Annotated in this window: 53 protein-coding genes and 1 tRNA gene (2 of these 54 only partly in view); 31 read left to right on the top strand and 23 right to left on the bottom strand. The window is 70.9% G+C overall.

Annotated elements, in window-relative coordinates; translation table 11 throughout:
* Positions 1-717 carry the 5' portion of an Rv3717 family N-acetylmuramoyl-L-alanine amidase gene (locus SKC42_RS12010; RefSeq protein ID WP_330964512.1) on the bottom strand. Its footprint begins 45 nt before the window's first position, so the window shows 717 of its 762 coding nt (coding positions 1-717); the start codon lies at positions 715-717; its stop codon lies beyond the left edge, outside the window.
* 98 nt (positions 718-815) lie between these two features.
* Here SKC42_RS12010 and SKC42_RS12005 point away from each other — a divergent pair, with 98 nt between their 5' ends.
* The gene (locus SKC42_RS12005; protein WP_330964511.1) at positions 816-1,172 is read left to right on the top strand and encodes a YbaB/EbfC family nucleoid-associated protein; all 357 of its coding nucleotides are present in this window, start codon (positions 816-818) and stop codon (positions 1,170-1,172) included.
* Between the two features lie 13 nt (positions 1,173-1,185).
* The gene (gene recR, locus SKC42_RS12000; protein ID WP_330964510.1) at positions 1,186-1,797 is read left to right on the top strand and encodes a recombination mediator RecR; all 612 of its coding nucleotides are present in this window, start codon (positions 1,186-1,188) and stop codon (positions 1,795-1,797) included.
* A gap of 5 nt (positions 1,798-1,802) precedes the next feature.
* On the opposite strand, the gene SKC42_RS11995 is transcribed toward recR, so the two are convergent.
* The 3 genes from SKC42_RS11995 to SKC42_RS11985 all read right to left on the bottom strand — a co-directional run bounded on the left by SKC42_RS11995 (position 1,803) and on the right by SKC42_RS11985 (position 4,511).
* Positions 1,803-2,411: a C39 family peptidase gene (locus SKC42_RS11995; protein ID WP_330964509.1), complete on the bottom strand. Its 609-nt coding sequence runs from the start codon at positions 2,409-2,411 to the stop codon at positions 1,803-1,805.
* 119 nt (positions 2,412-2,530) lie between these two features.
* Positions 2,531-3,226, bottom strand: coding sequence for a type 1 glutamine amidotransferase (locus tag SKC42_RS11990; RefSeq protein WP_330964560.1), 696 nt, complete (start codon positions 3,224-3,226; stop codon positions 2,531-2,533).
* A gap of 4 nt (positions 3,227-3,230) precedes the next feature.
* On the bottom strand, positions 3,231-4,511 hold the full coding sequence (locus SKC42_RS11985; protein ID WP_330964508.1) for a Mur ligase family protein: 1,281 nt from the start codon (positions 4,509-4,511) through the stop codon (positions 3,231-3,233).
* A 72-nt stretch (positions 4,512-4,583) separates the two neighbouring features.
* On the opposite strand from SKC42_RS11985, the gene SKC42_RS11980 reads away from it, so the two are divergent.
* Both SKC42_RS11980 and SKC42_RS11975 read left to right on the top strand, forming a co-directional pair.
* Entirely contained in the window at positions 4,584-5,576 is a 993-nt protein-coding gene (locus SKC42_RS11980) for a DEDDh family exonuclease (RefSeq protein WP_330964507.1), read from the top strand.
* 219 nt (positions 5,577-5,795) lie between these two features.
* Positions 5,796-7,451 (top strand): chloride channel protein, encoded by a 1,656-nt coding sequence (locus SKC42_RS11975; RefSeq protein ID WP_330964506.1) that lies wholly within the window; start codon positions 5,796-5,798, stop codon positions 7,449-7,451.
* Between the two features lie 70 nt (positions 7,452-7,521).
* Here SKC42_RS11975 and leuA read toward each other — a convergent pair whose 3' ends face one another.
* Entirely contained in the window at positions 7,522-9,495 is a 1,974-nt protein-coding gene (gene leuA, locus SKC42_RS11970) for a 2-isopropylmalate synthase (RefSeq protein WP_330964505.1), read from the bottom strand.
* A 306-nt stretch (positions 9,496-9,801) separates the two neighbouring features.
* Between leuA and SKC42_RS11965 the strand changes: the two genes are divergently transcribed.
* The 12 genes from SKC42_RS11965 to egtE all read left to right on the top strand — a co-directional run bounded on the left by SKC42_RS11965 (position 9,802) and on the right by egtE (position 22,337).
* Positions 9,802-11,067, top strand: coding sequence for an aspartate kinase (locus tag SKC42_RS11965; protein WP_330964504.1), 1,266 nt, complete (start codon positions 9,802-9,804; stop codon positions 11,065-11,067).
* A complete protein-coding gene (locus tag SKC42_RS11960; RefSeq protein WP_330964503.1) occupies positions 11,068-12,114 on the top strand; it encodes an aspartate-semialdehyde dehydrogenase in 1,047 nt (348 codons plus the stop codon).
* Between the two features lie 25 nt (positions 12,115-12,139).
* A complete protein-coding gene (locus SKC42_RS11955; RefSeq protein ID WP_442932105.1) occupies positions 12,140-13,255 on the top strand; it encodes a DUF4185 domain-containing protein in 1,116 nt (371 codons plus the stop codon).
* A 235-nt stretch (positions 13,256-13,490) separates the two neighbouring features.
* Positions 13,491-13,880 (top strand): hypothetical protein, encoded by a 390-nt coding sequence (locus tag SKC42_RS11950; protein ID WP_330964501.1) that lies wholly within the window; start codon positions 13,491-13,493, stop codon positions 13,878-13,880.
* A 159-nt stretch (positions 13,881-14,039) separates the two neighbouring features.
* Positions 14,040-14,456, top strand: a complete 417-nt coding sequence (locus SKC42_RS11945; protein WP_330964500.1) for a hypothetical protein — start codon at positions 14,040-14,042, stop codon at positions 14,454-14,456.
* Between the two features lie 149 nt (positions 14,457-14,605).
* Positions 14,606-16,048, top strand: coding sequence for a catalase (locus tag SKC42_RS11940; RefSeq protein ID WP_330964499.1), 1,443 nt, complete (start codon positions 14,606-14,608; stop codon positions 16,046-16,048).
* Positions 16,049-16,141: 93 nt separating this feature from the next.
* Positions 16,142-16,789, top strand: a complete 648-nt coding sequence (locus SKC42_RS11935) for a sensor domain-containing protein (protein WP_330964559.1) — start codon at positions 16,142-16,144, stop codon at positions 16,787-16,789.
* 151 nt (positions 16,790-16,940) lie between these two features.
* Positions 16,941-18,236: an ergothioneine biosynthesis glutamate--cysteine ligase EgtA gene (gene egtA, locus SKC42_RS11930; protein ID WP_330964498.1), complete on the top strand. Its 1,296-nt coding sequence runs from the start codon at positions 16,941-16,943 to the stop codon at positions 18,234-18,236.
* Positions 18,215-19,528 (top strand): ergothioneine biosynthesis protein EgtB, encoded by a 1,314-nt coding sequence (gene egtB / locus SKC42_RS11925; RefSeq protein ID WP_330964497.1) that lies wholly within the window; start codon positions 18,215-18,217, stop codon positions 19,526-19,528. Before egtA ends, egtB begins: the two co-directional genes overlap by 22 nt.
* Positions 19,528-20,211, top strand: coding sequence for an ergothioneine biosynthesis protein EgtC (egtC, locus tag SKC42_RS11920; protein ID WP_330964496.1), 684 nt, complete (start codon positions 19,528-19,530; stop codon positions 20,209-20,211). Before egtB ends, egtC begins: the two co-directional genes overlap by 1 nt.
* Before the next feature lie 15 nt (positions 20,212-20,226).
* Complete coding sequence (gene egtD, locus SKC42_RS11915; protein WP_330964495.1) at positions 20,227-21,192, top strand: L-histidine N(alpha)-methyltransferase; 966 nt, start codon at positions 20,227-20,229, stop codon at positions 21,190-21,192.
* Positions 21,189-22,337 (top strand): ergothioneine biosynthesis PLP-dependent enzyme EgtE, encoded by a 1,149-nt coding sequence (gene egtE, locus SKC42_RS11910; protein WP_330964494.1) that lies wholly within the window; start codon positions 21,189-21,191, stop codon positions 22,335-22,337. Before egtD ends, egtE begins: the two co-directional genes overlap by 4 nt.
* A 7-nt stretch (positions 22,338-22,344) precedes the next feature.
* On the opposite strand, the gene SKC42_RS11905 is transcribed toward egtE, so the two are convergent.
* Entirely contained in the window at positions 22,345-23,031 is a 687-nt protein-coding gene (locus SKC42_RS11905) for a class I SAM-dependent methyltransferase (protein ID WP_330964493.1), read from the bottom strand.
* 30 nt (positions 23,032-23,061) lie between these two features.
* Positions 23,062-24,546: a glutamate--cysteine ligase gene (locus SKC42_RS11900; RefSeq protein ID WP_330964492.1), complete on the bottom strand. Its 1,485-nt coding sequence runs from the start codon at positions 24,544-24,546 to the stop codon at positions 23,062-23,064.
* Positions 24,547-24,608: 62 nt separating this feature from the next.
* On the opposite strand from SKC42_RS11900, the gene glpK reads away from it, so the two are divergent.
* The gene (gene glpK / locus SKC42_RS11895) at positions 24,609-26,156 is read left to right on the top strand and encodes a glycerol kinase GlpK (RefSeq protein WP_330964491.1); all 1,548 of its coding nucleotides are present in this window, start codon (positions 24,609-24,611) and stop codon (positions 26,154-26,156) included.
* A 78-nt stretch (positions 26,157-26,234) separates the two neighbouring features.
* Here glpK and SKC42_RS11890 read toward each other — a convergent pair whose 3' ends face one another.
* Positions 26,235-26,972: a PadR family transcriptional regulator gene (locus SKC42_RS11890; RefSeq protein ID WP_330964490.1), complete on the bottom strand. Its 738-nt coding sequence runs from the start codon at positions 26,970-26,972 to the stop codon at positions 26,235-26,237.
* Positions 26,973-27,173: 201 nt separating this feature from the next.
* On the opposite strand from SKC42_RS11890, the gene SKC42_RS11885 reads away from it, so the two are divergent.
* Positions 27,174-27,566: a hypothetical protein gene (locus tag SKC42_RS11885; protein ID WP_442932101.1), complete on the top strand. Its 393-nt coding sequence runs from the start codon at positions 27,174-27,176 to the stop codon at positions 27,564-27,566.
* A 6-nt stretch (positions 27,567-27,572) separates the two neighbouring features.
* Here the strand turns inward: SKC42_RS11885 and SKC42_RS11880 are convergent, their stop codons facing one another.
* A complete protein-coding gene (locus SKC42_RS11880) occupies positions 27,573-28,406 on the bottom strand; it encodes an RDD family protein (protein WP_330964489.1) in 834 nt (277 codons plus the stop codon).
* A gap of 25 nt (positions 28,407-28,431) precedes the next feature.
* Between SKC42_RS11880 and SKC42_RS11875 the strand changes: the two genes are divergently transcribed.
* A complete protein-coding gene (locus SKC42_RS11875) occupies positions 28,432-29,433 on the top strand; it encodes a stage II sporulation protein M (RefSeq protein WP_330964488.1) in 1,002 nt (333 codons plus the stop codon).
* A 4-nt stretch (positions 29,434-29,437) separates the two neighbouring features.
* Here SKC42_RS11875 and SKC42_RS11870 read toward each other — a convergent pair whose 3' ends face one another.
* From SKC42_RS11870 to SKC42_RS11850, 5 genes are read right to left on the bottom strand one after another with little or no spacing between them, the layout of a single operon-like run.
* Complete coding sequence (locus tag SKC42_RS11870; protein WP_330964487.1) at positions 29,438-30,760, bottom strand: DUF58 domain-containing protein; 1,323 nt, start codon at positions 30,758-30,760, stop codon at positions 29,438-29,440.
* On the bottom strand, positions 30,760-31,746 hold the full coding sequence (locus SKC42_RS11865; RefSeq protein WP_330964486.1) for an AAA family ATPase: 987 nt from the start codon (positions 31,744-31,746) through the stop codon (positions 30,760-30,762). The genes SKC42_RS11870 and SKC42_RS11865 overlap by 1 nt, the downstream gene beginning before the upstream one ends.
* Positions 31,743-32,903, bottom strand: a complete 1,161-nt coding sequence (locus SKC42_RS11860; protein WP_442932104.1) for a DUF4350 domain-containing protein — start codon at positions 32,901-32,903, stop codon at positions 31,743-31,745. The genes SKC42_RS11865 and SKC42_RS11860 overlap by 4 nt, the downstream gene beginning before the upstream one ends.
* Positions 32,885-33,538, bottom strand: coding sequence for a DUF4129 domain-containing protein (locus tag SKC42_RS11855; RefSeq protein ID WP_330964484.1), 654 nt, complete (start codon positions 33,536-33,538; stop codon positions 32,885-32,887). Before SKC42_RS11855 ends, SKC42_RS11860 begins: the two co-directional genes overlap by 19 nt.
* A gap of 13 nt (positions 33,539-33,551) precedes the next feature.
* Positions 33,552-34,697 carry a hypothetical protein gene (locus tag SKC42_RS11850; RefSeq protein WP_330964483.1) on the bottom strand — a complete coding sequence of 382 codons (1,146 nt, stop codon included), beginning with the start codon at positions 34,695-34,697 and terminating at the stop codon, positions 33,552-33,554.
* Positions 34,698-34,768: 71 nt separating this feature from the next.
* Here SKC42_RS11850 and SKC42_RS11845 point away from each other — a divergent pair, with 71 nt between their 5' ends.
* Both SKC42_RS11845 and SKC42_RS11840 read left to right on the top strand, forming a co-directional pair.
* Positions 34,769-35,233 carry a GatB/YqeY domain-containing protein gene (locus SKC42_RS11845; protein ID WP_330964482.1) on the top strand — a complete coding sequence of 155 codons (465 nt, stop codon included), beginning with the start codon at positions 34,769-34,771 and terminating at the stop codon, positions 35,231-35,233.
* A 60-nt stretch (positions 35,234-35,293) separates the two neighbouring features.
* On the top strand, positions 35,294-37,453 hold the full coding sequence (locus SKC42_RS11840) for an FUSC family protein (RefSeq protein ID WP_330964481.1): 2,160 nt from the start codon (positions 35,294-35,296) through the stop codon (positions 37,451-37,453).
* A gap of 4 nt (positions 37,454-37,457) precedes the next feature.
* On the opposite strand, the gene SKC42_RS11835 is transcribed toward SKC42_RS11840, so the two are convergent.
* The 3 genes from SKC42_RS11835 to SKC42_RS11825 all read right to left on the bottom strand — a co-directional run bounded on the left by SKC42_RS11835 (position 37,458) and on the right by SKC42_RS11825 (position 40,566).
* Complete coding sequence (locus SKC42_RS11835; protein ID WP_330964480.1) at positions 37,458-39,164, bottom strand: SelB domain-containing protein; 1,707 nt, start codon at positions 39,162-39,164, stop codon at positions 37,458-37,460.
* Complete coding sequence (gene selA / locus SKC42_RS11830; protein ID WP_330964479.1) at positions 39,152-40,453, bottom strand: L-seryl-tRNA(Sec) selenium transferase; 1,302 nt, start codon at positions 40,451-40,453, stop codon at positions 39,152-39,154. Before selA ends, SKC42_RS11835 begins: the two co-directional genes overlap by 13 nt.
* An 18-nt stretch (positions 40,454-40,471) precedes the next feature.
* A tRNA-Sec gene (locus SKC42_RS11825) sits at positions 40,472-40,566 on the bottom strand.
* A 27-nt stretch (positions 40,567-40,593) separates the two neighbouring features.
* Between SKC42_RS11825 and selD the strand changes: the two genes are divergently transcribed.
* From selD to SKC42_RS11775, 10 genes are all read left to right on the top strand, one after another.
* The gene (gene selD, locus SKC42_RS11820) at positions 40,594-41,586 is read left to right on the top strand and encodes a selenide, water dikinase SelD (protein ID WP_330964478.1); all 993 of its coding nucleotides are present in this window, start codon (positions 40,594-40,596) and stop codon (positions 41,584-41,586) included.
* Between the two features lie 37 nt (positions 41,587-41,623).
* Positions 41,624-44,944 (top strand): formate dehydrogenase, encoded by a 3,321-nt coding sequence (gene fdh, locus SKC42_RS11815; protein WP_330964477.1) that lies wholly within the window; start codon positions 41,624-41,626, stop codon positions 44,942-44,944.
* A complete protein-coding gene (locus tag SKC42_RS11810; protein ID WP_330964476.1) occupies positions 44,919-45,890 on the top strand; it encodes a 4Fe-4S dicluster domain-containing protein in 972 nt (323 codons plus the stop codon). The genes fdh and SKC42_RS11810 overlap by 26 nt, the downstream gene beginning before the upstream one ends.
* Before the next feature lie 7 nt (positions 45,891-45,897).
* Complete coding sequence (gene nrfD, locus SKC42_RS11805; protein WP_330964475.1) at positions 45,898-46,983, top strand: NrfD/PsrC family molybdoenzyme membrane anchor subunit; 1,086 nt, start codon at positions 45,898-45,900, stop codon at positions 46,981-46,983.
* A 61-nt stretch (positions 46,984-47,044) separates the two neighbouring features.
* A complete protein-coding gene (locus SKC42_RS11800; RefSeq protein ID WP_330964474.1) occupies positions 47,045-48,031 on the top strand; it encodes an LLM class F420-dependent oxidoreductase in 987 nt (328 codons plus the stop codon).
* Between the two features lie 94 nt (positions 48,032-48,125).
* Complete coding sequence (locus tag SKC42_RS11795; RefSeq protein ID WP_330964473.1) at positions 48,126-49,055, top strand: SRPBCC family protein; 930 nt, start codon at positions 48,126-48,128, stop codon at positions 49,053-49,055.
* The gene (locus SKC42_RS11790) at positions 49,052-50,221 is read left to right on the top strand and encodes a zinc-dependent alcohol dehydrogenase (protein WP_330964472.1); all 1,170 of its coding nucleotides are present in this window, start codon (positions 49,052-49,054) and stop codon (positions 50,219-50,221) included. Before SKC42_RS11795 ends, SKC42_RS11790 begins: the two co-directional genes overlap by 4 nt.
* A gap of 15 nt (positions 50,222-50,236) precedes the next feature.
* Positions 50,237-50,791, top strand: coding sequence for a type 1 glutamine amidotransferase domain-containing protein (locus SKC42_RS11785; protein WP_330964471.1), 555 nt, complete (start codon positions 50,237-50,239; stop codon positions 50,789-50,791).
* A gap of 100 nt (positions 50,792-50,891) precedes the next feature.
* The gene (locus tag SKC42_RS11780) at positions 50,892-51,581 is read left to right on the top strand and encodes a HemK2/MTQ2 family protein methyltransferase (protein WP_330964470.1); all 690 of its coding nucleotides are present in this window, start codon (positions 50,892-50,894) and stop codon (positions 51,579-51,581) included.
* 62 nt (positions 51,582-51,643) lie between these two features.
* Positions 51,644-51,829 carry a CDGSH iron-sulfur domain-containing protein gene (locus tag SKC42_RS11775; RefSeq protein ID WP_330964557.1) on the top strand — a complete coding sequence of 62 codons (186 nt, stop codon included), beginning with the start codon at positions 51,644-51,646 and terminating at the stop codon, positions 51,827-51,829.
* Here the strand turns inward: SKC42_RS11775 and SKC42_RS11770 are convergent.
* The 6 genes in view from SKC42_RS11770 to SKC42_RS11745 are tightly spaced (at most 60 nt apart) and all read right to left on the bottom strand, a layout consistent with a single transcriptional unit that may run on beyond the window.
* The gene (locus tag SKC42_RS11770) at positions 51,777-52,775 is read right to left on the bottom strand and encodes an iron-containing redox enzyme family protein (protein ID WP_330964556.1); all 999 of its coding nucleotides are present in this window, start codon (positions 52,773-52,775) and stop codon (positions 51,777-51,779) included. The genes SKC42_RS11775 and SKC42_RS11770 overlap by 53 nt on opposite strands.
* Positions 52,776-52,835: 60 nt before the next feature.
* Positions 52,836-55,055, bottom strand: coding sequence for a SpoIIE family protein phosphatase (locus SKC42_RS11765; protein WP_330964469.1), 2,220 nt, complete (start codon positions 55,053-55,055; stop codon positions 52,836-52,838).
* Complete coding sequence (locus tag SKC42_RS11760) at positions 55,052-55,624, bottom strand: SpoIIE family protein phosphatase (RefSeq protein ID WP_330964555.1); 573 nt, start codon at positions 55,622-55,624, stop codon at positions 55,052-55,054. Before SKC42_RS11760 ends, SKC42_RS11765 begins: the two co-directional genes overlap by 4 nt.
* Positions 55,625-55,682: 58 nt before the next feature.
* Complete coding sequence (locus tag SKC42_RS11755; protein ID WP_330964468.1) at positions 55,683-56,111, bottom strand: ATP-binding protein; 429 nt, start codon at positions 56,109-56,111, stop codon at positions 55,683-55,685.
* Positions 56,101-56,490, bottom strand: coding sequence for an STAS domain-containing protein (locus SKC42_RS11750; RefSeq protein ID WP_085255216.1), 390 nt, complete (start codon positions 56,488-56,490; stop codon positions 56,101-56,103). Before SKC42_RS11750 ends, SKC42_RS11755 begins: the two co-directional genes overlap by 11 nt.
* A gap of 34 nt (positions 56,491-56,524) precedes the next feature.
* Positions 56,525-56,956, bottom strand: the final stretch of a protein-coding gene (locus SKC42_RS11745; protein WP_085255217.1) for an STAS domain-containing protein. The gene runs 468 nt beyond the window's last position; 432 of the gene's 900 nt are visible here — the last part of the coding sequence; its start codon lies beyond the right edge, outside the window; it ends in the stop codon at positions 56,525-56,527.

Here is a 56,956-nt window from a genome sequence, read left to right as displayed (position 1 = left end):
AACCATGGCGTCGGCGTACTTCTGCCGGCCCTCGGCGGACTCCATCAACGCCGAATCCGCCGGGTTCTTCATGTTGCCGCACTCGACCAGGATCGACGGATATTGCGCGAGGTTCAGGCCGGTCAGATCGGAACGCCCGTACAGACCGTCCTGGCCGATGTAATTGGCGGGCGGGATGCCGGAGGCCTGCAGCTGGTCGCGCATGATTCGGGCGTACTGGACCGACGGCCCGGCCTGTGCCTGGTTGAGCGGCGGCGCCGAGTAGTTGACGTGGAATCCCCGGCCGGAGGCGGGGCCGCCGTCGCCATGGATGCTCAGCACCGCGTTCGGGTGCAGGGCGTTGGCCATGTTGGCGCGCGCGTCCACGCACGGGCCCAGCCCGGTGTCGTTGCCGCGCGACAACGCGGTCCGCACGCCCAGCGCGTTCAGCGCGGCGCGCACGCGCAGCGCGGTGTCCCAGGTGAAGGTGTGCTCCTGGTAGCCGCTGTTGGTCGACGTTCCACTCGCCTGGCAGTCCTTGGTGCCGCCGCGGCCGGTGGGCACCTGACGCGAGATGGACGCGTCGTTCGAGCCGTTGTGGCCCGGATCGATGAAGACGACCATGCCGGCCACGTTGGAGGGGACGGCGCTCGCCGTCGGGGTGATGGCCGTCGACGCCGCAATCAGCACACCGACCACGAGTTTGATTCCGACACGCTTGCTCAGTCGTAGGTCCACGGCGCCAAGGTAGCGGCGGGCGGTCTACGCTGGGGGTTTCGAATCGCCCAATACGCACAGGCGAAACCAAGTCGAGACCAAGATGCGAGGGGATTGTCATGCAACCCGGAGGCGACATGTCGGCGCTGCTCGCTCAGGCGCAGCAGATGCAGCAAAAGCTCATGGAAGCTCAGCACCAACTCGCGACCGCCGAGGTGCACGGCCAGGCCGGCGGGGGATTGGTCAAGGTCGTCGTCAAGGGCAGCGGCGAGGTGGTCGCGGTCCAGATCGACCCCAAGGTCGTCGACCCCGAGGACATCGAGACCCTGCAGGACCTGGTCGTCGGCGCCATGTCCGACGCCTCGCAGCAGGTCACCCGGATGGCGCAGGAGCGGCTGGGCGCGCTGGCCGGGGGTATGGGCGCGCCGCCCGCGGCCCCGCCACCCACGCCGCCGACCCAGGTGCCGGGGCTGTAACCGTAGTTCCAATATGTTCGAGGGACCCGTCCAGGATCTGATCGACGAGCTTGGGAAGCTGCCGGGAATCGGACCCAAGAGCGCGCAGCGCATCGCGTTCCACCTGTTGTCGGTCGAGCCGCCGGACATCGACCGGCTGACGGCGGTGCTGTCCCGGGTCCGCGACGGCGTGCGGTTCTGCGCGGTCTGCGGCAACGTCTCCGACAACGAGCGGTGCCGCATCTGCGCGGATCCGCGCCGCGACGGCTCGCTGGTGTGCGTCGTCGAGGAGCCCAAAGACGTCCAGGCCGTCGAGCGCACCCGCGAATTCCGGGGCCGCTATCACGTGCTCGGTGGGGCGTTGGATCCGCTGTCCGGCGTGGGGCCCGAGCAACTGCGGATCCGGGAGCTGTTGAGCCGCATCGGCCAGCGCGTCGACGACGTCGACATCACCGAGGTGATCATCGCGACCGACCCCAACACCGAGGGCGAGGCGACGGCCACCTACCTGGTGCGAATGCTGCGCGACATCCCCGGCCTGACCGTCACCAGGATTGCCTCCGGGCTGCCGATGGGCGGCGACCTGGAATTCGCCGACGAGCTGACCCTGGGCCGCGCGCTCACGGGCCGGCGCGCGATGGTCTGAGCGGTTCAGTCGGTCACGACGGCGAAGTTGTTGCTGGTCGCCCACGCCTGCTCGAAGGCAGGGAGGGCCACCTGCTCGTCACGGCCGGCCTCGACGCCGCTGTCGTTGAGGTGCACCACCCGGGCATCGGTGTCGATGCCGGTGACGACGACGAAGTGGTTCTCCTTCGTGCGGTTGCCGGGTTGGCCCCAAATGATCTTGTCGTTGAGTCCGACGATCACCTTGCGGCCGCGGTCCAGGTCTTGCGCGAGCGCAGCGATGTCGGTGTGCACCCCGGTTGCGTGCACCCCGTAGTGCGCCAACAGCACCGCCAGGTCGCCGTTGCTGGTCCTGCCCTCGGGCCGATAGATCGGGCCCGGGTGGCTGACGCTGGGGACCCTGCCGGCCGCGGCGGTGACCTCGTCCTCGTTGGGCAGGTGGCCGCTGATTTGGCCGACGACGTCGGCCACGGCCATCTCCCCGCAGTCCAGGTCTTGTTGCTGGTAGCGCCAGTAGGGTGCCGCGGCGGCCGGGTCGCCGTGCATCCCGTCGCTGTTGGCGTTGGCCGTGCCGGCGAAGACGACCGCCGCAACGCCGGTAACGCCCACGATCGTGGCGAGCTTGCGGTTTGCCATGGACCTAAGGCTGAGCGATGGCCCTCAAAGGATCCTTGGATTGCACGAGACGTAAACCTTGGCGACGCCGCGCGGCGTGTCGTCGCCAAGGTTTACGTGTCGTGAAAACAGCAGCCGGCTCAGCGCGCGGCCAGCCGCTCCCGGCGCAGCAGGTCCACCTCGGGCATCTCCAGCGGCGCCAGCTCGCCCACCACCTTGCCCAGCAGCAGGTCGGCCAGCTCCGGGTTGCGGGCCAGACACGGCCCGTGCATGTAGGTCGCCACGACGCTGCCCTGGACCGCGCCGTCGAAGCCGTCGCCCGCCCTGTTGCCGGCGCCCTTGACCACCGCGCCCAGCGGGGACGCCGCCGGGCCCAGGACCGTGCCACCCCGGTGGTTCTCGAAGCCGGTGAGCCGTTGGGCCAGCCCGGTGAGCAGCGGCTTGCTGACCAGCTCGCCGATGGTGCGCTTTTCCTGCGGCGACGTCGTCGCGTCCAGCATGCCCACGCCGTCGACGCGTTCGCCGGCGGACGTCTCGTACCACTGCCCGAGCACCTGCACGGCCGCGCAGATCGCCAGCACGGGCGCGCCGCGTTCGGCGGCGCGCTGCAGCCCCGGATGCCGGATGAGGTGCCGGGTCGCCAGCCGCTGCGCGTAGTCCTCCGCCCCGCCCAGCGTGTAGAGGTCAAGCGAGTCGGGCACCGGCTCGGCCAGCGTGATCTCGACGATCTCGGCGGGGATGCCGCGTAGCCGCAGCCGCTGGCGCAGCACCAGGGCGTTGCCGCCGTCGCCGTAGGTCCCCATCACGTCGGGCAGCACCAGCCCGATCCGCACGATCGAGTCAGCCATGGCGCGCCAACGCCCGTTGCAGCTGCAGGAACGCGGTGTAGTTGGCGACGACCTCGACCCGTCCGGGCGGGCACGACGCGATGGCGGCGACGGTGTCGTGAACGAGGGTGTGCTCGACGCCCGCGTATCCGAGCCGCACCGCGAGGTCGGTGCCGCGTTCCCCGGCGGCGACCACGGACGTGCGCTCGCGCTGTCGTTCCTCGCAGGATTCGCCTCGTAACCCACGAGGCTCACCAGCGAGATGTTCGAAGCGCACGTCCCACAGCCAGGACAGGTCCTCGCCGTCGGGCACCTGACCGTTGACCGAGATGACCACCCCGGCGGCGTGCTTGTCGACCATCGAAAGCGCCTCCTGCCAGCCGGCGGGGTTCTTGGCCAGCAGGAGCCGCGCGTCATGCCGGCCGATGCGCACACTTCGGTAGCGGCCCGCGACCTCGTCGACGCCCGAGACGGCCGCGACGGCCTTGACCGGATCGGCCCCCAGCGCGACGGCCGCCGCGACGGCCTGGGCGGCGTTGCCCCGGTTGACCGCTCCCGGCAGCGCGAGCCGCATCGGCAGGGCCAGCCCGTCGGGCCCGTACAGCGCCTCGTCGTCGAACCACCACTGGGGGCTGGGCCGCTTGAAGTCGGCGCCGGTGGAATACCAGTGGTGTTCGTCGCGGACGATGACCTCGCCCGAGCGTGGGCAGCTGACCGAGTCATTCGCCCACGAGCCGCCCGCGGCCACCCACACCACCTGCGGGCTGTCGTAGGCCGCCGAGGTCATCAGCACGTCGTCGCAGTTGGCGACGACGACAGCCTTCGGGTGCCGCGCCAGGCCGGCCCGCAGCGTGCGCTCGATGACGTTGATCTCGCCGACGCGGTCCAGCTGGTCGCGCGACAGGTTCAGCAGCACGACGACGGCGGGGTCCACGGCGTCGGATACGTGCGGCACGTGCATTTCGTCGACTTCCAGTGCAGCCAGGGGGGCCCGGCGGTCGGCGGCCAGCGCGGCGATCAGCCCGGCGTCCATGTTGGCGCCCTCGGCGTTGGTGGCGACCGACCCCAGCGTGCCGAGGGCGGCCGCCGTCATCCTCGTCGTGGTCGACTTGCCGTTGGTGCCGGTGACGATGACGGTGTGTCGGCCCACCCCGAGCTGGCGCAGGACCGAGCGGTCCAGCGTCATCGCGACGAGGCCACCGATCATCGCGCCCGCCCCGCGACCGGTGACGCGCGACGCCCACCGTGCGCTCGCTCCTGCGGCGAGCGCCAGACGTGCGCGGGTGGTGACCACCCGCGCAGATTACCCACCGACACGACAGCGCAGCGACCCGGCGATGTCGGTCGGACGTGCCATCCTCAAGTCATGAGTGCGGTGCCCTGGGGCCGGCCGGCCCGCGAGCCCGATGGGGGCTGGGCTGTCATCGACGTCGAGACATCGGGCTTCCGGCCGGGACAGGCCCGCGTCATCAGCCTGGCGGTGCTCGGCCTCGACGCCGACGGCCGTGTTGAGCAGTCCGTCGTGAGCCTGCTCAACCCCGGCGTGGATCCGGGCCCCACCCATGTGCACGGCCTCACCGCCGCCATGCTCGAAGATCAGCCGCACTTCGCCGACGTCGTCGACGACGTGGTCAAGGTGCTCGACGGGCGCACGCTAGTGGCCCACAACGTCGCGTTCGACTACGCGTTCCTGGCCGCCGAAGCCGAGCTCGTCGAGGCCGAACTGCCCATCGACTCAGTCATGTGCACGGTCGAGCTCGCCCGGCGGCTGGACCTGCGCATCGACAACCTGCGGCTGGAGACCCTCGCCGCGCACTGGGGCGTGACCCAGGAGCGGCCGCACGACGCCTTCGACGACGCGCGGGTGCTGACGGGCGTGCTGGCGCCCGCGCTCGAGCGGGCGCGCGAGCTCGACGTCTGGCTGCCGGTGCGTCCGGTGGGCCGCCGCCGCTGGCCGAACGGCCGGGTGACCCACGACGAGCTGCGCCCGTTGAAGGTGCTCGCCTCGCGAATGCCGTGCCCGTATCTGAATCCCGGGCTCTACGTGTCCGGCCGGCCGCTGGTGCAGGGCATGCGGGTGGCCCTGGCGGCCGAGGTCGGCCGCACGCACGAGGAACTGGTCGAACGCATCCTGCACGCCGGGCTGGCCTACAGCGACGCCGTCGACGGGGAGACCTCGCTGGTGGTCTGCAACCACCCCGCGCCGGATCAGGGCAAGGGCTATCTGGCCAAGCAACTCGGCGTGCCGGTGGTTTCGGACGCACAGTTCATGGACTCCGTCCGCGCGGTCGTCGGCGGCACTAGCATGGAGGAGTTCACCGACACCGCCGCGGCCGACCAACAGCTCGCGTTGTTCTGACGCCCGTCTGACCCTGCGGGCTGAACACCGACCAAGGTCGCCAGCTGATTCATCCGTAACTCCCAGCAATACCCCAGCCGTTGAGCGCGCCAACCGCGTACGAGGTTGTTACTATTGCGCAAATCACCGCGGGACGCGAAATGCGTCCTGCGAGTTGCGCTCTGGGGGGGGAGCCGATCGTAAGTTGCCGCATCGATCGGGTCGGTGAGGATTCGTGTAATGAGTGGACGCTTGGCGGATTTCAACGTCGATCGGCGGGTATTGCCGATCACGGGAATCGCGATCTTCATCGGCGCCCTGTCGGCGGGGGTGGCGTGGTGTCTGCTGAAGTTGATCGGGCTGGTCACCAATCTGGTTTTTTACCAACGAATTTCGGATGAACTGGTCGCACCCGCGGCGAATCACCATCCCTGGTGGCTCATCCTGGGCGCGCCGGTGGCCGGCGGTCTGGTCATCGGTCTGATGGCTCGGTACGGGTCGGATCAGGTACGCGGCCACGGCATGCCGGAGACGATCGAGGTGATCCTCACCGGTAGTAGCCGCGTCGAGCCCAGAGTTGCTGTCCTGAAGCCAATTTCGGCGGCGATCAGCATTGGCACCGGCGGTCCCTTCGGCGCGGAGGGGCCGATCGTCATGACCGGCGGCGCGATGGGTTCCGTCGTCGCCCAATTCCTGCACTTGACCGCGGATGAGCGAAAAATACTGCTCGCCTCCGGCGCCGCCGGAGGCATCGCGGCCACCTTCAACGCGCCGCTGGCCTCCATCCTGCTGGCCGTCGAATTGCTGCTCTTCGAATGGCGGCCGCGAAGCATGGTCCCGGTCGCCAGCGCGGTCGCGATGGCGACCGTGGTACGGCTGTTTATTCTCGGTTCCGCGCCGGTGTTTCCGGTCGAGGCGCCGTCGGTTGAGATCCATTGGTCGACAAATGCATTAGCGATAGCCGTCGGAATAGCGGGAGCCGCGCTGGCCATCGCGGCCACTCACTTGGTCTATTGGGCCGAGAGGGCGTTCCCTCGTCTGCCGATCCATTGGATGTGGTGGCCGGCCATAGGCGGTCTGATAATCGGCGCGGGCGGCCTCATCGAACCGCGGGCCCTCGGCGTCGGCTACAACGTGATCGGCGCGCTTCTCGCCGGACATGCCGGCATGTCGCTGATCGTCGGCATTCTCGTGGTGAAAACCGCGATCTGGGCGCTTGCGCTCGGTTCGGGAACTTCAGGCGGTGTGTTCGCTCCGGTGTTCATGATCGGCAGCGCGCTGGGAGCCTTTGTCGGGCAGTGGTTTCCGCACGTGTATCCAGGGTTCTGGGCGATGTTGGGCCTGGCGGCCGTGGTTTCCGGCATCATGCGGGCGCCCCTCGCCGCAATCATGTTCACCCTCGAACTGACCCGCGCCTGGCCCGCGATGCTTCCGGTGATCATCGCCACGATCACCGCCTACGTCATATCCGCCTTGTTGCTTGACCGCTCGGTGCTCACCGAGAAGATCGCACGGAGCGGAATGCACCTGACCCGTGATTACACAACCGACCCGTTGGAGGCGTTTCTGGTCGCCGAAGTGATGCGGTCCGGGGTGTCGCCCACGCCGGTGGGCGGCACGATAAGCGCCCAGGCCACGCTGCGGCACGCTGCGAATGTTTTCGCAGAGTCAGACGGCCGGCCGCTGCGCGTGGTGTCGGGGAACGGCTCCGACGAAGGCCATCTGTTGATGAAGGACTTGCTCACCGCCCGGCTGCACGACCTCAACGAGGACACCGAACGGACCAGGCACCTCATTCCCTATTTCCCCAAGCCGCCGCAGAGTATCGTCCGGCGCTGGGCGTCGGCGTCGATGCGGGACCGCGATCGGGATAGCCGCAGCGACCGTGCGAGTTGAAATCCGCTGACGCCCAGGCTCAATGGTGCCGACCCGCCGCGCCCGGCGCTGGCGCCGCGCTTGCGATCGGCTAGCGCAACGCGCGGTTGACCGCCGACACCACGGCGCGCAATGAGGCGGTGGTGATCGACGGCGCGATGCCCACGCCCCACACGGTGCGGCCATCAACCCGGTCCGACGGGCGCCGACCCGCTTCGCCCGGCTTGGCCGGGCTTGCGATCGACACCGAGCCCGATTGGTGCCGACCCGCTTCGCCCGGCTTCGCCGCGCTCGCGATCGACACCGAGCCCGATTGGTGCCGACCCGCTTCGCCCGGCTTCGCCGCGCTCGCGATCGACACCGAAGCCTCCACGTACGCCGCCGCCTGCGCGTCGTCGCCGGCGCTCATCGCGTGCTCGGAGTAGTCCAGGACCGCGACGTCGAACCCGACGGTTCCCAGCGCGTGCACGAACGCAGCGAGCGGGCCGTTGCCGGTGCCGGTGATCTCGGTCTCCACGCCGTCGATCTTGACGGTGGCCTCGATCGTCGTCGCGCCGCCGTCTTCGTCGGAGGCGTCGACCCGTTGCTTGATGCGCTCCAGCGGCCGCACCGGGGCCAGGTACTCCTCCGAGAAGGCGTCCCACATCTCCTTCGGCGACACCTCACCGCCCTCGCCGTCGGCGATCTTCTGGATCACCTGGGAGAACTCGATCTGTAGCCGGCGCGGCAGAGCCAGGCCGTGGTCGGCCTTCATGATGTAGGCCACCCCGCCCTTGCCGGACTGCGAGTTGACCCGGATCACCGCCTCGTAGGTGCGTCCGACGTCCTTGGGGTCGACCGGCAGGTAGGGCACCTGCCACAGCAGGTCGTCGACGTCGGCCGAGGCCTCGTCGGCGGCCACCTTCATCGCGTCCAGGCCCTTGTTGATGGCGTCCTGGTGGCTGCCGGAGAACGCGGTGTAGACCAGGTCCCCGCCGTAGGGGTGGCGTTCGTGCACCGGCAGCTGGTTGCAGTACTCGACCGTGCGGCGGACCTCGTCGATGTTGGAAAAGTCGATCTGCGGGTCGACGCCGCGGGAGAACAGGTTCAGCCCGAGCGTCACCAGGCACACGTTGCCGGTGCGCTCACCGTTGCCGAACAGGCAGCCCTCGATTCGGTCCGCCCCGGCCTGATAGCCCAATTCGGCTGCGGCGACGGCGGTCCCGCGGTCGTTGTGCGGATGCAGGCTCAGGATGACGGAGTCGCGGTTGGCCAGGTTGCGGCTCATCCACTCGATCGAGTCGGCGTAGACGTTCGGTGTCGCCATCTCCACGGTGGCCGGCAGGTTGAAGATGATCGGGTTATCGGGCGTCGGCCGGATGATTTCGCCGACGGCGTCGCACACTTGCTTGGCGTACTCCAGCTCGGTCCCGGTGTAGGACTCGGGCGAGTACTCGAACCGCCAGCGGGTGCCGGGGTGCTTTGCCGCCTCCTCGATGCACTTGCGCGCGCCGGCGGTGGCGATGTCCTGGACGGCGGCGCGGTCGGCACGGAAGACGACGCGGCGCTGCAGGATCGAGGTGGAGTTGTAGAAGTGCACGATGACGTTGGCGGCGCCCTCGCAGGCCAGGAAGGTGCGCTCGATCAATTCGTCGCGGCACTGGGTCAGCACCTGGATGGTGACGTCGTCGGGGATGGCGCCGTCGCTGATGATCTCGCGGACGAAGTCGAAGTCGGTCTGGCTGGCCGAGGGGAACCCGACCTCGATCTCCTTGTAGCCCATCCGCACGAGCAGCTCGAACATGCGGCGCTTGCGGGCGGGGCTCATCGGGTCGATGAGCGCCTGATTGCCGTCACGCAGGTCGACCGCGCACCACAGGGGCGCACGGGTGACGACGCGGTCGGGCCAGGTGCGGTCGGGCACGCGGATGGGCTCGACCTCGTCGGCGAACGGCCGGTACCGGTTGACGGGCATCGACGAGCCGCGCTGGGGATTCCATGCGGGCTGGTCCGGGCCGGGCGGGCCGGCCGGGGTGACGATGGTGCGTGCCGACTTGTAGGCGTCGGCTGAATCGGAAATGGTCACGGTAGTTGCTCCGGGGTGTCAGAAGGGACCTCAGACCGGCGCATCGCGAACACCCGCGACGGGAGGCCGGTCTGGATCAGACCCCGTCGCGGCGTCCGAGGAGGAGCACCCGCTGCACGGTTGGCACTCTACCGCGATCCGTCCCGGGACCAAAACGGTGCGAGCGTCCGCCGGGCGCGGGGGTCCTGGGCGCCGCCGGGCGCGAACCCGTACGCAAGCGCCACGCTCTGCGCCGGTGGCCAGGAAATCATGCCGCGCCCCCACGTATTCTGTTGTGGACTTAAGGACCCGCGGGGAAGGGAAACAGTGGCGCTCGTCGTGCAGAAGTACGGCGGATCTTCGGTGGCCGACGCCGACCGGATCCGCCGCGTCGCCGAGCGCATCGTCGCGACGAAGAAGCAGGGCAACGACGTCGTCGTGGTGGTCTCGGCGATGGGCGACACCACCGACGATCTGATGGACCTGGCCCAGCAGGTCTGCCCGGCCCCGCCGCCCCGCGAACTCGACATGCTGCTTACGGCGGGCGAGCGCATCTCCAACGCGTTGGTGGCCATGGCGATCGAGTCGCTCGGCGCGCAGGCGCGGTCGTTCACCGGGTCCCAAGCCGGCGTGATCACCACCGGAACGCACGGCAACGCGAAGATTATTGACGTCACTCCCGGGCGGCTGCAGGCCGCCCTCGACGAGGGCCGCATCGTGCTGGTCGCCGGCTTTCAGGGCGTCAGCCAGAACACCCGCGACGTCACCACGCTCGGCCGCGGCGGCTCGGACACCACCGCGGTGGCCCTGGCCGCGGCGCTGCACGCCGACGTCTGCGAGATCTACACCGACGTCGACGGCATTTTCAGCGCGGACCCCAGGATCGTCCACAACGCCCGCAAGCTCGACACGGTGACGTTCGAGGAAATGCTCGAGATGGCCGCCTGCGGCGCCAAGGTCCTCATGCTGCGCTGCGTGGAATACGCCCGCCGCTACAACATTCCGGTGCACGTGCGCTCGTCATACTCGGAACTGCCGGGCACCGTCGTCGTCGGATCGATCAAGGACAAGCCAATGGAAGACCCCATCCTGACCGGAGTCGCGCACGATCGCAGCGAGGCCAAGGTGACCATCGTCGGGATCCCCGACATCCCCGGCTATGCGGCCCGGGTGTTCCGCGCGGTAGCCGACGCGGACGTGAACATCGACATGGTGCTGCAGAACGTCTCGAAGGTCGAGGACGGCAAGACCGACATCACCTTCACCTGCTCACGGGACAGCGGGCCCACCGCGGTGGCCAAGCTGGACGCGCTCAAGGACGAGATCGGGTTCATGCAGCTGCTCTACGACGACCACATCGGCAAGGTGTCGCTGATCGGCGCCGGCATGCGAAGCCATCCCGGCGTGACCGCCACCTTCTGCGAGGCGCTCGCGAAGGTCGGCGTGAACATCGAGCTGATCTCCACCTCGGAGATCCGGATCTCCGTGCTGTGCCGCGACACGGAATTGGACAAGGCCGTCGTCGCGTTGCACGAGGCATTCGCCCTCGGCGGCGAGGAAACGGCGACCGTGTACGCGGGGACGGGCAGGTAGATGGTTTCGATAGGCGTCGTGGGCGCCACCGGTCAGGTGGGCCAGGTGATGCGCACCCTGCTCGACGAGCGCGACTTCCCGGCGAGCACCGTACGGTTCTTCGCGTCGGCGCGCTCGCAGGGCCGCAAGCTCGAGTACCGCGGCCAGGAGATCGAGGTCGAGGACGCCGGCACGGCGGACCCCAGCGGCCTGGACATCGCGCTGTTTTCCGCCGGCTCGAAGATGTCGCGGGTGCAGGCGCCGCGGTTCGCCGCGGCCGGGGTGACGGTCATCGACAACTCGTCGGCCTGGCGCAAGGACCCGGACGTGCCGCTGGTGGTGTCCGAGGTGAACTTCGAGAGGGATGTCGCCGGCGCCGCCCGGTCCCTCAAGAAAGGCATCATCGCCAACCCGAACTGCACCACCATGGCGGCGATGCCGGTGCTCAAGGTGCTGCACGACGAGGCGGAGCTGGTGCGCCTGGTGGTTTCGAGCTACCAGGCGGTGTCCGGCAGCGGCCTGGCCGGCGTCGAGGAGCTGGCCACCCAGGCCCGCGCCGTCGTCGGCGACGCCGAGCAGTTGGTGTATGACGGGTCCGCTCTGCAGTTCCCGCCGCCGAAGACCTACGTCGCGCCGATCGCGTTCAACGTGGTGCCGCTGGCCGGATCGCTGGTCGACGACGGCTCGGGCGAGACCGACGAGGACCAGAAACTGCGCTTCGAGAGCCGCAAGATCCTGGGCATCCCCGAGCTGCTGGTCAGCGGGACGTGTGTGCGCGTTCCGGTGTTCACCGGCCACTCGCTGTCGATCAACGCCGAGTTCGCCCGGCCGCTGTCGCCGGAGCGCGCCCGCCAACTGCTCGACGGAGCACCGGGTGTCCGGGTCGTCGATGTGCCGACGCCGCTGGCCGCCGCCGGCGTCGACGAGTCGTTGGTGGGCCGCATCCGGCACGACCCGGGGGTGGCCGACGGACGCGGCCTTGCGCTGTTCGTCTCGGGCGACAACCTGCGCAAAGGCGCGGCGCTGAACACCATCCAGATCGCCGAACTGCTGGCCGCCGAGTTGTGACCGGCGGGTGAGATCCGCCCCCCGCATCCTGATCGTCCTCGTAACTGTGCTCGTGCCGCAATCCTCGATTGCGGTCGCGCGCGCCGATCCGCCGGCTCCGTCGCCGGAGCCCGTGCTGCAGCCCCTGGCGCCGGGCGAGGTGATTCGCCTCGGCCCGACGGCCGGAACGGGCACGCCGACAAAGGATTTCAACGTCGGCGCCACGGATCTTTGTGAATTCATGGAGTTCCCCAGCGAAGTGCTGCAGGTGTGTGGTGACAGCTTTCCCGGGCAGGGGGTCGGCTTCGGCCGCGACTTCGCGCCGATCGCGCTGCGCGTCGACACGTCCTCCGTCGACGACCCGGCCGGGGTGCGCTACTCCGGAGTCCTCGGCGTGCGCGACCCACTGCTGGCCGACTCCGCGCCGCCGGGGGACTCCCAGCTGCCGGCCGGCGTCGTGCAGATCAACCGGCGCAACTACCTGATGGTGACGACGACCAGCGACCTGCAGCCGCAGTATTCGCGGCTCGTGATGGCCGAACCGGCCCGCGCAGGGTGGCGAACCGTGCCCGGTTCGCGGCGCGACAAGTCGTTCCAGGGCGGCTCGCAGACCCAGATCAGCGGGTACTACGACCCCGTTCCCACCCCGGATTCGCCCAGCGGGTGGGTCTACATCGTGGCCAACAGCTTCACCCGCAGCCATCCCGTGCTGCTCTACCGCGTCACACCGCAGAACTTCACCGACCGGTCGCGGTGGCAGGGTTGGGCGCCCGGACCCGACGGCGGGTGGAATAGGCCACCCGCCCCGCTGTGGCCGGACATGGTCGGTGAGATGTGTTTCCGGGAGATCGACGGCAAGGCCGTGCTGTCGTACTTCAACGCCAGCACTGGCAACATGGAGGTGCGGGTGGCCAACGATCCCACGGCGCTGGGCGACGCGCCGGTGACCACGGTGGTGCAGCACGACGAATGGCCGGACCCCGCGGAGAGCCTCCCGCCACCGGACGACAATCGGCTCGCGCAGCCGTACGGCGGCTACATCTCGCCCGGGTCGACACTCGACGAGCTGCGGATCTTCGTCAGCCAATGGGACACTCGCGCCCGCGTGGCGGCGCCGTATCGGGTCATCCAGTTCGCGGTCCGCCCGTTCGAACCGGACTAGCGTCCACACTGGTGCATGGAATTCGTCAGCGCCGACCCGGTCCTGGCCGTCCACGATCTGGCCGCGGCCGCCGAAGGTTTCGCGCCGTGCTCGGCTGCACCGTCACCCGAAGGGCACCGCTTCATGGTGTCCGAACCGACCTCTTCGCAGAGCATCGCACCAGGTAGGCGGGGTCTTCAGCTCACAGCTGCTACATAAGTGGCGCATAGCCGCCACTGTAGGTATCAGCTTCATCATGAGTCTCATGAGTGAAACATCCGAAACCCCCACCGTGCGGTCTTCCACCGCAACTGCGCCGGCGCCCGCGCCAGCGGAGATAGCGCCTTACCGGACCCCTCGCGTCTTCCTCGCCGCGGCGTGGGTCGCCATCGTCGCCGGAATCGTGTTCATCGTCTCGGTCATCTTCTTCACCGGGATGGCGCTCGGGCACCAAGGTCACGGCTACCACGGCCACAAGCACCACGCGATGATGATGCACCCGCACCGCTTCGGGCCGGGTCCGGGCGGTCCGGGTGGCCCCGGCGGCCCGGCGTTCGCTCCGGGCAACGGACCGGGCCCGGCATCGGTGACACCCGGCGCGCCCGGGCCCGGCCAGGTCCCCTCGTCGGTCGCCCCGCCCCGGTAACCGCGGCGCCCCGGCGCCCACCAACTCAACAAGTCGTAGCCCGGCGCTCACGCGAGCGCCGGGCTACCCGGCGTTCTGCCGCACCTTCAGGGGCAATTCACAGCAAGTTGTCCCGCCAACCTGTTTAATGCCATCGCCGCGAGGGGCAGTATTCAGGACATGACCGAAACACCCGAACCCACGACGCGACCGGCCTCCGTCGCCGCGGCCCCGCCCCCGCCACCAGAGCGGCTGAAGCCGCCGAGGCTGTTCGCGGCCGCCGCGTGGGTGGTGATCGTCGCCGGCATCGTGTTCATCGTGTCGACCGTCTTCTTCGCCGGTGCGATCATCCTCGGCCACAATCACCACTGCCACTCGTGGCATCACCACGGCATGATGTTCAAACCCGAGGGCCCCGGACCGGGGAACGGCCCGTACGGCTGGCCGGGCGGGCCCGGCATGTACCCGCCGCCCCCGTACCCCGGCGGGCCGCCGCCGGCGTTCGGTCCGGGCGGGCCGGCCGGTCCGGGCGGGCCGAGCCAGACGCCGACCGCACCGTCGCCCAGCGCGCCGGGGCCACGCCCGCAGACACCCTAGGTTGGCTACGTTTTCTTGAAACGTTCCAGAGCGGGGGCATAGGGTGGAACGTGGCCGGTGAGCGGCGAACCCCGCGGCCTTGTGCCGAATGTTGTTGACGCCGTTAAGGATTCAATCGCCGTCCAATCGGCCAGTGAGGAGATAGCGAAATGACGGAGCGGTTCACCACCAATGACGCCGGCATCGCTGCGCCCAGCGACGACCAGTCGCTGACGGTCGGCCCCGACGGCCCCATCCTGCTGCAGGATCACTATTTGATCGAGCAGATGGCGCAATTCAACCGGGAGCGCATCCCGGAGCGCCAGCCGCACGCCAAGGGCGGCGGCGCCTTCGGCGAGTTCGAGGTCACCAACGACGTCAGCCGGTACACCCGCGCCGCGGTGTTCCAGCCCGGCATCAAGACGCAGATGCTGGCCCGGTTCTCCACCGTCGCCGGCGAGCGGGGCAGCCCAGACACGTGGCGGGACCCGCGCGGCTTCGCGCTGAAGTTCTACACGACCGAGGGCAACTTCGACCTGGTCGGCAACAACACCCCAATCTTCTTCATGCGCGACCCGCTGAAGTTCCAACACTTCATCAGGTCCCAAAAGCGCACGCAGGCAAGGAATCTGCGCGACCACAACATGCAGTGGGACTTCTGGACCCTGTCGCCGGAGTCGGCACACCAGGTGACCTGGCTGATGGGGGACCGCGGCATCCCGAAGAACTGGCGCCACATGAACGGCTACAGCAGCCACACCTACAGCTGGATCAACGCCGCCGGCGAGATCTTCTGGGTGAAGTACCACTTCATCAGCGACCAGGGCGTCGATTTCCTCACCCAGGAGGACGCCGACCGGCTGGCCGGTGAGGACGGCGACTACCACCAGCGCGACCTGTACGAGGCGATCGAGCGCGGCGACCACCCGAGCTGGACGCTCAAGATGCAGATCATGCCGTACGAGGAGGCCCGGACCTACCGGTTCAACCCGTTCGACCTGACGAAAGTGTGGCCGCACGGCGACTACCCCCTGATCGATGTGGGCCGGATGACGCTGAACCGCAACGTCACCGACTACCACACCGAGATGGAACAGGCCGCTTTCGAGCCGAACAACACCGTGCCCGGCACCGGGCTGAGCCCGGACAAGATGCTGCAGGCCCGCGGCTTCTCGTACTCGGACGCGCATCGCGCCCGGCTGGGCACCAACTACCGCCAGATCCCGGTCAACGAACCGAAGGTCGAGGTGAACAGCTACTCCAAGGATGGCGCGATGCGGGTGCGCAACGTCTCCGATCCCGTCTACGCGCCCAACTCCTACGGGGGCCCGCATGCCGACCCGGCGCGCGCCGCCGAGATCCGGTGGCACGCCGACGGCGACATGGTGCGCGCCGCCTATACGCTGCACGCCGAGGATGACGACCGGGGCCAGGCCGGCACCATGGTGCGCGACGTCCTCGATGACGCGGCGCGGGATCGGTTGGCGCACAACATCATCGGCCACGTCTCCAAGGGTGTCAAGGAGCCGGTGCTGTCGCGGGTGTTCGAGTACTGGCGCAACGTCGATCCCGATCTGGGCAAGAAGGTCGAAGAGGGCGTGCGGGGTCAATAACGGGCCTCCGACGTCGAGTTGTCGCTCGTCTCGGGCGGTGTGCGGCCCCACAACTCGACGTTCGGCGCGCCTGGCATGATCGGCCCCATGTCCATGCGGATCTCTGCCGCGGTGGTAGGCGTCGGTCTGGCGATGGGAGGCGCGGTCGCCGTTCCCGAGGCGGCCGCACACCCGTCGGAGCCAGGGGTGGTCAATTACGCGGTCCTCGGCAAGGGATCGATCGGCAACATTGTCGGTGGCCCGATGGGATGGGAGTCGGTGTTCACGCAGCCCGTGCAGGGCGACTGGGTCGACCTCCCCGCGTGCAACAACTGGTCCGACATCGGTTTGCCGGAGGTTTTCGCGGACCCCGACCTGGCGTCGTTCAACGGCGCCGTCACGCAGACGTCGGCAAGCGACCAGACCCATTTCGTCAAGCAGGCCGTGGGGGTGTTCGCCGGCAACGACGCCGCCGGGCGGGCGTTCCATCGGGTCACCGACCGGACCGCGGGCTGTGCTGGGCAAACGACGGCGCTGCACTTGGACAACGGCACGACGCAGGTGTGGTCTTTCGACGGCGGCCCGCCGGGCGCCGCGGACGAGAGCTGGACCAAACAGGAAGCCGGCACCGACCGGCGGTGCTTCAATCAAACCAGGCTGCGCGAAAACGTTTTGCTGCAGGCGAAAGTTTGCCAGGCTGGCAACGGCGGGCCCGCGGTCAACGTGTTGGCGGGGGCCATGCAGAACGCGCTGGGTCAGTAGGCGATCGGGGTGGTGCTTGGGAAGACGCGGGAACGGGAATATGTCGGTGCCGTCTGCTAGATGAAGTAGGGGTCGATGACCATCCGCCCGCCGCGCAACAAACGGTCCGAACGGCATGCTCGCGCAAGCCGGGGCCCGAAGGGATCGTGATATGACGTTCGCCGCTATGACCAGCGCGGACTCAGAGCTGCACGCCCGCGCGCGGGGCGCCGAGCTGGTCGACTCCGCGGCCGCGGCCGCATACATCGCCGACGGCTGCCTGGCCGACGGCCCGCTCGAGAGCGTCGGCCTAGAGGTGGAGGCGCACTGCCACGACCCGGCCGATCCGCTGCGCCGCCCGAGCTGGAACGAGATCACCGGCGTCATCGGTTCGCTGCCCGCCCTCCCGGGCGGCAGCCGGGTCACCTTGGAGCCCGGCGGCGCCGTCGAACTGTCCGGCCCGCCCGTCGGTGGGGTCCTGCCCGCCATCCACGGCATGGCCCGCGACCAGGCCGTGCTGCGCTCGGCGTTCGCCGACGCCGGCCTCGGCCTGGTGTACCTCGGCGCGGATCCGCTGCGGCCCCCCCAACGCGTCAACCCGGGCGCGCGGTACGCCGCGATGGAGGAGTTCTTCCGCACCAGCCGGTCGGGGGAGGCGGGTGCCTCGATGATGACGTCCACCGCGTCCGTCCAGGTCAATGTCGATGCCGGACCGCGGGAGGGGTGGGCAGCGCGGGTGCGGTTGGCGCACGCCCTCGGGCCCACGATGATCGCGATGACGGCGAACTCGCCGATGCTGGGCGGCGAATTCACCGGCTGGGTGTCCACCCGGCAGCGGGTGTGGGGCCGGATGGACTCGGCGCGCTGCGGGCCGATCCTGGGCGCCAGCGGCGACGATCCGGGCACCGACTGGGCGCGCTACGCCCTCAAGGCCCCGGTGATGATGGTGAACAATCCGGAACCGGCGGCGGTCACCCACTGGGTGCCGTTCGCGGACTGGGCTGACGGGCGCGTGCCGCTCGGCGGCCGCCGCCCGACCGTCGCCGACCTGGAATATCACCTGACTACCCTGTTCCCGCCGGTGCGCCCGCGGCGTTGGCTGGAGATCCGGTACCTCGACAGCGCCCCGGACGCGTTCTGGCCGGCGATGGTGTTCACGCTGGTCACCCTCCTCGACGACCCGGTCGCCGCCGACATCGCGGCCGAGGCTGTCGCGCCGGTGGCCACCGCCTGGGACGTCGCGGCGCGGGCCGGCCTGCGGGACCGGCGGTTGCACGCGGCGGCCGCCCGCTGTGTGGCCGTCGCGGCCGAGAGAGCGCCCGCCGAGCTCGCCGACGCCATGCAGCGCCTGGCCCGCAACGTCGACCAGGGCCGATGCCCGGGCGATGACTTCTCCGACGAGGTGATCGAACACGGCATCGCGGCCACGGTCTCGGCGGCCGCGCGATGCCCGCAAGGCGGGCCGTGAACCGGGAGATACTCGCCGACGATCTCGCGCGGGCGCGCACGCGCACACTGCGCCTGGTCGACTTCGAGGACGCCGAGCTGTACCGGCAGTACGACCCGCTGATGAGCCCGCTGGTGTGGGACCTCGCCCACATCGGCCAGCAGGAAGAGCTGTGGTTGCTACGCGGCGGTGATCCGGCGCGGCCCGGCCTGCTCCCGGCATCGGTCGAAGGGCTCTATGACGCCTTCGTGCACTCGCGGGCGAGCCGGGTCGACCTGCCGCTGCTGTCCCCGAAGCAGGCGCGGTCGTATTGCGGGACGGTGCGTTCCGCCGTACTGGACGCCCTCGATGCGCTGCCGGACGACGCCGACGGCGCCGCGGACTTCCCCTTCGGCATGGTGGTGAGCCACGAGAACCAGCACGGCGAGACCATGCTGCAGGCGCTGAACCTACGCAGCGGCGCGCCGCTGCTATGCGACACGTCCGCCCTGCCGCCCGGCAGGCCTGGCCTGGCCGGCGCCTCGGTGCTGGTGCCCGCCGGGCCGTTCGTCCTCGGGGTGGACGCCTCGACCGAGCCGTACTCGCTGGACAACGAGCGACCCGCCCACGTGGTTGACCTGCCGGCGTTCCGGATCGGCCGGGTGCCGGTCACCAACGGCGAATGGCGGCACTTCATCGACGACGGCGGCTACCGCGACCCGCGCTGGTGGTCGGAACGGGGTTGGCAGCACCGGCAGCGGGCGGGCCTGACGGCCCCCCAGTTCTGGACTGCCGACGGTGCGACGCGCGTCCGGTTCGGCCACGTCGAGCGGGTTCCGGCCGACGAGCCGGTGCAGCACGTCACCTACTTCGAGGCCGAGGCGTACGCCGCGTGGGCCGGCGCCCGGCTGCCCACCGAGATGGAATGGGAGAAGGCCTGCGCGTGGGACCCGGCGACCAACGCGCGGCGCCGCTTCCCGTGGGGATCGGAGCCGCCCTCGGAAGCCGTCGTCAACCTGGGCGGTGCGGCGCTGCGCCCGGCGCCCGTCGGCGCTTACCCGGGCGGCGCCTCGGCGTACGGGGTGGAGCAGATGCTGGGCGACGTCTGGGAGTGGACCTCCTCGCCGCTGCGGCCGTGGCCGGGCTTCGTCCCGATGATCTACGAGCGGTACTCGCGGCCGTTCTTCGACGGGGACTACAAGATCCTGCGGGGCGGGTCGTGGGCGGTGGAGCCGGGGATCGTGCGGCCCAGCTTCCGCAATTGGGACCACCCCTACCGGCGCCAGATCTTCTCCGGTGTCCGCCTGGCCTGGGACGCCGGGGACGATGCCTGATGTGCCGACACCTCGGCTGGCTCGGGACCGACGTGGCGGTGTCCTCACTGGTGCTGGACCCGCCGTACGCGCTGCGGGTGCAGTCGTACGCCCCGCGCCGGCAGAAGCACGGCCTGCTGAACGCCGACGGTTGGGGCGTCGGCTTTTTCGACGGCCCGGTGCCCCGTCGGTGGCGCAGCCCGGCGCCGCTGTGGGGCGACGTGTCGTTCGGCTCCGTCGCGCCCGCGTTGCGCAGCCACTGCGTGGTGGCCGCGGTGCGCTCGGCCACCGTCGGCATGCCGATCGAGGCCAGCGCGACGGCGCCGTTCACCGACGGCGAATGGCTCCTGTCGCACAACGGGGTCGTGGACCGCGCCGTGCTGCCCACCACGTCGGATGCCGAATCCTCGTGCGACAGCGCGGTGCTCGCCGCGACCGTCTTCGCGCGTGGGCTGGGCGCGCTGGGGGACACCGTCGTCGAGATCGCCGCTGCCGACCCCAATGCCCGGTTGAACGTATTGGCCGCCAACGGCTCTCGCTTGCTGGCGACGGCCTGGGGTGACACCCTGTCCATCCTGCGCCGCGACGACGGCACGGTGCTGGCCAGCGAGCCGTATGACGACGACGCCGGCTGGGAGGACGTGCCGGACCGCCATCTCGTGGAAGTGACCGCCGACGGCGTCACGATGACCCGACTGCACTGACCCGAAAGGATTGTGATGACGCTGTCGTTGTCCAACCACCTGGAAGCCGACTCGGCGTACCGCGCGCTGCGCCGCGACGTTTCGGACGGCCTGCTTCGGTCGCCGAAGTCGTTGCCGCCCAAGTGGTTCTACGATTCCGTGGGCAGCGACCTGTTCGACCAGATCACCCGGCTGCCCGAGTACTACCCCACCCGCGCGGAGGCGGAGATCCTGCGCGCCCGCGCTGCCGAGGTCGCGGCGGCCAGCGACGCCGACACCCTGGTGGAACTGGGCAGCGGGACATCGGAGAAGACGCGGATGTTGCTCGACGCCTTGCGCGACCGCGGGCGCCTGCGCAGGTTCGTCCCGTTCGACGTGGATGCCACCGTCCTGTCGACCGCGGCGGCGGCGATCCAGCGCGAGTACGCGGGGGTCGAAATCGACGCCGTGTGCGGCGACTTCGAGGAGCACCTGGCCGAGATTCCCCGCGGCGGGCGGCGGCTGTTCGTGTTCCTGGGCTCGACCATCGGCAACCTCACACCCGGCCCCCGCGCGGGATTCCTGTCGGCGCTGGCCGCGCAGATGCGGCCCGGCGACAGCCTGCTGCTGGGCACCGACCTGGTCAAGGACGTCGATCGGCTGGTGCGCGCCTACGACGACGCCGCCGGGGTGACGGCGGCCTTCAACCGCAACGTGCTCGCGGTGATCAACCGGGAACTCGACGCCGACTTCGACGTCGACGCCTACCGGCATGTCGCGCGCTGGAACGCGCCGGAGGAACGTATCGAGATGTGGCTGCGCACCGACCGTCCGCAGCGCGTGCGCGTCGGCGCCGTGGGCCTCACCGTCGACTTCGCGGCGGGAGAGGAAATGCTGACGGAGGTGTCGTGCAAGTTCCGACCGGACGGGGTGAGCGCGGAACTGGCGGGAGCGGGATTGCGCCGCACGCGGTGGTGGACCGACGCCGCCGGTGACTTCGGGCTGTCGCTGGCCGTGAAGTGACCCCGACCGACGCGCTGGCCGACCGGTGGCGGGCGGCCCGGCCGCCCGCGGCGGGGCTGCACCTGGACAGCGCCGCCTGTTCGCGGCAGAGCCTGGCGGTGATCGAGGCGGCCGCCCGGCACGCCCGGCACGAATCCGAGGTCGGCGGGTATGTCGCCGCCGAGGCGGCCGTCCCGGTGCTGAACGCCGGTCGGCTCGCGTTCGCGGCGCTGAGCGGCATGCCCGACGCCGAGGTGGTGTTCACCACCGGCTCCCTGAACGCGCTCGATCTGCTGCTGGGCGCCTGGCCGGCGGATCGCCGCACGGTGGCGTGCCTGCCCGGCGAGTACGGCCCCAACCTGGCGATGTTGGCGGCCCACGGCTTCTCCCGGCAGCTGCTGCCGACCCTCGAGGACGGCCGCCTCGCGCTCGACGACGCGGCGCTGGCACTCGACCAGGAGCCGCCGGACCTCGTCCACCTGACCGCGGTGGCCAGCCACAGCGGTGTGGTGCAGCCGCTCCCGATGATCGCGGAATTGTGCCGCGACCTGGGCCTGCCGCTGATCGTGGACGCCGCCCAGGCACTGGGGCAGGCCGACTGCGAGGTCGGCGCGGACGTCACCTATGCGTCATCGCGGAAGTGGATCGCCGGGCCGCGCGGCGTCGGGGCCCTTGCGGCCCGCCCGGGACTCCTCGAGCGCCTGCGGCCGAGGCTTGCGGCCCCGCAGTGGGCGCCCCAGGTGAGCGTCGCCGAGCAACTGGAATTCGGCGAGGCCAACGTCGCGGCGCGCGTCGGTTTTTCGCTGGCGCTCGGCGAGCATCTCGCATGCGGGCCGCAGGCGGTGCGCGCGCGGCTGGCCGAACTGGGCAGCCGCAGCCGGACGACGCTGGCCGACGTGGCCGGGTGGGCCGTGGTCGAGGAGGTCGACGAGCCCAGCGCGATCACCACCCTTGCGCCCGTCGACGGCGCCGATCCGCGGGCCGTCCGGGACTGGCTGCTCGCCGACCGGGGGATCCTGACCACGTTCGTCGCGGTCCAGCGGGCTCCCCTGCGGCTCACCGGGCCGCTCCTGCGGATCTCGCCGCACGTCGACACCACCGCCGACGACCTGGAGGCCTTCGCCGAGGCGCTGATCGCGGCGACCGCCGCGACCGGTCGATGTTGACGGGCGGTCAGTCTGCCTTGTGCGCCGTCAGCAGGTAGGCGGGCAGCTTCATCCGGCCCTTCTCGTCGCGGTCATGCGGCGGCATCTCCCAGGGCGCCTCGGGGCCCGCGGGGATGTTCGCGTGGATGTAGGCCGGCCGGATCTCGTCGATCTCCCAGTATCTGCTCACCGCGTCGCGCAGCTCGGCCTCGTCGACCTCGTTGGGCTTCGTCTCGATCTCCGGGAAGGCTCCTTTGGCGAACACCAGCACGATGTAGCTCGCGCCCGGCGCCGCCGCGCGGTGCACGGCGCGGAGGTAGCTGTCGCGGGCCTCGACGGGCAGCGAATGGAAGAGCGTGGAGTCGACGACCGTGTTGAACCGGCCGGCCGACCCCTCCGGATAGGCGGAGAAGTCGGTGATGTCGGCCTGCACGAAGCCGGCCGTGGCCAGGCCGCGGTCGGCGGCCGCCTTGCTGGCCGCCGCGACGGCGGTCGGCGTGACGTCGATGCCCACCACGGTGTAGCCCTCGGCCGCGAGGGCGAGGGAGAGTTCGGCGAAGCCGCAGCCCGCGTCGAGCACGTCGCTGCGGAACGCGCCGGCCGAGATCAGCTCCGCCAACTCCGGTTGTGGCTCGCCGATGTTCCACGGCGGCAGGCCCTGAAATTCGCCCTCGCCGCTGTACGCGCTGTCCCAATCCATTACTTCGGATGACATGGTGTCGCCGTCCCCTCACGTCGCGGTGCTTTAGTGATCCCAGGTGTGCACGGGCTCGTTGGCGTGCATGTGCTCGCAATAGCGCCGAAGCATCTCGGCCAACGCGGCGGGCCGAGTCATCCCGCCGTCTTCCAGCGTACGCACGGTCGCGACCTGCCAGCCCGCTCCGTTGCGGCCCGTTTCGGCGCGGCCCTCGATCACGCCGAGGAACCGGTCACGCACCTCGGCGTCGACACCCCAGCGGCGTAGACCCTCGTGGGCGATCGGCAGCAACGTGTCGAGCACCAGTTGCCGCGCAGGCACTTCACCCCGGCCCGGCCAGCGCAGCCTCGCGGACATGCCGTGCCGGGCGGTCTCGAAGAAATTCGCCCGAGCCGTGGCGAAATCCGTTGTTTCCCAGAGGGGCTGGTCCGACTCCGACAGGCTGCGCAACAGGCCGTAGTAGAACGCCGAATTCGCGAGCATGTCGACGACGGTCGGTCCGGCGGGGAGCACCCGGTTCTCCAGCCGAAGATGCGGGCGGCCCACCCCGTCGACGTCGACCACGTCGTAGACCGGCCGGTTCCACCGGTACACCGTGCCGTTGTGCAGGCGCAGTTCGGACAGGTGCGGGGTGCGCCCGGCAGCCAGCTCGGCGCTCGGGTCCTCATCGGACACCTCGGGCAGCAGCGACGGGAAGTAGCGGATGTTCTCCTTGTACAGGTCGAGCACGGAGTCGATCCATCGTTCGCCGAACCATACGCGCGGCCGTACGCCCTGCGTCTTGAGCTCCTCGGGCCGGGTGTCGGTGGACTGGGCGAACAGCTCGATGCGGGTTTCCGACCACAGCTGGTGGCCGAAGAAGTACGGCGAATTCGCGCCGAGCGCCAGCTGGGCGCCCGCCACCATCTGGGCCGCGTTCCAGTTGGCGGCAAAGTCCTCCGGCGCCAGCTGCAGGTGCAATTGCATGCTGGTGCAAGCGGATTCGGGCGCGATAGACACCGCCTGCCAGCTCAGCGGCTCGGGGCCGGAGATGTTGATCGGAATGTCCTCGCCGCGGGCGTTGAAGATCGAGTCGTTGAGGGCCGCGTAGCGCCTGGATTCGCTCATCCAGCCCGTGTCCAGGTGCTCGGGCATCAGCGTGGGCAGGATGCCGATCATCACGATGTGGGCGCCGCGCGCGCCCGCCTTGTTCTCGGCGTCGTTGAGGCTGGCCCGCACGTCGGACTCCAGGTCCAGCCCGGTGTGTCCGGGCAGCTGCCGCGGCGGCACATTGAATTCGATGTTGTAGGCGCCCAATTCGGACTGGTAGGCAGGATTGTCGATGGCCTCCAGCACGTACCGGTTCGACATGGCCGGCTGATAGTCGGCGTCTACCAGGTTGCACTCGATCTCCATGCCGGTGAGCGGCCGGTCGGAATCGAAGCGTGACTGCGCCAGCATCGTCTCGAAGACGTCCAGGCACTGCTGCACCTTGCGCCGATATTCCCGCCGATGTGAGCGGTTGTAGGTGGTGCGCTTGACCTCTTCGCCCACACCGCCGATGCAACAGGTTTACCGGCTGTAACGCAAGCGGGCGGCGTAGACCATCATGGACGGTGACGTGCACCGCTCGGGGAGGACAGCAGTTGGCTGAATTCGTAGCCGCCATCGACCAGGGCACCACCAGCACCCGCTGCATGATCTTCGATCACAGCGGTTCCGAAGTGGCCCGCCACCAGCTGGAGCACGAACAGATCCTGCCCCGCGCCGGCTGGGTCGAGCACGACCCGGTGGAGATCTGGGAGCGCACCTCCTCGGTGCTCATGTCGGTGCTGAACCGGTCCGGACTGTCCGCCAAAGACCTTGCCGCCCTGGGGATCACGAATCAGCGGGAAACGACCCTGGTGTGGAATCGGCACACCGGGCGGCCCTATTACAACGCGATCGTCTGGCAGGACACCCGCACCGACCGGATCGCGTCGGCGTTACAGCGCGACGGCCGCGGCGACGTGATTCGCCGCAAGGCGGGCCTGCCGCCGGCGACGTACTTCTCCGGTGGGAAGCTGCAGTGGATCCTGGAGAACGTCGACGGGGTGCGGGCGGCTGCCGAGAACGGCGACGCCCTATTCGGCACCGCCGACACGTGGGTGCTGTGGAACCTGACCGGGGGCCCGCGCGGCGGTGTGCATGTCACCGATGTCACCAACGCCGGCCGGACCATGTTGATGAACCTCGAGACCCTGGACTGGGACGACGAGCTGCTGTCGTTCTTCGGGGTCCCGCGTGCGATGCTCCCGGCGATCGCGCCGTCGGCGCCGCTCGAACCGTACGGCGCCACCCGGGAGACCGGTCCGGTCGGCGGGGAGGTGCCGATCGCCGGGATGCTCGGTGATCAGCACGCGGCCATGGTGGGTCAGGTGTGCCTGTCCGAGGGCGAGGCGAAGAACACCTACGGCACGGGCAATTTCCTGCTGCTCAACACCGGCGAGAAGATCGTGCGGTCAGGCAACGGCCTGCTGACCACGGTCTGCTATCAGTTCGGGGACGCCAAACCGGTGTACGCGCTCGAGGGTTCGATCGCCGTGACCGGCGCGGCGGTGCAGTGGCTGCGCGACCAGCTGGGCGTCATCAGCGGCGCCGCCCAGAGCGAGGCGCTCGCGCGCCAGGTCCCCGACAACGGCGGCGTCTATTTCGTCCCGGCATTCTCCGGGTTGTTCGCCCCGTATTGGCGGTCCGACGCCCGCGGCGCGATCGTGGGGCTGTCCCGCTTCAACACCAACGCGCACCTGGCCCGCGCCACGCTGGAGGCGATCTGCTACCAGAGCCGCGACGTGGTGGACGCGATGGCGGCAGACTCGGGCGTCCGCCTCGAGGAACTCAGGGTCGACGGCGGGGTCACCGGCAACGACCTGTGCATGCAGATCCAGGCCGACGTGCTGGGCGTGGACGTGGTGCGCCCGGTCGTGGCCGAAACCACCGCGCTGGGCGCCGCCTACGCCGCCGGCCTGGCCGTCGGGTTCTGGGCCGATCCGTCCGAGCTGCGGGCCAACTGGCAGGAGGACAAGCGGTGGACGCCGGCGTGGACCGACGACCAGCGGGCTGAGGGCTATGCGGGGTGGCGCAAGGCCGTGGACCGCACCCTGGACTGGGTGGACACGTCCTAGTTCCGCCGCGAGCGTGCGTGTTAGTCCGGCGACACGCCGGTGCGGCCGTACATCGGCGCACGCTCGCGGTGGTGAAACTCAGTCCTCGCCGAGGATGCCGTAGACCTCGCGGCGCGCGTTGTTGAGGATCTCGACGATGCGCTGCTGCTGGTCGGCGGTCGCGGTGTGCGCGGACTGCGCTACCGCCCCGAACAGCTGACCGATGGCCGCCCGCAGGTTCACCTGGCCCGGGTCGGCGCCTTCGGCGATCTCGTCCCACGGCGGGGTCTCGATCTTCTCGGCCTCCGCGCGGCCGTTGTCGGTCAGTTCGAAGAGCTTCTTGCTGCCGGCGCTTTCGCTCGCGGTGATCAGGCCCTCGTCGTCCAGCAGTTGAAGAGTGGGGTAGACCGAGCCGGGGCTGGGCCGCCAGATGCCGTTGCTGCGCTCGGCGATCTGCTGGATCATCTCGTAGCCGTGCATCGGCCGCTCGGCCAGCAGCGCCAGGATCGCGGCGCGCACGTCACCGCGGCGCCCGCGGCCGGGGCCACCGCGGCGGCCCCCACCGCGCCGGCCGCCCGGGCCGAAACCGAAGCCGGGCCCGAATCCCGGGCCAAAGCCCGGCCCGAAACCCGGGCCGAAACCCGGGCCGAACCCGCCGTCGTGACCGGCGTGGTCGCGAAGGTGCTCGAAGAATTCCTGGCGGGCGTGCCGCCTGGCGCCGTGCAGGGCGCGGCGTGCGGCGCGACCGGATGGAAGGCCCGCCGCGGGTCCGAAGCCGAAACCGACGCCTGGCCCAGCGCCGAATGTGCCGCCGGAAGGTGTGAATGGGTGGTTCATGTCGTGTCCTTACGTTCTTGGTGGCGCCGTGTCGGCGCCTTCGGAATATCACGATATATCGCTAAGTATCGCGATGCAACGTTGTGTGGCGGGCCGCCACCGGGAAGTCGCCTGAGCTGCGGCGATACGGATCCGAGATTCGCCGAAGGTCCCAGCCGCGGACCGGTTTGCGCTCGCCGGACGCCGGGTAGGAACTGTGGGGTGAACGCAAACGACTCCCACCTCGCCGTCGGTAGCGGAACCCCCGATGCGGCGGAACCGGTTCCGGGCGCCGCGAACCGGGGCCGCAACGTGTGGCCGTGGGTCAACTGGGGGCTGGCGCTGACGACGGTGCCCGCCGCCGCCATCGTGATGCTGTTCGCGCTCGGCGCCGTGATGAGCACCGACGGGTGCAGCGCCCGCAACTGCCCCAACCTCGGTCGCGGGGGGATCGATTTCGGCGTCGCGTTCTACGGTGCGCCCGTGGTGGCGTTCGTCGTCCTGCTCGTCTCGTTCCTCACCGCGAAGCGCCGCGGCGGCATCGTCGTGCCGCTGTGTGGGTGGGCGCTGTTGATCGCCGACGTCGTCTGGATGGCGGCGACCGTGTCCGGCTGAAGCGCTCTAGCCGGGCGGCGAGAATCCGCCGGCCTGCTCCGGCGGCCGGGCCACCGGCGGCGCGGCCGGCCACGGGACCATCGGCGGGGGCGGTGGTGCCGCGGGCCGCAGCCGCGCGAGCTCGCGGCGGTGGCGCTCGGCGAGGATGGCGGCGAGCACGAGTTCGGGCGGCGCGCCCGGCGGCGGCGGTGGCGCGATCCGCGACACGACGTCGCCGGCGATGCGATACCCCATCTGTTGTCGCAGCTGGGGGTCGAGTTGCGATGCGCGGGAAAGGAATTGACGCGCGACCTCCGCCCTCTCCGGGTCAAGACCGGAGAGTTGCAGCGACGACGCCCACCACGCCAGCGACGGCGGCATCATCGGTGGCGGCGCCAACCGTGGCCCGCGTTCGCTGATCACCACGGTGCCGGCGAAGATGTCGCCGATGCGTTTGGCCTTGGGCGACAACAGGCTGCAGACGACGGCCGGGCTCCCGAACAGCATCCAGATCTCGACGACGGCCGCCAACGCGCGAAAGAGCGCCTGCCGGAAGCGTTCCGGGCCGCCGTCGTCGGAAACCACCCGCAGGCCCATCGCCATCTTGCCCACGGAACGGCCGCGCGTGGCGGTTTCCAGCACCAACGGATATCCGAGGATCACCAGGACCGTGAAGATCAGCAGGACGGCGGTGCTCAGCGCGGTGTCGAACTGGGTCAGCGTGGCCGCCCACAGCATCAGCCCGAGCAGGTAGCAGACCAGGACGACCGTGATGTCGATCAGCGCGCTGACGGCCCGCACCGGCAACTGTGCGATCTGCACATCGAGCACCACGGCATCGCCGGTGACCACCTCGGACATAACCCCGAACGGTACCCTGCGCAGGGTGGACGTCGACGCATTCGTGCTGACCCATCGCGGCACCTGGGACCGGCTCAACGAGCTGGTCGGCAGGCGCCGGTCGCTGACCGGGGCGGAGGTCGACGAACTGGTCGAGCTCTACCAGCGGGTGTCCACCCACCTGTCGATCCTGCGCTCGGCGAGCACGAACATGCCGGACTCTTTGCTCATCGGCCGGCTGTCCAGCCTGGTGGCGCGCGCCCGCTCGGTGGTGACCGGGGCCCACGCGCCGCTGAGCGGCACGTTCACCCGGTTCTGGACGGTGTCGTTCCCGGTGGTGGCGTATCGGACGTGGCGGTGGTGGGCGGGCACGGCGGCCGCGTTCTTCGCCGTCGTGGTGATCATCGCGTTCTGGGTGGCCAACAACCCCGAGGTGCAGTCGGCGGTCGGGACCCCAAGCGACATCGAACAATTGGTGAATCACGACGTCGCGTCGTACTACAGCGAACACCCGGCGGCGGCGTTCGCGCTCCAGGTCTGGGTGAACAACTCGTGGGTGTCCGCGCAGTGCATCGCGCTGGCGGTGGTGCTGGGGCTGCCGATTCCGGTCGTCCTCTTCCAGAACGCCGCCAACCTGGGGCTCATCGCCGGGTTGATGTTCCAGGCCGGCAAGGGCGGCCTGCTGCTGGGCCTGCTGGCGCCCCACGGCCTGCTGGAGCTGACGGCCGTATTCCTCGCCGGCGCAACCGGAATGCGGCTGGGCTGGTCGGTGATAGCGCCGGGCGACCGGCCGCGCGGTCAGGTGCTCGCCGAACAGGGCCGGGCGGTCGTGTCGGTTGCCGTCGGCCTGGTCGGCGTGCTGTTGGTTTCCGGCCTGATCGAGGCGCTGGTGACGCCGTCGCCCATGCCGACGTTCCTGCGCGTCGGCATCGGGATCGTCGCGGAGGCGGCGTTCCTGTCCTACATCGGGTATTTCGGCCGGCGCGCGCTGAAGGCGGGCGAGACGGGCGACATCGAGGACGCGCCCGACGTGGTGCCCACGGGCTGAGCCCTCAGAGCCGCCCGGTCGCTTTCATCGCCAGGTAGCGGTCGGCGAGGGCGGGCGCCAGTTCGGTGGGCGCGGCGTCGACGACCTCCACGCCGCCGCGGCGCAGTCGTGTCGCGATCGCGCCCCGGTCGTTGCGAGACTTCTCGGCGGCCGCGGCGTCGTAGACCGCGGCCGCGTCGGATCGGCCCGCCGCCATCTGGTCGACCCGGGGGTCGGCGACCGCGGCGACGAGCAGGTGGTGTTTGGCCGACAGCTGCGCCAGCACCGGCAGCAGGCCCTCGTCGAGCGCCGTCGCGTTGAGGTCGGTCAGCAGCACCACCAGCGACCGGCGCCGGGTGCGCCGCAGGATGGTGGCAACGGTTGCGCGCCAATCGGATTCGATGAGGGCGGGCTGCAGCGGGGCCATCGCGTCCACCAGCTGGGCGAGCAGTTCGGTGCGCGATGCGCCGAACACGGCGGCCCGGCTCACCCGGTCATGGGCGAGGAAGTCGACGTGGTCACCGGCCCGCGACGCGAGCGCGGCCAGCAGCAGGGCCGCGTCCATCGCCCAGTCCAGCCGGGGCCACCCGGAGGGGTCGGCCGCGATGGGGTCGACCCCGACGCGGCCCGCCGCGGTGCGGCCGGTGTCGAGGACGATCACCACGCGCCGGTCGCGTTCCGGTCGCCAGGTGCGGACAACCACGTCGGCGCGCCGCGCGGTGGCGCGCCAGTCGATGGAGCGCACGTCGTCACCCACGACATATTCGCGCAGTGAGTCGAATTCCGTTCCCTGCCCGCGGATCAGCGTCGGAAGCAGGCCGTCGATCTCCCGCAGCTTAGCCAGCCTCGACGGCAGGTGCTTGCGCGACAGGAACGGCGGCAGCACCCGCACCTGGCCGGGAACCGGCCGCGAAACCTGCCGCCCGGCAAGCCCGAGCGGGCCGATCGAGCGGGCGGTCACCGCGGCGGCGCGCTGGTCGCCGCGGCGGACGGGCCGCAACCGGGTCTGGACGCGCTGGCCCTGCCCCGCGGACAGCGTCACTGGATGGCTCCGCGGCTCGGCGCGCGCGCTCGGCGACCACGCGTCGCGGACCAACCCGCGGAACCGGCGGCGGCCGTCGTTGTGGACCTGCAGCGCGACGTCCACCGGCTGGGCGAGCCGGGCGGAGCGGTCCGGCGAGCGGACGTAGCGCAGGTCGCGGGGGCTGGCCGCCAGCGCCGCGTCGACGGCGACGACGGCCACCAGCGCGACGAGCAGCGCTGCGAACGTGCTCGCCGGCGACGGCGACAGCGCGACGGGCAGGACGCAGACCAGCGCCACGAGGCCGGTTCGTCCCGTGAGGATCACTAGCGGGGGACCGGAACCGACGCCAGGATCCCGTCGAGCACGCCGTCGGGCGTCGCGCCCTCGAGCTCGGCCTCGGGGCGCAGCATGATCCGGTGCCGCAGCGTGGGGCGGGCCATCGCCTTCACGTCGTCGGGCGTGACGTAGTTCCGGCCGGACAGCCACGACCACGAGCGGGCCGTGGCCAGCAACGCGGTCGCCCCGCGCGGCGAGACGCCCAGCTGCAGGGCGGGGGAGCTGCGGGTGGCGCCCACGATGTCGACGATGTAGCCGAGCACCTCGTCGGCGACCAGCACGCGCTGCACGGCCTCCCGGCCGGCCGCCAGCTCCGCCGGCCCGGCGACCGGCTGGATGGCGGATAGGTCGCGGGGGTCGAAGCCGTGCGCGTGCCGCCCGAGGATGGCGATCTCGGCGTCCCGCGGCGGCAGCGTGACGTTCAGCTTGAGCAGGAAACGGTCGAGCTGCGCCTCGGGCAGCTGGTAGGTGCCCTCGTACTCGATCGGGTTCTGGGTCGCGGCGACGATGAAGGGATCGGGCAGCGGGCGGGGTTCGCCGTCGACGCTGACCTGACGCTCCTCCATCGCCTCCAGCAGCGCGGCCTGCGTCTTCGGCGGGGTGCGGTTGATCTCGTCGGCGAGCAGCAGGTTGGTGAACACCGGACCCGGCCGGAACACGAACGCGGCGGTGCGGGCGTCGTACACGAGCGAACCCGTGACGTCGCCGGGCATCAGGTCGGGCGTGAACTGCACCCGCTTGAACTCCAGGCTCAGCGCGGCGGCCAGGGCGCGGACCAGCAGCGTCTTGGCCACGCCCGGAACACCTTCGAGCAGGACGTGGCCGCGACACAGCAGGGCGATCACCAGGCCGCTGACGACGCCCTCCTGCCCGACCACGGCCTTGGCGAGTTCGGTGCGCAGCGCCAGCAGCGCGTCGCGCGCCGAGTCAGCGGCGGGCGCCTGGGTGGCGGAAGGGGGGGCGGGTTGTGTCACGTCTGGGTGACCTGCCTTTCGATGTCGTCGAGCGCACGGGCAAGTTGTAGCAGGTCGTGGTCGGTGCCCGGGGGCGGCCCGAAGAGGTGATACGAGACGAACCCGGCGTCGGCGCCGGTGCGCCGGGCCACGGTCGCCACGACGGCCGGCGGGGGAGCGTCCGGGCCCAACCCGAGCCGGGGGAGCAGTCGCTGCAGCGTTGCGGTGCGCAAGGCCGCCGCCGCCCGATCGCGCGCCCGGCGGGACCGGTACAGGCGGCCGCGGCCCTCGACGGTCTCCGAGGCGCGCACCACGACCGGCAGTTCCTCGGCCACCAGCGGGCCCAGCCGGCGGCCCTTCCACAGCGCCGCCAGCAGGACGACCAGCCAGAGCTGAACGACGACCCACGCCACGTTCGGCGGGACCAGGTCGAGCACCGACGCCGACGGCGACGATTCGCCCTCGACGCGGTGGGGCGCGTACCAGATCAGGCGGGGCCGGTCACCGGACAGGTTCATCGCGAGCGCGGCGTTGCCCGCCTGGAGGAGGTTCCCATTGGTCATGAAGTCGCTGTTGCCGACCGCGGTGACGGTGTGGCCGTGGTCGCGGAAGCGGATCAACACCCCGTCGTAGCAACTGGTCAGGGGCTGGGAATCCTTCGCCCGGTAGGCCTCGCTTGGGCCGAACCGGACCGGGCCGGCCCGAGTCGCTTCACGCAGCGCGCAATCGGGCTTGCTGTCGAAGCCGGTGGCGGCGCCCGACATTCGGAAACCGGGCAGCAGGGCCTCGCGGGCGCGGGTGGTCGGTTCCACCAAGAAAAGGTCACCGGGGACCTTCGCCAGGCGGTCGAGGGTGGCGTCGGCCAGGTACTGGCTCTGCGCCACCAGGATCAGCGTGTCGGGTCGCGCCTCGCGCTCCACGTCGGCGATCCCGTCGGCGACGACAACGTCCACGCCGCCGTCGCGCAGCAACGTGACCAGGGCGTGGGCGCCGCCGGGGCCGGTCGAGGCCGGGTCCATCCGCGCGCCGGGGCGTGGGGCGGTCAGGTAGGCGTCGACGCCGGCGATCACGGCGAGCACCAGCACCGCGAGGATCGCCCAGCGCCAGGACCGCCAGCGCCGCGCGCGCCCAGTCTCCGCGGGCGCCCCGGTGGCCGTCGTCACCGGACCTGCGCCCAGGATTCGGGGGACGCGGGCGACCCGGGCGCCGGTGGTGCGCCCTGCGGTCTGGACCGCAGGTGGTCGTCGAGTTCGGCGATCATCCGGTACGCGTCCGCGGTGCCGGGCTGTTCGCCATAGGTGACGTCGTTGAATGCCGTTGCCGCGCGGGATAACTCGTCGTTCAGGTGCGGCAGCGCGGCGCCGGCGTCGCGGGCCAGCTCGTTGGCGGTGCGGCCGGGGGCCGGCTCCAGTACGCCGGTCTCCTCCAGCTGTCGGGCGACCGCGCGCAACCGGTGACGGATCGCGGCGGCCCAATTGCCTTCCGCGGCATAGCTTTCGGCGGTCACGCGGTGTTGCGCGGCGGTGAGCTGGGCCGCTCCGAACAACTGGTAGTCACCGCCGCGGTCGGTGCGCATGGTGCGCCGCGCGATATGGACGGCGGCCACCGCGGCGATCGCCAGCAGGACGAACAGCACCGTGGTGGTGATCCAGCCGCCCGGCACCGATGCGACCTTCTGCAGGAGCCGGTAGATCATTTCGTTGAGCCACTCGGTGAACTGCTGGCCGACGGATTCCTTGCCGTAGATCGGCTTGCCGAGTTCGATCTGAGCGGCGTGGTGCGCGGCGTCTCGATCGATGTCGATGGAAGGCACGTTGTGTCGGTCCTCAGCGGGGGCGGGTCAGCCAGAGGTTGTCGGTGGACGCGACCGCGTAGGGCCCGCCGGCCGCGCCGGTCTGCAGCACCAGGTCGAACGCCTCGGCGCGCATCCGGCGATCGGTGTAGAGCAGCACGATCACCCCGGCGCTGAACGGCGCGGTGATGATCTGGCCGATCGCCGACCCGAACGACGCCATGGCGGTGCTCGCCAGGAAGGCCACGCCGGACGAGGAGACGAGGAAGAACTGGCTGGCGATGCTGAACGGCGCCCCGACGGCGCCGGCGACGACGGTGACGACCAGGAAGGTCAGGGCGCGGATCCCCAGCACTCGCCAGAAGCCGTTGCGCACCAGCGCGAAGGATCGGGTGATCGCCTCGAGGACCGGCAGGCGCTCCAGCACGATCAGCACGGGCGCGAACAGCACCACCGTGTAGAGGTATGTCATCAGGGCGAGCACGGCCAGCGCCACCGGGAAGCCCAACAAGACGGCGGCGGTCGCGCTGCCGAAGGCGACCAGCGCCGCCACCAGCACGACGACGAACCCGATCAGGGCGGCCGCCACCACGCCCTCCAGCAGCGCCAGCCCCAGCAACGGCCAGAGCCGGCCGCGGATCTTCGCCCACGTCTCGCGCATGGTGATCGGTGACCCGAACACCGCCCGTCCGACGATGACCGTGAGCATGCCGGACAGCAGCATTCCGCCCAGCCAGCTGACGAGGACGCCGCCGCCCATGGAGGCCAGCCCGGCGCCGACGACGCCGGCCGGAACCTCGTCGGTGTGTTGGGTGCCGATCCGGCCGTAGGCGGCCAGCGGCGTCATCGTGGCGATCAGCGTGACCGCGTGGATGATCACCACCACGATCGCGGTCAGCCCCAGCGTCGCCTTCGGGTTGCTCCGGACGTATCCGACTGCGCCGTTGAAGATTTCGCTCAGGGTCAGCGGCCGCAGCGGAATGATGCCGGGCTTGGCCAGCTGGGCGTACGGCGGGGGCCCGTATCCCGGCGGGGGGCCGTATCCGGGCGGAGGCCCGTATCCGGGCGGGGGGCCGTATCCGGGCGGCGGGCCGTATCCGGGTGGCGGGCCGTATCCGGGCGGGGGGCCGTACGCCGGTGGCGGGCCGACCGGGTAACCAGGCGGCCCGTCGATCGTCATGGCGTCCATCCTGTCGGCGGTCCGGGCATTTCTCAATCCTGACCGACGCCGTGGCGCGTAGCGTCTCGGGCATGGCGGAACTCAAATCCCGGCTGCGGGCCGACCTCACCCAGGCGATGAAGAACCAGGACAAGCTGCGGACGGCGACCCTGCGCATGGTGCTGGCCGCGATCCAGACCGAGGAAGTCTCCGGCAAGCAGGCCAGGGAACTCACCGACGACGACGTGATCAAGGTGCTGGCCCGCGAATCCCGCAAACGCGGCGAGTCCGCCGAGATCTACACCCAGAACGGCCGCGGCGATCTGGCCGCCAACGAGCACGCCGAGGCGCGGATCATCGACGAGTACCTGCCCACCCCGCTCACCGAGGCCGAACTGGCCGACGTCGCCGACACCGCCATCGCCCAGGTGGCCGAGGAGATCGGCCAGCGCCCCGGCATGAAGCAGATGGGCATGGTGATGAAAGCGGCGACGGCGATCGCGGCCGGCAAGGCCGACGGCTCCCGCCTGTCCGCGGCCGTCAAAGAGCGGCTGTAGCGGGCCGGCGCCGACCCGCTAAGGCGGGACCGGCGCCGGCGGGGGATTTATCATCCACTCATGCTGATCCGGGTCCCCTCGATCCGGCAGACGTGGCAGCAGTGGCGGACCAAGGACCCGGAGGGTGACGCGCTGCGCCGCGCGATCCGCGCGGCCGTCGTTGTGCCGCTCACGGCCGGGTTCGCCTTCGTGGTCGTGGGCAGCCGGGCGGTGCCGCTCTACGCTCTGCTCGGCGCGTTCTGGCTCCTGGTGGTCACCGACTTCCCGGGGAACCGGCAACAGCGGGCGCTGGCCTACCTGGGCCTGGCCGCGAACGGGTTCGCGCTGGTCAGCCTGGGCACCCTGGTTGCCCCCCACGCCTGGCTGGCGGTGACGTTGACGTTCGTCCTCGGCGTGGCCGTGACCTTCGCGGGCATGCTGAGCTCGACGATGTCCGCCGGCCAGCGCGCGACGCTGTTGTTCTACGTCTGGCCGGTCTGCACACCGATGGGCCCGCTCGGCGAGCGGCTGCTGGGCTGGGCGATCGCGCTGGTGATCTGCGTGCCCGCCGCGCTGTTCTTCCTCCCGCCGCGGCACCATGACGAGCTGCGCCGCCGTGCCGGGCGCGTCTGCTCGGCGCTGGCCGACCGGATCGAGGGCGCCGGCTCGGCCGACGACGTGACCGAGGCGATGAACGCGTTGCGGGCCAATTTCATGGCGGCCAGCTCCCGGCCGGTCGGCCTCGGCGCGGGCAGCCGCGCCCTGGTCCGCCTCGTCGACTTCCTGGAACTGGTTGCCGACGTGGTCGACGACCGGACGGGTGCGGTCCTGGGGCCGGTCAAACCGCCGGCCGTCGACGTCCTGCGCTGCTGCGCCCGCATGCTGGACGCGTCGATGGCGGCTCAGCTCCCGGCCAACCGCGCGGCCCTCGACGAGGCGCTGCCGCGGTTGCGCGCGCTGGCGCGCCACGCGTACCGCGACAACGTCGCGCTGGTGCTCGCCGCCCCGGACGACGAGGCGGCGATCGCGGTCGGCCGGCGGCTGCTGGAGTGCCGCGTCATCGCGACGACGGTCGCCCTGGCGGGCCGGGTGATCGCCGCGGCCGCGGCGGCCGACGCCCGGCCGGTGTGGGCACGGGCCCTCGGTCTGCGGCTGCCGCCCACCAGTTTCGCCGACCGGCTGGCCCCGGAGACCGCCGCCGGCAGCATGACGGCCAGCGCGTTCCTGGCCGGTCGGTCCGTGGCGGCGCACAACGGCCTGCGCATGGGCATCGGGCTGGCGCTGGCGGTGCTCGTCGTGCAACTGCATCTGGTCGACCGCGGCTTCTGGGTCGTGGTCGGAACCATGCTCGTGCTCAGCAGCAGCGCGCTGGCCACCCGAACCAAGGTCGTGCAGGCGGTGACCGGCACCGCGATCGGCATCGTGTTCGGCGGGTTGCTGGTCGCCGCCGTCGGCGTCACACCCGTGGTGCAGTGGCTGCTGGTGCCGCTCACCGTGTTCGCCTCCACCTACCTGCCGCGCTTCGTCTCCTTCGCCGCCGCCCAGGCCGTGGGCACACTGAACCTGTTGACCATCCTGAGCCTCACGCTCCCCACCGACTGGCGGGTCGGGCTGCTGCGCGTCGAGGACATCGCCGTGGGGGCGGCGGTCGGGATGGGCGTATCGCTCCTGTTGTGGCCGCGGGGCGCCACGGCCGCGGTGTCCGCCCTCATCGACGCCGCCCGCGACGTCAACGTGCGCTACCTGCGGGCGGCGGTGCTGCGGGTCACCCGGCCCCGGCCGGGCGACGACGCCGACGTCGCTGCGCTGAGCCACGACGCCGTGGTGGGTAGCCGGCGCGTCGACGACGGTGTGCGGCAATATCTTTCGGAGACCGGCGGCGGCGCCGACCTGCGCACCCCGGTCGTGCGGGCGGCCAACCGCGCCACCTGGGTCCGCCTGACGGCGGACATGATCGCCGACATCAGGACGCTGCCGCCGGCCGGGGCGTGCCCGGCCACCCGGCCGCTGTTGGAAGCCCACCTCGAGTTCGCCGTCGAACAGATCGCCGGGCGGCGCGACGGGGCCGACACCGCGGCGCGCCCGATCGCGGGCGAATTCGTCCGCGCCCTGCGCGCCGAGTCGCCCAGCGGTCCCGAGACAGTGGAGGCCGCGCAGCCGCTCGTCACCGTGGCGGCCAACCTCGCGCAACTCGAGTTGATCGCGGCCATGTCGCCCGAAACCGTCGCCCAGCCGCTCTGACGGGTCAGGCGATCGTCCGGGTGCCGTCGGCGGCGCGCCGCGTCACGCGACGCGCGTCCAGCTGCTCGAGCAGGGGCACGGCGACCCGGCGGGTGGTGCCGAGCGCCCGGCGGGCCTCGCTGACGGTGAACGGCTGGCGCAGCGTCGTGAGAATCCTCGCCGCCCGATCGAACGCGTCCGGCCCCAGCACGACGCCGTCGGCGATCCGGCTCAGCCGCCCGGTGCGGACCGCCGCGGCCAGCTCCCGGGGACCGAGCTTCAGCTCGGCCAGCTCGTCGGCCTCCGGCGCCCGGAACGGTTCGTCGGCCAGCCATTCCTCGATCGTGCGCACCGCCTTGTCGACCCGGGCCGGCAGTCCGGCCCCGGGCGCGCGGACCACGCCGTCCACGATCTCCAGGCCCGTCCCCTCCAGCAGCCCGGACACCAGTTCCGTCGCCGGCAGCCCGGCGCGCTGCCGCACCACCTCGAGCGGCATCCCGGCCGCGACGTCGTGCTCGTCCGCCCAGCGCCGCACCGCGGCGGTCGCATCGTCGCGCCGGGCGGCCCACCACTGCGGGTCGACCACCCAGTCGCCGATCCGCTGCCCGCGCGGCGGCAGGCCCATGGCGCGCAGCTCGGTCAGCCGGGCGCAGTCGGGCGGGCGGACGTGGCCGGTCGCCAACGCGGCCGCCAGCTCCGCCGCCCGCTCCTTGGCCGCGCCGCGTCGGCGCAACGTGGGCGGCCGGACGTCGAGCACCTCGACGCCCGCCGCGATCCGATGCTCCCCGGGATCGCGCAGCAACCCGACGTCACCGACCCGCAGCGGCAGCGGGCCGGCCAGCCGCAACCGCACGGCCGCCGGCCCGAGTTCGCGCACCTGCACCGGCACGGCCGCGGATCCGACGTGCAGCACCAGCTCGCGGTGCAGGGCCCCCGCCGAACGCAGCGCGACGTCGATCTCCGCGGTGTCCAACCATGCGCCGGGCGTCCGGAGGGTGTCCCCGCGGCCGATGTCGTGACGGTCCACGCCCCGCAGGTTGAGCGCGACACGCGCCACCGGGCCGACCGCCGGGTGACCACGGCCCAGCGACTGCAGGCCGCGGACGACGACGCGCCGCCCGGCGTGTTCGAGCTCGTCACCGACCCGGACGGTGCCGGCGGTCAGCGTGCCGGTCACGACGGTGCCCGCACCCCGGACCGAGAAACTGCGGTCCACCCACAGCCGCACGTCGGCGTCCGGGTCCGGCGCCGGGAGCCGGTCGGTCAGCGCCAGCAGCTCCGCGCGCACCCGGCCGAGGTCGGTGCCGATCGCGACGGGAGCGCCGGCCAGCGAGGTGCCGGCGAACCGCTCGGACACCTGCGCGACGGCCGGGGCGGGGTCGGCGAGGTCGGCCTTCGTGATGACCACCAGGCCGTGCCGCACGCCCAGCGCGTCCAGCGCCGCCAGGTGTTCCTCGGACTGCGGCATCCAGCCCTCGGTGGCGGCCACGACGAACAGGACCGCCGGGACGGCGCCCACCCCGGCCAGCATGTTGGCGACGAACCGCTCGTGGCCGGGCACGTCGACGAACGCCAGCTCGCGGCCGTCGACCTCGGTCCAGGCGAACCCGAGGTCGATGGTCAGGCCCCGGCGCTGTTCCTCGGCCAGCCGGTCCGGCCACATGCCGGTCAGCCGGTGCAGCAGGGTGGACTTGCCGTGGTCGACGTGCCCGGCGGTCGCTACGACGAACACGCCCGCACCGCCTCCGCGAGCAGCTCGTCGTCCTCGGACGGCACCGTGCGCAGGTCGAGCAGGCATCGGCCGGCCTCGAGGCGCCCCACGACCGGGGGGTTGCCGGCACGCAGCGCGGCCGCGTAGGGCGCGGGCAGGCTGACGGCGGCGCTCGGCAGCCGCACGCCCGGAGCCCCGCCGCCGCCGACGGCCGCGACACAGTCCACCGCCGACGCGCCGGGCAGGCGCGCGGCGAGCGATTCGGCGCGGGCGCGCAGGTCCGCGACGTCGGCGTTCAGCGCCCGGGTGACCGGTGACGGTGGGCCGGTCAGGGTGGCCTCCAGCGCGGCGAGGGTGAGCTTGTCGACGCGCAGGGCCCGCGCCGCGGGGTGGCGGCGGAGCCGCTCGATCAGCTCCTGACGCCCGAGCAGCAGGCCGGCCTGGGGGCCGCCGAGCAGCTTGTCGCCGCTGGCGGTGACCAGGTCCGCGCCGTCGCGCAGGGTCGACGTGGCGTCCGGCTCGTCGGGCAGCAGCGGATGCGGCGCGAGCAGCCCCGATCCGATGTCGACCACCAGGGGGACGCCCCGCGGGGCGAGCTCCCGGGCCAGTTCCGTGACGCCGACCGCGGACGTGAATCCGGTCACGTGGAAGTTGGAGGGGTGCACCTTGAGGACGAACCCGGTGTCCGGCCCGACCGCCTCGACATAGTCGCGCGGGCTGGTGCGGTTGGTGGTCCCCACCTCGCGCAGCCGCGCCCCCGTCGACTCCAGCAGCTCCGGAATGCGGAAGCCGTCGCCGATCTCGACGAGCTCACCCCGGCTGAGGACGATCTCCCGGCCGGGCGCCAGCGTGAGCGCGGTCAGCAGCAGCGCGGCGGCGTTGTTATTGACGACGTGCACGCCCCCGGCGGTGGGGACCGCGCGGGCCAGCGCCGCCAGCGTGCCCCGGCCCCGGCGCGCGCGCCGTCCCGTAGCCAGGTCGAACTCCACGTCGGTGGCCCCACCGGCGGCGACGACGGCGTCGAGCGCGGCCGCCGACAGCGGCGCCCGGCCCAGGTTGGTGTGCACCACCACGCCGGTGGCGTTGACGACGGGCCGCAGGCTGGACGCGGTGGCGGGAAGCGCGGCGACGGCGTGCTCGGCGACCCGCTCCGGATCGATCTCCCCGGTGCGCGCCCGCCGCTGGGCGTCGGCGATCACCGACTTGACCAGCGCCCGGCCCAGCACGCGCTGCGCCTCGACCAGGCGCGGGTCGGCAAGCAGGACGTCGGTACGCGGCACGAGCCGTCGCTGATCGGGTGGCTCGGTCATCTCGGGTCCGAGGGAGCATGGCGGAGGCGGACGGGAATCGAACCCGCCAGCGGCAGCGTCTGCCGTTCGACGGTTTTGAAGACCGCGCCGGTCACCAGACCGGACACGCCTCCCTGGACCATGACGACAATTATGGACACGTGACCTATCGACTGACTCAGTACGCCCACGGCGGCGGCTGCGCGTGCAAGATCCCGCCCGGCGAACTGGAGGGCATCGTCCGCGGGCTGGGGGCGAGCGCGCCCCTCGACCCGGCCGGCGAGCTGCTGGTCGGCCTCGACAACGGCGACGACGCCGCCGCCGTGCGCATCGACGGCGGCACGGCGCTGATCGTCACGACGGACTTCTTCACCCCCGTCGTGGACGACGCGTACGACTGGGGCCGCATCGCCGCCACCAACGCCCTGTCCGACGTGTACGCGATGGGCGGCCGCCCAGTGGTCGCGGTGAATTTGCTCGGCTGGCCGCGAGACGTGCTCCCGCTCGAGCTGGCCGCCGAGACGCTGCGGGGCGGGCTCGACGTCTGCGGCCTCGCCGGCTGCCACCTCGCGGGCGGCCACAGCGTGGACGACCCGGAGCCCAAGTACGGCTTGGCGGTCACCGGCATTGCGGATCCGAACCGGTTGTTGCGCAACGATTCCGGCAAGCCCGGCACACCGCTGTCGCTGACCAAGCCGCTCGGCGTAGGCGTGCTGAACAGCAGGCACAAGGCGACCGGCGAACGCTTCGCGGAGGCCATCGCCGTCATGACCACGCTGAACGCCGGGGCGGCCGCGGCGGCGCTGGCGGCGGGCGTCGAATGCGCCACCGACGTAACGGGTTTCGGTTTGCTCGGACACCTGCACAAGCTGGCGCGGGCCAGCGGTGTGACCGCGGTGATCGACTCGGCCGCGGTGCCCTACATCGACGGCGCGCGCGACGCGCTGGCCGCCGGGTACGTCAGCGGGGGCACGCGGCGCAACCTCGAGTGGGTGGCGCCGCACGCCGACCTGTCCGGGATAGGCGAGGACGAGGCGCTGCTGCTCGCCGACGCCCAGACCTCGGGCGGGCTGCTGATCGCCGGCGAGGTCCCCGGCGCGCCCGTGATCGGGGAGCTGGTACCCCGCGGGGAGCACACGATCGTGGTGCGTTGACGGGCGGTGTTTCGGGGGTGCCCACTAGGGTAGGGGCATGGGTATGCGCAAGCTCTTTCTCGAATGGCCCGTGCTGCGTCAGCTGAGCTCGGGCGACAAGCTCGGGCGCGGGTCGGCCGTCACGTCCAAGCAGACGCGTGCCGTCGAGCCGCGCACCACGGCGGCCGACCGGGTGGTGCAAAGCGTGTGCCCCTACTGCGCCGTGGGCTGCGGCCAGTTGGTGTACGTCAAGGATGAGAAGGTCGTCCAGATCGAGGGCGACCCCGGTTCGCCGATCTCGCGAGGTCGCTTGTGCCCCAAAGGTTCCGCGAGCGAACAGCTGGTCAACTCGCCGGGCCGGCAGGTGCACGTGCTGTACCGCGCGCCGCGCGCAACCGAGTGGCAGCGCCTCGAACTGGACACCGCCATCGACATGATCGCCGACCGCTTCGTGGAATCCCGCCGCCACACCTGGCAGGACATCGACAAGAAGGGCCACCCGCTGCGCCGCACCATGGGGATCGCCGCGCTGGGCGGCGCGACCCTGGACAACGAAGAGAACTACCTCATCAAGAAGCTCTTCACCGCCGCGGGCGCGATCCAGATCGAGAACCAAGCTCGTATTTGACACTCCGCAACGGTTCCCGGTCTGGGGGCCTCCTTCGGGCGCGGCGGCGCCACCCAAAGCCTCCAAGACATGGCCAATGCCGACTGCATCGTCATTCAGGGCTCCAACATGGCCGAGTGCCACCCCGTCGGCTTCCAGTGGGTCGAGGAGGCGCGGGCGCGCGGCGCGCGGATCATCCACGTCGACCCGCGGTTCACCCGCACCTCGGCGGTGTCGGACCGGCACATCCCGATCCGGGCCGGCTCGGATGTCGTGCTGCTGGGCGCGTTGATCAACCACATCCTCGCCAATGATCTGTGGTTCTCCGAGTACGTCGTCGCCTACACCAACGCCGCCACCCTGATCAACGACAAATACCGGGACACCGAGGACCTCGGCGGCCTGTTCTCCGGCTTCGACCCGGAGACCGGGCAGTACGACACCTCGACGTGGGCGTACGAACAGGAGGAGAACGGCCAGGTCGAGTCGCCCGGTGGCGCTCACACGCACGGCGCGTCGGCGGCGCAGAGCGCGGCCGGCCACGAGCACGGCAGCGGCGGTCCGCCGCTCGCGCACGCCCGGGTCAAGCGGGACGAGACCCTGCAGCACCCAAGGACGGTGTTCCAGATCCTCAAGCGGCACTACGCCCGCTACACGCCGGAGATGGTCACCGACGTGTGCGGCATCAGCCGCGCGGATTTCGATTACCTGGCCCGCTCCATCGTGGAGAACTCCGGGCGCGAGCGCACCACCTGCTTCGCCTACGCCGTCGGCTGGACGCAGCACACCCTCGGGGCCCAATTCATCCGCACCGCAACCATTTTGCAGCTGCTGCTGGGCAACGTGGGCCGGCCGGGCAGCGGCATCATGGCTCTGCGCGGCCACGCCACCATTCAGGGCTCCACCGACATCCCGACGCTGTTCAACCTGCTGCCCGGGTACCTGGCGATGCCCAAGGCCGGCGTCCACGACACCTTGGCCGACTACCTCGACGCCATCGGCTCCAGGAAGCAGAAGGGCTACTGGGCCGACTCCGACGCCTACCTGGTCAGCCTGCTCAAGGCGTGGTGGGGTGACGCGGCCACCGCGGAGAACGACTGGGCGTACGGCTACCTGCCGCGGCTGTCCGGCCCGCACGGCACCTACCAGACCGTCACGGCGATGCTGGCCGACGAGGTCGAGGGCTACTTCCTGCTGGGCCAGAACCCCGCGGTCGGGTCGGCGCACGGCCGGATGCAGCGCCTCGGCATGTCCCACCTCAAGTGGCTGGTGGTCCGCGACCTCAACCTCATCGAGTCGGCCACGTGGTGGAAGGACGGGCCGGAGATCGCCTCGGGGGAGCTGAAGACCGAGGACATCGAGACCGAGGTCTTCTTCCTGCCGGCCGCCTCGCACGTGGAGAAGGCGGGCTCGTTCACGCAGACGCAGCGGCTGGTGCAGTGGCGCCACAAGGCCGTCGACCCGCCGGGCCAGTGCCAGAGCGAACTGGCGTTCTTCTACGAGCTGGGCAAGCGGATCAGGCAGCGGCTGGCCGGCTCGACCGACGAGCGCGACCGCCCGCTGCTGGACCTCACGTGGGACTACCCCACCGACTCCGACGGCGACCCGCACGGCGAGGCGGTGCTGGCCGAGGTCAACGGGTATCACGTCACCGGCGCCGAGGCCGGCAAACCGCTGGCGTCCTACACCGAGATGCGCGCCGACGGGTCGACGGCCGGCGGTTGCTGGATCTACACCGGGGTGTACGCGGGCGCCGTCAACCAGGCGGCCCGGCGCGTGCCGCAGGGCGGCCCGTCGCCGAGCCAGCGGGAGTGGGGCTGGGCGTGGCCGGCCGACCGCCGCATCCTCTACAACCGCGCCTCCGCCGATCCGGCGGGCAAGCCGTGGAGTGAGCGCAAGCGGCTGGTGTGGTGGGATGCCGAGCAAGGTCGCTGGACGGGGCATGACATACCCGACTTCGTCGCGGACCGCGCGCCGGGCAGCCGGCCCGACCCGGACGTGGGCGGCCCCGACGCGCTCGCCGGGGACGACCCGTTCATCATGCAGGCCGACGGCAAGGGTTGGCTGTTCGCGCCGCAGGGCGTCCTCGACGGGCCGTTGCCCACGCACTACGAGCCGCAGGAGTCCCCGGTCGCGAACCCGCTGTACCCCCAGCAGCGCAACCCGGCGCGGATCACGTTCCCGCGCAAGGACAATCTGAGCGCGCCCAGCGCCGACGAGCCCGGGGCCGACGTCTATCCCTACGTGTTCACCACGTATCGGCTCACCGAGCACCACACCGCCGGCGGCATGAGCCGGTGGCTGCCCTACCTGTCGGAGCTGCAACCGGAGATGTTCTGCGAGGTGTCCCCGGAGTTGGCCGCCGAGCGCGGCCTCGAGCCCTATGGGTGGGCGACGATCGTCTCGCCGCGCGCCGCCATCGAGGCACGCGTGCTGGTCACCGAGCGGATGAACCCGCTGGTCATCGCCGGCCACACCGTGCACCAGATCGGCCTGCCCTACCACTGGGGCGTCGGCGGTGACGCGGTGGTCAGCGGCGACGCCGCCAACGATCTGCTCGGCGTGACGCTGGACCCCAACGTGCAGATCCAGGAGTCCAAGGCCGGTTCCTGCGACATCCGCCCGGGCCGCCGCCCGCAGGGCGCGGATCTGCTCCGGCTGATCGCCGAATACCAGTCCCGGTCGGGAGCCACCACCGAGACCGGCAATGTGCGACTGAGCGACGACGTGTGGGAAGGGGGAACCGATGGGACAGCTGAGCGGACCGACTGACCCGACCGTCGACGCCGGCTGGGCGGAACCGAAGCCGCGCAAGGGGTTCTTCACCGACACCTCGATCTGCATCGGCTGCAAGGCCTGCGAGGTGGCCTGCAAGGAGTGGAACCGCAACCCGCGCGACGGCAACCTCGAGCTGCTGGGTTCGTCGTATGACAACACCGGCGCCCTGGGCGCCAGCACGTGGCGCCACGTCGCGTTCATCGAGCAGGGCCGCGACCGCATCGATGAGGCGCGCGAATCAGGCCGCGCGCTGGTGGGTTTGGGCATGCCGGCCGTTCGGAAGGCCGAGGAGAAGCCGGACGTCACACCGCCGGACACCCCCGAGTTCCGCTGGCTCATGTCGTCGGACGTGTGCAAGCACTGCACGCACGCCGGCTGCCTGGACGTCTGCCCGACCGGGGCGCTGTTCCGCACCGAGTTCGGCACCGTCGTCGTGCAGGCCGACGTCTGCAACGGCTGCGGCACCTGTGTGGCCGGCTGCCCGTTCGGCGTGGTCGAGCGTCGCAGCGACGGCACGTATGCGACGCCGGCCGAGCGGCCGGACCGGCCCGCCGAGAAATTCGTGACCGGGGTCGCCCAGAAGTGCACCCTGTGCTACGACCGCCTCGTCGAGGACCAGATCCCGGCCTGCGCGAAGACCTGTCCCACCACGTCGATCAAGTTCGGCGACCACGACGACCTGGTGGTCGCGGCGCGGGACCGGGTCGCGGCGCTGCACGCCGAGGGGCGCACCGAGGCGCGCCTCTACGGCGCCAACGAGCACGACGGGGTCGGCGGGACCGGGTCGATTTTCCTGCTGCTCGACGAGCCGGAGGTCTACGGGCTGCCGCCCGATCCGCGGGTGTGCACGGCCGACCTGCCCGAGATGTTCAAACGGGCGAGCATGGCGGCGGCGGGGATGGCGGCCGCCGCGGTGCTGGCCTTCTGGAAAGGCCGGTGAGGCTCGGATGAGCACCTCCGAGTACGACAGCCTGCGCCCGCCGGAGCCCCCGGGAGGTAGACGCCGCAAGGGCAAGCGCGGCGGACGGCGGGGCGGGGGCGACGGCTCGCGCGAGATGCCCATGGTCCCGGACGCCGAATTCGCCTCGTATTACGGGCGTCCGGTGGTCAAACCCCCGCCCTGGGGACACGAGGTGGCCGCGTACCTGTTCCTCGGCGGCGTCGCCGGCGGTTCCGGCCTGCTGGCCGCCGGCGCGCAGCTCACCGGACGAGACACGTTGCGGCGCAACGCGCGGCTGTCGGCGTTGGTCGCGGTGATGCTGGGCGCGGTCGCGCTGGTCAAGGACCTGGGCCGGCCCGAGCGGTTCGTCAACATGCTGCGGACGGTCAAGCTGACCTCGCCCATGAGCATCGGCTCGTGGATCCTGAGTTTCTTCAGCGCCGGGATTGGGATCGCCGCCGTCTCCGAGGTCGACCGGATGACCGGCGAGCGAATTCCGTTGGGCCCCTTGCGGTGCGCCCTGCGCGCGGTGGAGGGGCCGGCCGGATTGGGGGCCGCCGTCTTCGCGCCACCGCTGGCCGTCTACACCGCGGTGCTGCTCACCGACACCGCGACCCCGACCTGGAACGCCGCGTACCGGGATCTGCCGTTCGTGTTCGTCAGCTCGGCGAGCCTGGCCGCGTCGGGGCTGGCGATGATCACCACCCCGGTTGCCGAGGCCGGGCCCGCCCGCCGGCTGGCCGTCATGGGCGCGGCCAGTGATCTGATCTCCGCCCGGTTCACGGAGCACCGGATGGACCCGGTGACACGCGAACCGCTGCACCACGGCACGCCCGGCCGGCTGCTGTCCTGGAGCGAGCGGCTCGCCGCGGCTGGCGGCCTGGGCGCGTTGCTCGGCGGGCGGCACCGCGGCGTCGCGGTCGCGTCCGGGCTGGCGCTGCTGACGGCGTCGGCGATGCTGCGGTTCGGTTTCTTCGAGGCGGGATTGGAGTCGGCGCGCGACCCCCGCTACACGATCGAGCCCCAGAACCGCCGGCTGGCCGAGCGCCGCGCGGCCGGAACCGCCGGCGACTCGATCACCACGGCGGGTTGACGCAACTCAACCGCCGCTCGCGGGCGGTTTGCGGCCGGCCTCGCGGGGTATCTCCAAGACCATGACGAATTTTGGCTACACTCTGATGACCGAGCAGAGTGGACCCAAAGACCTTGTCCGCGATGCGATTTCCGCTGAAGAGCGCGGCTTCGACTTCGAGGTCTGCAGCGACCACTTCACGCCGTGGCTGACGTCGCAGGGGCACGCTCCCAACGCCTGGACGGTATTGGGTGCGGTGGCGCACGCCACCGAACGGGTCGACCTCTACACCTACGTGACCTGCCCGACGATGCGATACCACCCCGCGATCGTCGCGCAGCAGGCCGCCACGCTGCAGATCCTCTCCGAGGGCCGGTTCACCCTGGGCCTGGGCAGCGGCGAAAATCTCAACGAGCACGTCGTCGGCAAGGGCTGGCCGACCGTGGAACGTCGCCACGACATGCTGCGCGAGGCCATCAAGATCATCCGCGAACTGTTCGGCGGCGAACTCGTGGACTGGCGGGGCGACTACTTCCAGGTGGACTCCGCGCGGCTGTGGGACACCCCGGACGTCCCCGTCGATATCGCGGTGGCGATCGGCGGCAGGCGGGCGATCGACAAGTTCGTCAAGCTCGTCGACCACTTCGTCGCGGTGGAACCCGACAAGGAACTCGTCGACGCGTGGCACGCCGCCCGCCAGGCCGCCAACGGGACCCAGGCCGGCCGCGTGGTCGGCCAGATACCGGTGGCATGGGACCCCGACCGCGACACGGCCATCAAGCGCGCGCACGACCAGTTCCGCTGGTTCGCCGGGGGCTGGAAGGTGAACGCCGACCTGCCGACGCCGGCCGGGTTCGCCGGGGCCACGCAGTTCGTCCGACCCGAGGACGTCGCCGAGTCCATCCCCTGCGGCCCCGACCTGGACGCGATCGTCGAGGCCGTCAAGCCGTACTGGGAGGCCGGGTTCACCGACGTGGCCCTGGTTCAGATCGGCGGCGAAACGCAGGAACGCTTCCTGTCCGAAGCGGCCGGGTCGTTGCTCGAGGCGCTGCGCGACGCGTCGCGCTGATTCCGTTGTTTGGCTGAAGACCCCCCGGGTATTCGCCCTTGTGCGGCAGCGGATTCGCGCATTCGGCGTGCCCGGCGAGGCGAGGGGATCATTGATGAGCGAACAATCCGGCACAACCACAAGGATTTTGGTGAAGGCGCTGGCCGGGGCGAGCTTCGGGCTGGGGCTCGGCGAGCTGTTGGCGCCCGGCAAAGTCGCCGCCGTCGCCGGGGTCGACGAGACGGCCCGGTCGCGGCGCGTCATCCGGGCGCTGGGCGCCCGTGAATGCGGCCACGGCGCGGCGCTGTTGGCCGGCCCCGCCCGGCTGGTGTGGACGAGGGTGGCCGGCGACGTCCTGGACACGGCGTTGCTGCTGGCCGGGGTCGCCGCCCGCGGTCCCGGGCGGCGCCGTCGGGGCGTGATCACGGCCGCGGCGCTCTCCGGGATCGGCGCGCTCGACCTGTGCGCGGCGCTGCGGACCACGCGGGGCGACGGCCGGCACGCCGGCGGGTCGCGCCACCGCATGGTGCGCGCGGCCGTCACGGTCCGGAAGCCCCCAGAGGCGGTGTACCGGTTCTGGAGCGATGTGCAGAACCTGCCGACGTTCATGCACCACCTGAAGTCGGTGACCGCCAACGGTGACGGCCGTTCGCACTGGGTGGCCAACGCGCCGGCCGGCCAGTCGGTGGAGTGGGACGCGCAGACCACCGAGGACGAGCCCGGCAAGCGGATCGCCTGGCAGTCGTTGCCCGGCTCGGTGGTCGAGAACGGCGGCAGCGTCGAGTTCGCGTCCACACCGGATGGGAGAAGCACCGAGGTGCGGGTGACCATCGGCTATCACCTGCCCGGCGGCGCCTTGGGCAAGGCGGCGCTCACCCTGTTCGGCGAATCGCCCGACCAGCAGGTCAACGACGACCTTCGTCGTTTCAAGCAGATCCTCGAGACGGGCCAGGTGATGCGCTCGGCGGGATCGCCGGAAGGGGCCGCGGCCGGCCGGCAGCTACACCAGCAACCCGCTGCGCCGAACCAAGGAGCCTCCGCATGAAAGCCACCGTCTGGGCGGGCCGCAACACCGTTGAGGTGCAATCGGTTCCGGACCCCAAGATCCTCAACGACCGCGACGCCATCGTGCGTATCACGTCGACCGCGATCTGCGGGTCCGACCTGCACCTGTACGACGGGTACATCCCGACGGTCAAGCGCGGCGACGTGCTCGGGCACGAGTTCATGGGCGAGGTCGTCGAGATCGGCAAGGCGGTTCGGAACCTCGCCGCCGGCGACCGGGTGGTCGTGCCGTTCCCCATCGCCTGCGGCGCCTGCGCGGCGTGCGAGCGCGACCTGTTCTCGCTGTGTGAGAACTCGAACCCGAACGCCGGCATCGCCGAGAAGTTCATGGGCCACTCCCCGGCCGGGCTGTTCGGATATTCCCATATGCTCGGCGGATTCGCGGGCGGCCAGGCCGAATACGCGCGGGTGCCCTTCGCCGACGTGGGCCCGTTGAAGGTCGAGGACGACCTGACCGACGAGCAGGTGCTGTTCCTGTCCGACATCCTTCCGACGGGGTATATGGGCGCCGAGATGTGCGGCATCGCGCCCGGTGACGTGGTGGCCGTGTGGGGCGCCGGCCCGGTGGGCATCTTCGCGATGATGAGCGCCTATTTGCTGGGCGCGTCGAAGGTCGTTGCTGTCGACCGCGTGCCGTATCGGCTCGAACTGGCCCAGCAGGTCGGCGCGGTGCCCGTCAACTTCGAGGAGGCCTCGGTGCTCGAGGAGCTCCAGGACATCACCGCCGGGCGCGGGCCGGACCACTGCATCGACGCGGCCGGCATGGAGGCCCGCAACGGCACGGCCGTGGTGGACGCCTACGACCGGGCCAAGCAGGCGGTGCGGCTGGAAACCGAACGGCCCCACGCGCTTCGGGAAGCGGCGATGAGCTGCCGCAATGGCGGCACCATCTCTATCATCGGCGTGTACGGCGGGCTGATGGACAAGTTCCCCATCGGCGCGGTCATGAACCGGTCACTGACGATCAAGACCGGCCAGTGCCATGTGCAGCACTACATGCGGCCACTGCTCGAGCGAATCCGCAACGGCGACATCGACCCGACGATCATCGTCAGCCATCACCTGTCGCTCGACGAGGCGGCCCACGGCTACGACATCTTCAAGCACAAGCAAGAACGGTGTACGAAAGTCATCCTCAAACCGTGAAACCGGGAGGTCACAATGTCGAATGAGTTACAGGGTAAAAAGATCGCGTTCCTGGCGGCCGACGGCGTCGAGAAGGTGGAGCTCGAACAGCCACGCGAGGCGCTGCAGCAGGCCGGCGCCCAGATCGAGGTGCTGTCCCTGAAGGCCGGTGAGATCCAGGCCCGCAACCACGATCTCGAACCGGCCGGAACCTTCCCCGTCGACCGCGCCGTATCGGACGCATCGGTCGACAAGTTCGACGGCCTGGTGCTACCCGGCGGCACCGTCAACCCGGACAAGCTGCGCATGGACGCCACCGCCGTTTCCTTCGTGCGCGACTTCGTGCGGTCCGGAAAGCCGGTCGCCGCAATCTGTCACGGGCCGTGGACGCTGCTCGAGGCCGGTGTCGCGGCGGGCCGGACCCTGACCTCCTACCCGAGCATCCGCACCGACCTGCGCAACGCCGGAGCCAACGTGGTCGACGAGGAGGTCGTCGTCGACGGCAACCTGATCTCCAGCCGCTCGCCGAAGGACCTGCCCGCCTTCTGCGCCGCCATCGTCAAGCAATTCGCCCACGCCCCTTCGGCTTAGTCGCCGCGGCGCCCGTATTTGCTTCGTTTCAACCCCTGAGTTTGCGGGCATTACCCACGGCAAGCGTTGATCGCCGCGGCGATCTGTCGAAAGGCCTACATTGACCATCACCTATCCCGACCCCGCCGTCTCGGCCGGAGCCAACGTGTATCCGCCGCAAGACGATTCCCGTCTGCTCGTCGACGCCATGCATCAGACGTCGCTGGTCGCCGGACGGCGGGTCCTCGACCTGTGCACCGGGAGCGGGTTCGTGGCCATCGCCGCCACCGAACTGGGCGGCGCCAGGGTGACCGCCTTCGACATCTGTCCGCAGGCCGTGCGTTGCTCGCGGGAGAACGCCGCGCTCGCCGGCGCCGACGTCGACATTCGCGAGGGGACATGGGTCGACGCGCTGGAGTGCGCACCCTTCGACGTCGTCGTGTCCAACCCGCCGTACGTGCCCACGCCGCCCGGCGGCGACACCGAGGTGATCTGCTCGAGCGCCGGCCCGTCGTGGGCCTGGAGCGCCGGGCCGGACGGCCGCATGGTGTTGGATCCCCTGTGCGACGCGGCTCCGAAGCTGATCACCGACGGCGGATCGCTGCTGCTGGTGCACTCGGCGCTCGCCGGCGTCCAGCAGTCGCTGGATCGCCTTAAGTGGGCCGGCATGCAAGCCGAAGTCATTGCCTCCAAATGGATTCCGTTCGGACCGGTGATGACGGCGCGCGCCAAGTGGCTCGAAGACACCGGGCGGATACCCGGCGGACGCCGCGAGGAGGAGCTGGTGGTGATCCGGGCGGACAAGCCGTGACCACCCGCGTACAGGTGGTGGCGGGCGGCCCCGTACTGGTGTCGGGGCCGGTGACGATCGAGATGCCCGACGGTGACGTCGTCGAGTCGGACCGATTCATGGTGGCGATCTGCACGTGCCGCCGCAGCGGCGACTACCCGTTGTGCGACACCAGTCACCGCCGGTGCCGTAACCTCAAAAGCCCTGCGCGCCGGGTCAATCGAGAGGCGTCCGCAGCGACTTCCGACCCTGCCGCCACGACGCCATAAGCCGGTCGGCCAGCCGGTCCTCCACCGCGGCGTGGGCGCGGATCCCGAAGACGACGTCGGCGTCGAGGTGCGGCTCCCGCCCCACCATGTCGGCGACCACTCCGCGCACCACATGCTCGTGCACCGCGTCGGCCTCGACGTGCTCGCTGTAGAACTCGACGCAGGCCGCGGGGGCGGCCATCCTCCGCAGCGCCTGAACCATCCGCTTCGAGCCGGGTGGCGACGTGATCTCCGTCGACGCGAAGTGCCCGATCGCGGCGCCGCGCAGCGAGCGGTGCAGCCCGAACAGCGACATGAGGTTGACCGCCGCCAGCGCCTCGGCGGGCACGGAGTCGAGGTATCCCAGGTAGGCCGGATCGAGGCCGGCGGCCGCGAGCAGATCGGCGAAGAGCTCTTGGTGCAGTCGCGGGCCCTGCCCCGCCCCGTACTCGTCGTACTCGACGGCCACGAACCCCGCCTTGGCCCGGCCCATCAGCCGGGGGATCGCCCAGGCGTGCGGGTCGCCCTCCTTGAGGTGGTAGACCGACCGGTGCACGAAGTACTCGCACATCTGCTGCCACGTCCCGGAGTCCCGCAGAAAATACGACGGTCCCGTCCCGTCCGTCGGCTCGATCGCGATGGCCTCCATTTCGGCCGCCGCGGTGTGATCGGGATCGACGGGCCCGACGTCGCGGCGCACGCCCGCCAAGAACTCGCGCTCCAGTTCGGCGCGCAGCTGCAACAGCGCCGGGTTCCACTCCCATTCCGGGTCGACGCCCGCGAAACCGCGGTAGTGCAACTCGTAGCACATGGAGAGCGCCAGCTGCAGGTCAAGGCCGTAGGGGTCGGAGTCACGAACGGATGCGCCGATGCGGGTGAGCTGGTCGCGCGACGGCGGCCCGGTCAACGCCCGACGGACCGCGGTCGACAGCGGTCCGTGGGCCGCCGGAAGCGCCGGTTCGACCATCGTCGATGCGTGGGTCACGCCGATGACTACCCGCTGTCGGGGTGGGGCAAACGGCGCCGCTCAGGCGTCCGGCAGCTGGAACGTGATGTCGACCGTGGTGCCCGCGGCTGAACTGTCGAGTTCGACGGCGTGACTGATGGCGCGGATCAGCATCAGACCGCGCCCGCCGTTGCCGGGGTTGACCGCCGGCGTCTTCCACGAGCCGGAATCGGTGACGCGCGCGCGCACTTCGCCGCCGGCGAGGTCGACGGCCAGCAACATCGTCCCCGCACCAATGTCGCGGTACGCGTGCTCGACGCAGTTGGTGCACGCCTCGCTCGCCACCAGCACGATGTCCGCGGCGAGATCGTCCGGGACGTCGGCCGTCCGCAGCCAGTCGGCCAGCCGGTGCCGGACGCCTGCCAACTGGTCTGCGGTGGCGGGGCTTTCGATGCGAAGCGGCTGCGGCCGATGCCGGTATATGACCATGGCCACGTCGTCGTCATACCCCGCCGGCGGGGAGAGTTCACGCAGCACCGCGTCCGCGACGGAGTTCAGCGGCAACGTGGTGGTCTGCACCAAAACGTCTGCGGCCCGGCCTAATCCGTCGTCGATGGACTCGTGCTTGCGCTCGACGAGGCCGTCGGTGAACAGCATCAGCGTCGAACCCGGCGGCAGGACCCGGGTCGCCTGCGGGCGCGGCTCGTCGTGGCGCACCGCCAGCGGTACCGACGCGGCGTCCGTCAACAGCCTCGCGGCCGTCCCGGGCCCCGCGAGGACGGCGGGCATGTGCCCGGCGTTGCTGTACTGCAGTACCCCGGACTCGGTGTCCAGCACCGCGAGGAACACCGTGGTGCAGTAGGCGTTCGGGATGAGCGACGCCGCCGAGTCGAGCTGTTCGAGGAGCAGCGCCGGTTCGGCTCCGTTGATGAGCAGCGCGCGCGCCGAGCTGCGCAGCTGACCCATGATCGCGGCGGCCGGCAGCCCGCGACCGACGCAGTCGCCGACCACGATGCCGATCCGGTGATCCCCGATGGGCAGCACGTCATACCAGTCACCGCCGATCTCCAGCGGCGGCACCGCGGGTTCGTAGCGCACCGCGAACCCCGGCGGCGGCTGCACCGGCGGCAGCATCGCGCGCTGCAACGTCAACGACGTCTCGCGGGCGCTCTCGAACTGCCGGACGTGCTGCATGGCCAGGCTGAGATGCCCGGTCAGGACGGTGACCAGCAGCCGGTCCTCCGCGCTGACCCACCGGGGCGAGCGCAGTTCCAGCCAGAGCGCCAGGTCGCCCGCTCCGGACAGCACCGCGACCAGCCCGGCGGCCTTGCCGGGATGCTCGGCGCGTTCGACGACCTTAGCCGTCAGCGGCAGCTGATGCCGGGCGTCGGCGAAGGTGTCCCGCAGCCACGGCTCCAGGCGCCGCCAGCTCGACGCGCCGGGCGCGCCCGCCACCTGGACCGCCGGGTCGCCGTCTCCGCTCGGCCACGAGACCGCGACCACCCGTTGCACATCGATCGCCGCGCTGCACTCGTCCAGCGTGACCGCCAGCAGCTCGTCCACCGTCCTGGCCACCGCCACGGCCGTGGCCAGCCGCAGCACCGCGCTTTCGCGGGCCGCGAAGGCCCGCTCGGCGGTGATGTCGCGGATGGTGCCGACGTAGGCGTTTTGGTCGGTGTCGGCCTCCTTGACCGAGTTGATGCTCACCGCAACCCACGCGAGGTGGCCGTCGCGATGCCGGATCGGCGTCTCGTACGCGGTGGTGCCGTTGAGCTCGACCAGGGCCTGCTGCTGACGCGCGCCGAGCGTGTCGACCAGCCACGGATGCGGCCACCGGTACGGCAGGCCGGCCGCCGGGTAGCCGAGGATGTCGATCAGTGCGCTGTTCATCTCGACCACGGTCCCCTCGTGGTCGGCGACGAAGAAACCCTCCTGCAGCGAATTCACCAGGGCCGTACGGAATTTGTCGCGGTCGGCGAGTCCGTCCGCGCGGGCCCGCTGCTCGGCGTAGCGCTTGGTGCCGTCGAGGAAGCCGCGGGTCGCCACGTCGAGCGGGGCCAGCGTCTGCAGGAGAAACTCCAGCGCCGTCGGCCCGTCGATGCCCGGCCCGGCCGCGAGGTGCTGAACGAGGCTGAAATGGTGCTCGACGATGTCGAGCATGCTGACCTGCTCTTCCAGCGCCCGCCGCCCCAGCTCGTGACCGACGGACAGGCTGTCCTCGTCACGCCCGGCCAGGTAGGCGCGCAGCGCGCCGGCGTAGCTGGTGTTGAAGTCTGCGGCGTCGCTGTCGCGGTCGGTCATGTCGAAACTCCCCGATGGCGGGCGGTCAGCACCATTGCATCGTCGGTCCCCTTGGCATGTCTGCTCAAGAGCTCCGCGGCGATCACCGGCGCCGAGGCCGCAAAGTCGATGTGCCGCAGGTGGTCTTCGGCGATGCCGTCGGTGGCGATGACGATCAGGTCGCCGGCGCGGATGGGAACGACCTGCGCTGGCAGGATCTCCGGGATCCGGTAGCCGACGATGCCCGCGGTGAGGCGGGCGCTGGACCGGACCTGGATTCCGGTCGCGGCCTTGGCGACCAGGTCGGCGGTGACGTTCCCGATCCCCGCCCACGCCAGGGTGCCGGCCGCGAAGTCGACCCGGGCCAGGGTCATGGCCACCCCACGCGTGCCGCCCAGCACCCGATGACAGAGCCCAACGAGCGCCTCCAGCGGCTGGTCCCGCGCGTTCTCGAGCGTGTCGACGGCCCGCAGCGCCGCCGCCGCGGCCTCCGCGCCGTGGCCGAGGCCGTCCATCACACCGAACAGGGCGGCGTCGTCGCCAATGCCGATCGCGATCGTCTGGTCGCCGGAGACGTGCTCGCCCGGCAGCGGGCGGCCCGCGGTCGCCCATTCGATCGGCCCGAGGCGCCCCCCGCGGCTGCCGTTGTCATGCACGAGGCGGGACCCATTTCCACATCTCGACGACCGTGCCCCGGCCCGGCGTGGACTCCACGATCAGCCGATCCATCAGGCGGCGGGCGCCGGGCAGGCCCAGCCCGAGGCCCCGGCCGGTCGAGTAGCCGTCCTCGAGCGCGCGCTCGATGTCGGCGATGCCGGGACCGCCGTCCTCGGCCCGGACCACCAGGGCCTTGCGGCCTTCCTTGTCCGCCACCTCGACCCGGACCGCGCCGCGCCCGGCGTAGCTGGTGATGTTGCGCGCGATCTCCGAGATCGCGGTGGCGATCATCGTGACGTCGGTCAGCGAGAACCCGAGGTCGAGTGCCAGTCGGTGCCCGGCCTTGCGGGCGGCGACGATGTCGTCCGGATTGTTGATGTCGACGACGACGGCGCCGGGGTCACCCGCGTCATCCGCCACCGTCGCGCCCGATCGTCGAATTGCGCTTTCCCAGCTGCCGATTCAGCAGGGCGAGGCCCTCCTCCAGGTCCAGCGCGGTGTTCATGTCGTCGAAGGCCAGACCGAGTTGCACCATGGCGAAGGCCACCTCCGGCTGCAGACCCACGATCACCGTGTCCGCCCCCCGCAACCGCGTCATGTGGGCGATGGTGCGCAGCGACCTGGCCGCGAAGGAATCCATCACGTCGATCGCGGTGACGTCGACGATGATGCCCTGCGCGCGGAACCGGCTGACCTGCTCCATGAGGTCGTAGCGGAGCCGCTCGGTGTCGGAGTCGGACAGGGCGGCCTGAACCGTGGCGATGAGGATCGCGCCCTGTTTCAGGATCGGTACTGGCATGGGGTGACCGCGGTCGTTCTGGCTGTCCGGGCGATCACCCGGTCTGCTCCCCGGTGCGCGTGACCTCATAGCCCAGCAGCCGCTCGGCCTCTTCGATGCCGCCCTGCAGGTCACCGACGGCGTTCATCTTCGACAGGTCCAGCCCGATCGTCACCAGCGTGAGGGCGATCTCGGAGGACAGGCCGGTGATGATGACGCTGGCGCCCATCAGCCCGGACGCGTCCACGGTCTGCACCAGGTGGTTCGCCACCGTGGAGTCGATGGTGGGCACACCCGTGATGTCGATGACCACCACTTTCGCGCGGTTCGCGCGAATCGCGCGCAACAGCTGCTCGGTGACCTGCCGGGCGCGCTGGGAGTCGAGCACGCCGATGATCGGCAGGATCAGCAGCTGCTCGCGCACCTGCAGCACGGGGGTGGAGAGCTCGCGGATCGCCTCCTGCTGCTGGCGGATGATCCGTTCGCG

The sequence above is a fragment of the Mycobacterium sp. 050134 genome, from assembly GCF_036409085.1.
GTDB lineage: Bacteria > Actinomycetota > Actinomycetes > Mycobacteriales > Mycobacteriaceae > Mycobacterium.
Note: the sequence above shows the minus strand (reverse complement) of the source record. Positions and strands in the feature narration are given on the sequence as shown.

What these genes read in the sequence shown, in the direction of transcription:
- SKC42_RS11795 (WP_330964473.1), top strand. Translation starts at nt 48,126, where the DNA reads ATGAGCGAACAATCCGGCACAACCACAAGGATTTTGGTGAAGGCGCTG.
- SKC42_RS11750 (WP_085255216.1), bottom strand. Translation starts at nt 56,490, where the DNA reads ATGCCAGTACCGATCCTGAAACAGGGCGCGATCCTCATCGCCACGGTT.
- SKC42_RS11770 (WP_330964556.1), bottom strand. Translation starts at nt 52,775, where the DNA reads ATGGTCGAACCGGCGCTTCCGGCGGCCCACGGACCGCTGTCGACCGCG.
- SKC42_RS11810 (WP_330964476.1), top strand. Translation starts at nt 44,919, where the DNA reads ATGGGACAGCTGAGCGGACCGACTGACCCGACCGTCGACGCCGGCTGG.
- SKC42_RS11880 (WP_330964489.1), bottom strand. Translation starts at nt 28,406, where the DNA reads ATGTCCGAGGTGGTCACCGGCGATGCCGTGGTGCTCGATGTGCAGATC.
- SKC42_RS11960 (WP_330964503.1), top strand. Translation starts at nt 11,068, where the DNA reads ATGGTTTCGATAGGCGTCGTGGGCGCCACCGGTCAGGTGGGCCAGGTG.
- SKC42_RS11945 (WP_330964500.1), top strand. Translation starts at nt 14,040, where the DNA reads ATGACCGAAACACCCGAACCCACGACGCGACCGGCCTCCGTCGCCGCG.
- SKC42_RS11905 (WP_330964493.1), bottom strand. Translation starts at nt 23,031, where the DNA reads ATGTCATCCGAAGTAATGGATTGGGACAGCGCGTACAGCGGCGAGGGC.
- egtB (WP_330964497.1), top strand. Translation starts at nt 18,215, where the DNA reads ATGCCCGCAAGGCGGGCCGTGAACCGGGAGATACTCGCCGACGATCTC.
- recR (WP_330964510.1), top strand. Translation starts at nt 1,186, where the DNA reads ATGTTCGAGGGACCCGTCCAGGATCTGATCGACGAGCTTGGGAAGCTG.
- SKC42_RS11980 (WP_330964507.1), top strand. Translation starts at nt 4,584, where the DNA reads ATGAGTGCGGTGCCCTGGGGCCGGCCGGCCCGCGAGCCCGATGGGGGC.
- egtA (WP_330964498.1), top strand. Translation starts at nt 16,941, where the DNA reads ATGACGTTCGCCGCTATGACCAGCGCGGACTCAGAGCTGCACGCCCGC.
- selA (WP_330964479.1), bottom strand. Translation starts at nt 40,453, where the DNA reads ATGACCGAGCCACCCGATCAGCGACGGCTCGTGCCGCGTACCGACGTC.
- SKC42_RS11950 (WP_330964501.1), top strand. Translation starts at nt 13,491, where the DNA reads ATGAGTCTCATGAGTGAAACATCCGAAACCCCCACCGTGCGGTCTTCC.
- SKC42_RS11765 (WP_330964469.1), bottom strand. Translation starts at nt 55,055, where the DNA reads ATGACCGACCGCGACAGCGACGCCGCAGACTTCAACACCAGCTACGCC.
- SKC42_RS11850 (WP_330964483.1), bottom strand. Translation starts at nt 34,697, where the DNA reads ATGACGATCGACGGGCCGCCTGGTTACCCGGTCGGCCCGCCACCGGCG.
- SKC42_RS11840 (WP_330964481.1), top strand. Translation starts at nt 35,294, where the DNA reads ATGCTGATCCGGGTCCCCTCGATCCGGCAGACGTGGCAGCAGTGGCGG.
- SKC42_RS11975 (WP_330964506.1), top strand. Translation starts at nt 5,796, where the DNA reads ATGAGTGGACGCTTGGCGGATTTCAACGTCGATCGGCGGGTATTGCCG.
- SKC42_RS11935 (WP_330964559.1), top strand. Translation starts at nt 16,142, where the DNA reads ATGCGGATCTCTGCCGCGGTGGTAGGCGTCGGTCTGGCGATGGGAGGC.
- SKC42_RS11940 (WP_330964499.1), top strand. Translation starts at nt 14,606, where the DNA reads ATGACGGAGCGGTTCACCACCAATGACGCCGGCATCGCTGCGCCCAGC.
- SKC42_RS11785 (WP_330964471.1), top strand. Translation starts at nt 50,237, where the DNA reads ATGTCGAATGAGTTACAGGGTAAAAAGATCGCGTTCCTGGCGGCCGAC.
- egtC (WP_330964496.1), top strand. Translation starts at nt 19,528, where the DNA reads ATGTGCCGACACCTCGGCTGGCTCGGGACCGACGTGGCGGTGTCCTCA.
- SKC42_RS11775 (WP_330964557.1), top strand. Translation starts at nt 51,644, where the DNA reads ATGCCCGACGGTGACGTCGTCGAGTCGGACCGATTCATGGTGGCGATC.
- nrfD (WP_330964475.1), top strand. Translation starts at nt 45,898, where the DNA reads ATGAGCACCTCCGAGTACGACAGCCTGCGCCCGCCGGAGCCCCCGGGA.
- SKC42_RS11790 (WP_330964472.1), top strand. Translation starts at nt 49,052, where the DNA reads ATGAAAGCCACCGTCTGGGCGGGCCGCAACACCGTTGAGGTGCAATCG.
- SKC42_RS11845 (WP_330964482.1), top strand. Translation starts at nt 34,769, where the DNA reads ATGGCGGAACTCAAATCCCGGCTGCGGGCCGACCTCACCCAGGCGATG.
- egtD (WP_330964495.1), top strand. Translation starts at nt 20,227, where the DNA reads ATGACGCTGTCGTTGTCCAACCACCTGGAAGCCGACTCGGCGTACCGC.
- SKC42_RS12005 (WP_330964511.1), top strand. Translation starts at nt 816, where the DNA reads ATGCAACCCGGAGGCGACATGTCGGCGCTGCTCGCTCAGGCGCAGCAG.
- SKC42_RS11890 (WP_330964490.1), bottom strand. Translation starts at nt 26,972, where the DNA reads ATGAACCACCCATTCACACCTTCCGGCGGCACATTCGGCGCTGGGCCA.
- SKC42_RS11800 (WP_330964474.1), top strand. Translation starts at nt 47,045, where the DNA reads ATGACGAATTTTGGCTACACTCTGATGACCGAGCAGAGTGGACCCAAA.
- SKC42_RS11995 (WP_330964509.1), bottom strand. Translation starts at nt 2,411, where the DNA reads ATGGCAAACCGCAAGCTCGCCACGATCGTGGGCGTTACCGGCGTTGCG.